Annotated in this window: 50 protein-coding genes and 2 pseudogenes (1 of these 52 running past the window's edge); 13 read left to right on the top strand and 39 right to left on the bottom strand. The window is 36.2% G+C overall.

Translation table 11 applies throughout. The features are described from left to right. Positions 1-196, top strand: the 3' end of a protein-coding gene (locus tag H280_RS0112890) for a nucleoside recognition domain-containing protein (RefSeq protein WP_020061544.1). 1,205 nt of this gene lie to the left of the window's left edge; 196 of the gene's 1,401 nt are visible here — the last part of the coding sequence; its start codon lies off the left edge, out of view; it ends in the stop codon at positions 194-196. A gap of 82 nt (positions 197-278) precedes the next feature. Here the strand turns inward: H280_RS0112890 and H280_RS26135 are convergent, their stop codons facing one another. From H280_RS26135 to H280_RS0112835, 11 genes are all read right to left on the bottom strand, one after another. Beyond that, the gene (locus H280_RS26135; RefSeq protein ID WP_020061543.1) at positions 279-419 is read right to left on the bottom strand and encodes a hypothetical protein; all 141 of its coding nucleotides are present in this window, start codon (positions 417-419) and stop codon (positions 279-281) included. Between the two features lie 12 nt (positions 420-431). Next, positions 432-1,610, bottom strand: a complete 1,179-nt coding sequence (locus tag H280_RS0112880) for a Ger(x)C family spore germination protein (protein ID WP_020061542.1) — start codon at positions 1,608-1,610, stop codon at positions 432-434. Beyond that, positions 1,594-2,709 (bottom strand): GerAB/ArcD/ProY family transporter, encoded by a 1,116-nt coding sequence (locus H280_RS0112875; protein WP_020061541.1) that lies wholly within the window; start codon positions 2,707-2,709, stop codon positions 1,594-1,596. Before H280_RS0112875 ends, H280_RS0112880 begins: the two co-directional genes overlap by 17 nt. A 1-nt stretch (position 2,710) precedes the next feature. Then, a complete protein-coding gene (locus tag H280_RS0112870) occupies positions 2,711-4,180 on the bottom strand; it encodes a spore germination protein (RefSeq protein WP_020061540.1) in 1,470 nt (489 codons plus the stop codon). A gap of 428 nt (positions 4,181-4,608) precedes the next feature. After that, complete coding sequence (locus tag H280_RS0112865; RefSeq protein WP_020061539.1) at positions 4,609-5,784, bottom strand: M20 family metallopeptidase; 1,176 nt, start codon at positions 5,782-5,784, stop codon at positions 4,609-4,611. 274 nt (positions 5,785-6,058) lie between these two features. Next, positions 6,059-6,280: a DUF4022 family protein gene (locus tag H280_RS0112860; RefSeq protein WP_020061538.1), complete on the bottom strand. Its 222-nt coding sequence runs from the start codon at positions 6,278-6,280 to the stop codon at positions 6,059-6,061. Between the two features lie 292 nt (positions 6,281-6,572). Beyond that, positions 6,573-6,884, bottom strand: a complete 312-nt coding sequence (qoxD, locus tag H280_RS0112855; RefSeq protein WP_020061537.1) for a cytochrome aa3 quinol oxidase subunit IV — start codon at positions 6,882-6,884, stop codon at positions 6,573-6,575. A 2-nt stretch (positions 6,885-6,886) separates the two neighbouring features. Continuing rightward, positions 6,887-7,489 (bottom strand): cytochrome aa3 quinol oxidase subunit III, encoded by a 603-nt coding sequence (qoxC, locus tag H280_RS0112850; RefSeq protein ID WP_020061536.1) that lies wholly within the window; start codon positions 7,487-7,489, stop codon positions 6,887-6,889. A gap of 13 nt (positions 7,490-7,502) precedes the next feature. Next, positions 7,503-9,437, bottom strand: coding sequence for a cytochrome aa3 quinol oxidase subunit I (gene qoxB / locus H280_RS0112845; RefSeq protein ID WP_020061535.1), 1,935 nt, complete (start codon positions 9,435-9,437; stop codon positions 7,503-7,505). Positions 9,438-9,470: 33 nt separating this feature from the next. Continuing rightward, positions 9,471-10,340 (bottom strand): cytochrome aa3 quinol oxidase subunit II, encoded by an 870-nt coding sequence (gene qoxA, locus H280_RS0112840; protein ID WP_020061534.1) that lies wholly within the window; start codon positions 10,338-10,340, stop codon positions 9,471-9,473. A 283-nt stretch (positions 10,341-10,623) separates the two neighbouring features. Next, the gene (locus H280_RS0112835) at positions 10,624-12,042 is read right to left on the bottom strand and encodes an amino acid permease (RefSeq protein ID WP_020061533.1); all 1,419 of its coding nucleotides are present in this window, start codon (positions 12,040-12,042) and stop codon (positions 10,624-10,626) included. A 403-nt stretch (positions 12,043-12,445) separates the two neighbouring features. On the opposite strand from H280_RS0112835, the gene H280_RS0112830 reads away from it, so the two are divergent. From H280_RS0112830 to H280_RS0112815, 4 genes are all read left to right on the top strand, one after another. Then, positions 12,446-13,189, top strand: coding sequence for a C39 family peptidase (locus H280_RS0112830; protein ID WP_020061532.1), 744 nt, complete (start codon positions 12,446-12,448; stop codon positions 13,187-13,189). Positions 13,190-13,496: 307 nt separating this feature from the next. Beyond that, positions 13,497-14,894 carry an amino acid permease gene (locus H280_RS0112825; protein WP_020061531.1) on the top strand — a complete coding sequence of 466 codons (1,398 nt, stop codon included), beginning with the start codon at positions 13,497-13,499 and terminating at the stop codon, positions 14,892-14,894. A 226-nt stretch (positions 14,895-15,120) separates the two neighbouring features. Further along, entirely contained in the window at positions 15,121-16,698 is a 1,578-nt protein-coding gene (locus H280_RS0112820) for a DNA-binding protein (RefSeq protein WP_020061530.1), read from the top strand. Between the two features lie 175 nt (positions 16,699-16,873). Beyond that, positions 16,874-18,259 carry a peptide MFS transporter gene (locus H280_RS0112815; RefSeq protein ID WP_020061529.1) on the top strand — a complete coding sequence of 462 codons (1,386 nt, stop codon included), beginning with the start codon at positions 16,874-16,876 and terminating at the stop codon, positions 18,257-18,259. A gap of 270 nt (positions 18,260-18,529) precedes the next feature. Here the strand turns inward: H280_RS0112815 and H280_RS0112805 are convergent, their stop codons facing one another. The 5 genes from H280_RS0112805 to H280_RS0112785 all read right to left on the bottom strand — a co-directional run bounded on the left by H280_RS0112805 (position 18,530) and on the right by H280_RS0112785 (position 23,095). Beyond that, positions 18,530-19,162 (bottom strand): class A sortase, encoded by a 633-nt coding sequence (locus tag H280_RS0112805; protein WP_020061527.1) that lies wholly within the window; start codon positions 19,160-19,162, stop codon positions 18,530-18,532. Positions 19,163-19,543: 381 nt separating this feature from the next. Beyond that, entirely contained in the window at positions 19,544-20,992 is a 1,449-nt protein-coding gene (locus H280_RS0112800; protein WP_020061526.1) for a choice-of-anchor I domain-containing protein, read from the bottom strand. 148 nt (positions 20,993-21,140) lie between these two features. Beyond that, complete coding sequence (locus H280_RS0112795; RefSeq protein WP_020061525.1) at positions 21,141-21,614, bottom strand: hypothetical protein; 474 nt, start codon at positions 21,612-21,614, stop codon at positions 21,141-21,143. After that, positions 21,607-21,834: a helix-turn-helix transcriptional regulator gene (locus H280_RS0112790; RefSeq protein WP_081625655.1), complete on the bottom strand. Its 228-nt coding sequence runs from the start codon at positions 21,832-21,834 to the stop codon at positions 21,607-21,609. Before H280_RS0112790 ends, H280_RS0112795 begins: the two co-directional genes overlap by 8 nt. A gap of 100 nt (positions 21,835-21,934) precedes the next feature. Continuing rightward, positions 21,935-23,095, bottom strand: a complete 1,161-nt coding sequence (locus tag H280_RS0112785; RefSeq protein WP_020061523.1) for a 3D domain-containing protein — start codon at positions 23,093-23,095, stop codon at positions 21,935-21,937. Between the two features lie 793 nt (positions 23,096-23,888). Between H280_RS0112785 and H280_RS27020 the strand changes: the two are divergent. After that, positions 23,889-24,410 (top strand): annotated as a pseudogene (locus H280_RS27020) (methyl-accepting chemotaxis protein); the annotation flags it as partial. Between the two features lie 42 nt (positions 24,411-24,452). Here H280_RS27020 and H280_RS0112775 read toward each other — a convergent pair. From H280_RS0112775 to H280_RS0112765, 3 genes are all read right to left on the bottom strand, one after another. Continuing rightward, positions 24,453-24,659, bottom strand: coding sequence for a hypothetical protein (locus tag H280_RS0112775; RefSeq protein WP_028411216.1), 207 nt, complete (start codon positions 24,657-24,659; stop codon positions 24,453-24,455). Between the two features lie 148 nt (positions 24,660-24,807). Next, positions 24,808-26,094: a D-arabinono-1,4-lactone oxidase gene (locus H280_RS0112770; protein WP_020061520.1), complete on the bottom strand. Its 1,287-nt coding sequence runs from the start codon at positions 26,092-26,094 to the stop codon at positions 24,808-24,810. Beyond that, positions 26,082-27,254 carry an amino acid deaminase/aldolase gene (locus H280_RS0112765; RefSeq protein WP_020061519.1) on the bottom strand — a complete coding sequence of 391 codons (1,173 nt, stop codon included), beginning with the start codon at positions 27,252-27,254 and terminating at the stop codon, positions 26,082-26,084. Before H280_RS0112765 ends, H280_RS0112770 begins: the two co-directional genes overlap by 13 nt. A gap of 376 nt (positions 27,255-27,630) precedes the next feature. Between H280_RS0112765 and H280_RS0112760 the strand changes: the two genes are divergently transcribed. After that, a complete protein-coding gene (locus H280_RS0112760) occupies positions 27,631-28,065 on the top strand; it encodes a hypothetical protein (RefSeq protein WP_020061518.1) in 435 nt (144 codons plus the stop codon). Between the two features lie 581 nt (positions 28,066-28,646). Here H280_RS0112760 and H280_RS0112750 read toward each other — a convergent pair. Next, positions 28,647-29,330 (bottom strand): helix-turn-helix domain-containing protein, encoded by a 684-nt coding sequence (locus H280_RS0112750; protein ID WP_020061516.1) that lies wholly within the window; start codon positions 29,328-29,330, stop codon positions 28,647-28,649. Between the two features lie 358 nt (positions 29,331-29,688). On the opposite strand from H280_RS0112750, the gene H280_RS0112745 reads away from it, so the two are divergent. Then, positions 29,689-30,843: an MFS transporter gene (locus tag H280_RS0112745; protein ID WP_020061515.1), complete on the top strand. Its 1,155-nt coding sequence runs from the start codon at positions 29,689-29,691 to the stop codon at positions 30,841-30,843. A 482-nt stretch (positions 30,844-31,325) separates the two neighbouring features. Here the strand turns inward: H280_RS0112745 and fsa are convergent, their stop codons facing one another. The 13 genes and pseudogenes from fsa to H280_RS0112675 form a co-directional block, all read right to left on the bottom strand. After that, positions 31,326-31,973, bottom strand: coding sequence for a fructose-6-phosphate aldolase (gene fsa, locus H280_RS0112740; RefSeq protein ID WP_020061514.1), 648 nt, complete (start codon positions 31,971-31,973; stop codon positions 31,326-31,328). A gap of 526 nt (positions 31,974-32,499) precedes the next feature. Then, on the bottom strand, positions 32,500-33,399 hold the full coding sequence (rbsK, locus tag H280_RS0112735; protein ID WP_020061513.1) for a ribokinase: 900 nt from the start codon (positions 33,397-33,399) through the stop codon (positions 32,500-32,502). 13 nt (positions 33,400-33,412) lie between these two features. Next, positions 33,413-33,651: pseudogene (locus H280_RS25070) on the bottom strand (substrate-binding domain-containing protein); the annotation flags it as partial. 155 nt (positions 33,652-33,806) lie between these two features. Further along, positions 33,807-35,438, bottom strand: a complete 1,632-nt coding sequence (locus tag H280_RS0112725; protein ID WP_020061511.1) for an MDR family MFS transporter — start codon at positions 35,436-35,438, stop codon at positions 33,807-33,809. 19 nt (positions 35,439-35,457) lie between these two features. Continuing rightward, a complete protein-coding gene (locus tag H280_RS0112720) occupies positions 35,458-35,916 on the bottom strand; it encodes a MarR family winged helix-turn-helix transcriptional regulator (RefSeq protein ID WP_020061510.1) in 459 nt (152 codons plus the stop codon). A gap of 531 nt (positions 35,917-36,447) precedes the next feature. Beyond that, complete coding sequence (locus H280_RS0112710; RefSeq protein ID WP_020061509.1) at positions 36,448-36,825, bottom strand: OsmC family protein; 378 nt, start codon at positions 36,823-36,825, stop codon at positions 36,448-36,450. Then, positions 36,800-38,227, bottom strand: coding sequence for an amino acid permease (locus tag H280_RS0112705; RefSeq protein WP_020061508.1), 1,428 nt, complete (start codon positions 38,225-38,227; stop codon positions 36,800-36,802). The genes H280_RS0112710 and H280_RS0112705 overlap by 26 nt, the downstream gene beginning before the upstream one ends. A gap of 139 nt (positions 38,228-38,366) precedes the next feature. Next, complete coding sequence (locus H280_RS0112700) at positions 38,367-39,011, bottom strand: amino acid ABC transporter permease (RefSeq protein ID WP_020061507.1); 645 nt, start codon at positions 39,009-39,011, stop codon at positions 38,367-38,369. Beyond that, positions 39,012-39,668 (bottom strand): amino acid ABC transporter permease, encoded by a 657-nt coding sequence (locus H280_RS0112695; protein WP_020061506.1) that lies wholly within the window; start codon positions 39,666-39,668, stop codon positions 39,012-39,014. 259 nt (positions 39,669-39,927) lie between these two features. Beyond that, a complete protein-coding gene (locus H280_RS0112690; RefSeq protein WP_020061505.1) occupies positions 39,928-40,752 on the bottom strand; it encodes a glutamate ABC transporter substrate-binding protein in 825 nt (274 codons plus the stop codon). Between the two features lie 12 nt (positions 40,753-40,764). Then, positions 40,765-41,493 (bottom strand): amino acid ABC transporter ATP-binding protein, encoded by a 729-nt coding sequence (locus H280_RS0112685; protein ID WP_020061504.1) that lies wholly within the window; start codon positions 41,491-41,493, stop codon positions 40,765-40,767. A gap of 133 nt (positions 41,494-41,626) precedes the next feature. Then, entirely contained in the window at positions 41,627-43,087 is a 1,461-nt protein-coding gene (locus H280_RS0112680) for an alanine/glycine:cation symporter family protein (RefSeq protein ID WP_020061503.1), read from the bottom strand. A 351-nt stretch (positions 43,088-43,438) separates the two neighbouring features. Next, on the bottom strand, positions 43,439-44,413 hold the full coding sequence (locus H280_RS0112675) for a phosphotransferase enzyme family protein (RefSeq protein ID WP_020061502.1): 975 nt from the start codon (positions 44,411-44,413) through the stop codon (positions 43,439-43,441). Between the two features lie 439 nt (positions 44,414-44,852). Here H280_RS0112675 and H280_RS0112670 point away from each other — a divergent pair, with 439 nt between their 5' ends. Next, a complete protein-coding gene (locus tag H280_RS0112670; RefSeq protein ID WP_020061501.1) occupies positions 44,853-46,277 on the top strand; it encodes an amino acid permease in 1,425 nt (474 codons plus the stop codon). Positions 46,278-46,332: 55 nt separating this feature from the next. On the opposite strand, the gene H280_RS0112665 is transcribed toward H280_RS0112670, so the two are convergent. The 5 genes from H280_RS0112665 to H280_RS23600 form a co-directional block, all read right to left on the bottom strand. Continuing rightward, positions 46,333-47,055, bottom strand: a complete 723-nt coding sequence (locus tag H280_RS0112665) for a Firmicu-CTERM sorting domain-containing protein (protein WP_020061500.1) — start codon at positions 47,053-47,055, stop codon at positions 46,333-46,335. 295 nt (positions 47,056-47,350) lie between these two features. Continuing rightward, positions 47,351-48,706, bottom strand: coding sequence for a TIGR03111 family XrtG-associated glycosyltransferase (locus H280_RS0112660; protein ID WP_020061499.1), 1,356 nt, complete (start codon positions 48,704-48,706; stop codon positions 47,351-47,353). Continuing rightward, a complete protein-coding gene (gene xrtG / locus H280_RS0112655) occupies positions 48,703-49,287 on the bottom strand; it encodes an exosortase family protein XrtG (protein ID WP_020061498.1) in 585 nt (194 codons plus the stop codon). Before xrtG ends, H280_RS0112660 begins: the two co-directional genes overlap by 4 nt. Beyond that, positions 49,284-51,689, bottom strand: a complete 2,406-nt coding sequence (locus H280_RS23605) for a 6-pyruvoyl-tetrahydropterin synthase-related protein (protein ID WP_020061497.1) — start codon at positions 51,687-51,689, stop codon at positions 49,284-49,286. The genes xrtG and H280_RS23605 overlap by 4 nt, the downstream gene beginning before the upstream one ends. Before the next feature lie 4 nt (positions 51,690-51,693). Next, a complete protein-coding gene (locus H280_RS23600; RefSeq protein ID WP_196810726.1) occupies positions 51,694-52,053 on the bottom strand; it encodes a 6-carboxytetrahydropterin synthase in 360 nt (119 codons plus the stop codon). 267 nt (positions 52,054-52,320) lie between these two features. Here H280_RS23600 and H280_RS0112640 point away from each other — a divergent pair, with 267 nt between their 5' ends. The 4 genes from H280_RS0112640 (at position 52,321) to H280_RS26475 (ending at position 57,122) form a co-directional block, all read left to right on the top strand. Next, positions 52,321-53,847 carry a cardiolipin synthase gene (locus H280_RS0112640; protein ID WP_020061495.1) on the top strand — a complete coding sequence of 509 codons (1,527 nt, stop codon included), beginning with the start codon at positions 52,321-52,323 and terminating at the stop codon, positions 53,845-53,847. Between the two features lie 135 nt (positions 53,848-53,982). Beyond that, complete coding sequence (locus H280_RS0112635; protein WP_020061494.1) at positions 53,983-54,876, top strand: ATP-binding protein; 894 nt, start codon at positions 53,983-53,985, stop codon at positions 54,874-54,876. A 3-nt stretch (positions 54,877-54,879) separates the two neighbouring features. Continuing rightward, positions 54,880-56,763: a vWA domain-containing protein gene (locus H280_RS0112630; protein WP_020061493.1), complete on the top strand. Its 1,884-nt coding sequence runs from the start codon at positions 54,880-54,882 to the stop codon at positions 56,761-56,763. Between the two features lie 14 nt (positions 56,764-56,777). Then, on the top strand, positions 56,778-57,122 hold the full coding sequence (locus H280_RS26475; RefSeq protein WP_020061492.1) for a hypothetical protein: 345 nt from the start codon (positions 56,778-56,780) through the stop codon (positions 57,120-57,122). A gap of 226 nt (positions 57,123-57,348) precedes the next feature. On the opposite strand, the gene H280_RS26470 is transcribed toward H280_RS26475, so the two are convergent. Further along, on the bottom strand, positions 57,349-57,671 hold a 323-nt coding region (locus H280_RS26470), incomplete at its 5' end, for a transposase (RefSeq protein ID WP_034303804.1).

Here is a 57,671-nt window from a genome sequence, read left to right as displayed (position 1 = left end):
TTGGACTTGGCTAACTGCATTAAATATGATGCTGTTCTCTCTTCTTCATTTCCCGTGCGGCACAACGTTAGTGAATATATATAAAGAAACAAAAAGTGCAAAATGGACATTTCTTTCCTTTGCAATTCCTACTGTAATTGCCATTGTTATTACATTCCTTTCTGCACAACTCATAAACTGGTTAGGGCTCATATAGAACACCAACAGAAGATAACCAACACAAAATAGATGGTTATCTTCTGTTTAGTTTGAAACGGACTTTTTCAGTCCCCTCCGCCTTACTCAGGTTCCTTTTTTTGCTGCATTTGTTTTTGCCAAGGTTGCGCACCATATTCTTGTATTTTCTTATGAAGGAAATACGCTGTATACGGGAGAGTTGCCATTAAAACCGTACATATAATCCCTAAATTTGTAAACATGACACTACTCCTTTACTCATGTCTTATCGGTAACACAGACCCTGTATGTTCAATATTTGGATGTACACGAACAGTGATATCACTAGTACTAAAATAATTTTGGCCTTGATCCCAATTTTTTTTAACTTTTATCCATTGTTTATAATTTTTGCGCTTGTAATACTCTCCTATCCCAAGTACATCTACTTTCAAATCTTTTTGAGCAACTTTAACTGTTTTTTGTAGCTGTTTTTCTATTTCCTTTGCAAGGTATTTGCTAATTTCCTTGTCATTCATCGCCTTATGATCTTTTCTTAAATAAACTTCTGCTAATGTCCCAGCTAAATATACATCAATTACAAATTTAGGCTTTGTAGGATCCGTTAAGAATGCATGAATTTTTCGGCGCATCTCACGAACTTCAAATACAATATGTTGATTGCCTCTTTGGATTTTAAAAAAACCTCCTACTTTTTTCCCAATCATATAGTTGAGTCCTAATGTTTCCATCCCATTTAGTCTACCTACAAGCTTTTTGTCTTTCCCGCGAAATACAGCTGCTCCTTCCATTTTAATCCCCTGACGCGTTAGTCCTAAGACTGGAAGAACAAAACTTCTGCTAGCAGACATTTTCTGTTGTAAATCACCAATTCGAACCGCTTCTAGCATTTGGGCATTTTTCCGGGCATGATCTGATATCATACTTACATATTTAGCCGGTAAATTTTCTGGCTTCGCACTCTGTTTTAATATTTCTTCCGCTCTTCCTTTTGAAACGAAAATGCGAATGTTCCTGCGCATCTCATGATCACGAAAAAACACATCTAATGTATCTTCTAAAACGAAAGGTTTTTTTAATAAGTCCTCAGAAAGGATGAGCGCTTCTATATGAGGAAAAAATAAAGAACGACTTATTTTCTTAGAAATAATCCGAATTTGAGCAAATACACTATCAGCCGTTGCATTAATATTAATATAGTTTTTCTCACCGTCTTTCATTTCCTGCTGCGTTAAAGAGCTAGGTAACACAATTTGATAGGTTCCTTTTACAAGAGGCGAACGACTAGTAGTTGTTGTTTCACCTTTTTTAGTCTCCTTATCTAAGGCGACCCCAACAACAAATCCTCTTTCTTCAATTTCCTGCCGTTCTGAGCAGCCGCTTATAACGAAAACAAGAAATATACAACTCATTACGCTAAGAAGAGGTTTCATTTTTCGTTCCCCCTCCTTTTATTTTATAAAGAATAAAAATAAGAAACGTAACAACAAACATAACAGCCATATCAACCCAAGCTAAATATGTACCGTACTTATTTATCACGTCCAAATTACCTGGAATCATATTTATAACATAAATGATAGGAGCACTAATAAAAATAAATGTTTGTTTTTTTATTGCAGGAAACATGGAACAGAATAAAAAAATAGCAACATCATAATACAATGCAGTTGTATTAAAAATAGTAATAATCCATGTGACAAAAAAGATAGCATCAAACCTTTCTAAAAACCCTCCTACTTCAATCTCTTTTCCAAGTTCAATTGTTGGATATGTTAAAGTGCTAGTTGTTAAATACGTAAATACACTTATACAAGTAACATAAATTAATATATAGGATAAAACAGTAACCATAACCCCTTTTACTGCTGCCAGTGGGGCCTTTTTCGTTGATTTTAGTATAGCTGCATAGAAAAATCCCACCTCAAATCCAATAAACGTGAAGGCTGTTTCTCTAATTCCTCCTATATATTTACTCATTGTAGTTTGGAAAAATGGGGATACATTTTCAAATTCCATTAAATTAACATTTAGCAGTGATAACAAAATAATAGCAATAAAAACAATCGGTAAAAACAGAACACTAAGCCTTAATAATCCTGCCCTAGATCCACAAACCCCATAAACAACGACTAGCAAATAAAAAAAAGACAACAGCTGAACAGGTGTATCGCTAAATAAATATGTTTGCGAAATAATAGAAATTGTTCGCGCTTCATAAGCCGTAATTCCTGTAAATGTTAGGATTAAAATCATACTTAACATATAAGTGATCGGCTTCGTTATATATGCGCTCGCATATTGAACAAAATTTTGTTTCGGAAATAAAGTGGCGACCTTCATAATAAACCATGCAAAACAAGCACTTGTTAATCCACCTATGAGTAGAAGAATCCATCCATCTGCAAAAAGGGCATGGGTTGCCATAACGCGCGGCATCGAAAGTGCACCTGTACCAATAATAGTAGAAGAAACAGCAAAACCGAGTTCACGAGTACCAATTTCTTCATCTCCATACTCAAATGGTTTCACTTTATTCTCTCTCCTTCGAACGCACTGTATTATCTTTCGGTTGTAAATACTCAGGTCTTTCTTTTAACATCGCTTTAGGCAAACGAGCCACATCCTCCTTCCAATCCTTATAAAAAGCAGGTGCAAGCGGTGCAGAATATGGCACTCCAACACTCGTTAAATTGACGATATGAATCGCTAATGCAATTAGCCCTAAAATAATTCCATACAACCCAAAGACTGTAGCAGCTAAAATAAATGCAAATAGTAAAATACGAAAAGTAATCGTAATGCTATATACTGGCAACGAAAATGTAGCTATCGCTGTGACGGCAATAATGATGACAAGAAATGGATTTACAATCCCAGCACTTACAGCAGCCTCTCCAATAACAAGACCTCCTACAATTCCAATCGTTTGCCCCATTGGCTTAGGAAGACGAATTCCAGCTTCGCGAATCAGTTCCATTGTGAACGCCATGATGAGCGTCTCGATATACGCTGGGAATGGGACACCTTCTCTTGCTCCAGCAATTGAATAGGCAAGAGTAGAGGGAATAAGTCCTTGATGATAAGAAACAAGAGCTACATACATAGCTGGCAATAAAATCGCAATCATGCCCGCTAATATTCGAAGTCCTCTTAACAACATTCCAATTACCCAACGTTCATAATGATCTTCTGGTGATTGAAACATATCAATCATCACCATCGGAGCAATTAATGCAAATGGAGAACCATCTACTAAAATAGCTGCTTTTCCTTTTGCTAGTGATGCTACGACATTATCTGGTCTTTCTGTATTTAAAAATTGAGGAAACGGAGATAAATTATTATCTTGTATCAGTTGTTCAATCGTTCCTGTTTCAAAAATAATATCAGTTTCAATCGATTGAATTCTCTTATGTAACTCCTCTACAATATAAGGATTAATAATATCTTCAATGTAAACTAAGGTTACTTCTTTCTGTGAGCGCTTCCCCATAATATAAGAACGGAAACGCAGTTGCGGGTCACGTATGTGACGCCGAATTAACATTTTGTTTATATTCACATCTTCATTAAAACCTAGATTAGGCCCTCGAATTATTGTCTCTGTAACCGGTGAATTGAGGCTCCTCCTCTCCCATTCGCGAAAATTTACAATTATTGCAGAAGGAATGCCATCCAGTAGCACAATTGTATCGCCTGCTAAAAGTGCATTCATAACATCCGGAAATGTCTTAACGATACTCACTTCTCCAACTGCCAAAAATTGATCCGTTAATGTTTGAATAATTGGAGCTTGTTTAGGAATTTCTTCATACTGCAATGGTCGAATAACAAAACGATAAATCATATCTTTATTACTTAGCCCGCATAAAAATATAACTGCACATCGATCATTTGTCCCCGAAAGAGAAATTTCACGCACAGTTAAATCATTAGGTGAATCTAACTTATTTCGAATTTCATTTGTTACTTTCGATAAGTTAGTATCTAATTCAATCATATATATCACCTAACTTTCTGTTTCAAAATGTTATATATATAGATGCAATTTGAAAAATTAACATAAAAACCCTTTTCTTTTTCGGTAGGCGAGAGCAACTGGCCATGCATAGAGGCGGTCAGTTCCTCTTCCTGCCACGTGCAAAGTTTAAAACAAAGATAAGACAGCAAGTAGCTGCCATGTTTTGTTCTGCATAGCAGCGGCTTAAATGTTAAAAAAGCGACATAAAAATCCCTTTCTTTTTGAGGGAAATGAGAGCATCTGGCCGTGCATAGAAAGCCAGTAGCAGTCTGTTATATTTTGCATAGCAGCGGCTCAGATCTCGAAAATGTAAAATGAATTTACATAGTTAGATTTCTCTATTTAAAGAAAATATATACAAAAAGAGTTATCCCATAGTAACAGGATAACTCTAATAAAACACTATCTTATGTTCTATTTTTCATGAAGTTCAAAACGGAAGAAACAAATATATCCACGCCAATCGGCAAGGCATCTTCATCAATTGTAAAACGTGGATGATGATGGGGATATATAATCCCTTTTTCTTCATTTCCAGCCCCTATAAAGAAAAATGTACCTGGAGCTTTTTGTAAAAATGCTGAAAAATCTTCTCCAGCCATTGTCGGCTGTAAACGAACAACACATTCTTTTCCTAAAAGCCGCAATGCCGTATTTTCTACATGACTTGTTACAGCTTCTTCATTTACAACTGGGCGATATCCATATTCGTATGTAAATGTATAGTTTGCACCGTATGCCTCTGTAATACTTTTTACGATTTTCTCAATGCGCTCTGCTGTTTGCTTTCGAAGCTCATTTCGTAAGCTTCTCACCGTCCCGCCAATTGTCGCACTATCAGGAATTACATTATGGGTTGTCCCTGCATGAAACTGCGTTACCGATAACACCAATGAATCTAACGGATTCGTGAATCTGGAGACAATTTGTTGTAATTGAGAAACAACTTGTGTACCAATCGCAATGCTATCAATTGTTTCATGCGGAATACCAGCATGTCCACCTTTCCCGATAATCGTAATTGAAAATGCATCTGGAGCAGCCATCGCCGGACCATATATCACGCCAATTTTCCCAACCTCCAGCGGTGACCAAAGGTGTGCACCAATAATGCAATCAACACCCTCCATCACACCAGCGTCCACCATTTCCTGTGCACCACCCGGAAAATTTTCCTCAGCATGTTGAAATAAAAAGCGAATTTCCCCTTCGATTTGATCATATTTTTTTGAAAGTGTGTATGCTGTTCCCAGTAACATCGCCATATGTCCATCATGTCCGCACGCATGCATAACTCCTTTATAACAGGAAACAAAATCAAACTGGTTTTCCTCTTCAATCGGCAATGCATCCATATCAGCACGAAGCGCAATTGTTCGTCCCGGTCGCTTACCAATCAATCGCGCCATTACACTATAACGCGCTGGACGCGAAACTTCTAGATGAGGAAATGTTCGCAGTATATCATAAACCATTTGAGATGTTTTTTCCTCAGAATAAGAAAGCTCTGGGTACATATGAAAATATCTTCTCCACTGAATAAGCTGTTCCTTTGAAATAGCTGCTCCTTGGATCAGGTCCATACACAATCATCCTTTCTTCATGAGATTAACTGTTATTATAACTTGTATACTAATGAAAATAAAAATTATTCTGATAGTTATAGTTATTATATATAAATCAAACTCGACTTTCCAACACACAAGTCGCCGCCATGCTAAACAAAAAATAACCTGCTACTTTCGTTCTCTCTTTGTTTGAACTTCGCGCGCGGAAGAAAAAGGCCCTGACCATTTCTATGCATCGGCAGTCCCTCTCTCCCATTTTAAAAAATGCTTTTCCGCCTTTTTTATATACTCAAAGGTTCTTATCTATAAGTTGTAAAAAGAAATAAGCAGGTGCGACACAAAGTCCTAATACACTACACGTTCCCATAATAAGAGAAAATAAGAGACAAGAATATTTTACTGCCTTTGTTTTTTTCCACCCATAACTCCAAATTTCAATGCTTAAGCCAATTAGTATAATTGCAACAAGTACTTCCCCGATTAATAAAAGGGCTAAAGTTGAGATTGACATGTATTGACACTTCCTTAGTTATATATAAAATTTATTTTTTTACATATAGATTGCTACTATGAAAAAAGGAACCTACACTTGTTTACTCTTTTTGGTTTTCGCTGCGCATGTGGCAAAAATAGGCCCTGACCGTTTCTATGCATGGCCAGTTGCTCTCGCCCACCGAAAAAGAAAAGGATTTTTATGCATCTATATATAATAGTAATATTTTACCATACATGGAAGTGAACCTTAAGAAATAATTACAAAAAAACCCGCTGAGACAATGTCCCAACAGGTTTTTGAAAGCATATTACATAGAGAAGAAAATCCAAACTGTACCAACAACCGTTACTGCCGCAATGAAAAAGTGGAATACGATTGTAAGTGTTTGTATTACTCCCTCTCCTTCTGTCATGTGCATAAACATAACTAATTGCAATGCTGCTTGTGCCACTGCCATTACAAGAATGCTTGTTAAGATTGTTGAAAGTGGCAAGCTTGTCTCTAACGTTACATATAAAGCTAAGAACGTTAACGCAAGCGATAAAATAAATCCGAAAACGTGTGACCACGGAAATCCGCTATGAGCATGTGCTTTTGCTTGTGTATTGTTTTGTCCCATTATTACGCCACCATCCCGTTCAAGTAAACTAGTGTGTAAATGAAGATCCAAACAACATCAAGGAAATGCCAGTATAAGCTGATAATGAATACTTTACGAGCTGTAACTGGTGTCAATCCTCGTTTTAAAATTTGGATAATAACACAAGTTGCCCAAATGATACCACCTGTTACGTGGGCACCATGCGTTCCAAGAAGAACGAAGAATCCAGATAAGAATCCGCTTGTTTGTAGTGTAGCACCTTGGCCAACATACATCATAAACTCTTCAATTTCCATGTAAAGGAAGCCAGCACCTAATAGTAACGTAATGATAAACCATAGGAGCATACCATTTTTGTTTTCTTTACGCATTTCATGAATTGCAATCCCGCATGTGAAACTACTTGTTAAAAGTAGTAGTGTTTCAATCATAACAGGCTTTACTTCGAAAATTTGTGCTGGTGTTGGCCCGTCTGCCGTACGACCAGCTAATACTAGGTAAGAGGCGAAAAGTGTTGCAAATAGCACGATTTCAGCCCCAAGGAAAATCCAAAACCCTAAAATATTCAATCTGCTTTGTTCAGATTGATATTCTAGAGGTAAGCTTTTATCTAAAGCCGCCATTTCGTTTCACCTCTCATGCAACATGTTCTGTCTTTTTAATTTCATCTACGCTAACGTAATATCCGTCGTCGTAATCAAACGAACGCCAGATCATACAACCTAACATACCAATACCACCGACAATTGCTAACCAGAACCAACTAAATACTAATGCAAAACCTGCAAGACCAATAAAACAAGACATAATAATTGGAACACCTGAATTGCTTGGCATATGAATTGGTTTTAATTCTTCAGGTTTTGGTATAATAGACTCACCGTTTTTCTTCATTTCCCAGAATACATCGCTATGCTTAATTTCTGGTAATTTTGCGAAGTTGTAATGTTGTACTGGAGATTGTGTCGCCCACTCAAGTGTACGAGCATCCCAAGGATCCCCAGTTAAATCGCGCTCACCATGACGAATGCTATAGATTACGTTGTAGCATAATAAGGCGAAACCAACTGCCATCATTACTGCACCGACAGATGCGATTATGTTTAATCCACCCCATCCAAGGTTTGCAGAGTAAGTGTACATACGACGAGTCATACCATCTAAACCTAGGAAGTACATTGGGAAGAAACAGATGTTAAATCCGATCATAAAGATCCAGAATGTCCATTTACCAAGACGCTCATTTAACATATGACCAGTCATCTTTGGATACCAGAATGTAAATCCAGCAAGCATCGCAAATACTGTACCTGCGATTAATACGTAGTGGAAGTGAGCGATTAGGAAGTAGCTGTTATGGTATTGATAATCAGCTGCTGCCATCGCAAGCATAACCCCCGTAACCCCACCAATTACGAAGTTTGGAATAAACGCCAATGACCAAAGCATTGGAACTGTAAAACGGATACGACCTTTATACAGCGTAAACAGCCAGTTAAAGATCTTAACACCCGTTGGAATCGAAATCGCCATTGTCGAAATCGAGAAGAATGAGTTAACTGCTGGTCCTGCACCCATTGTAAAGAAGTGATGCAGCCATACAAGACCACTTAGAGTTGCGATTGCAACCATTGAGTAAACCATTGCTGTATATCCAAATAATCGTTTACGTGAGAACGTACTTACGATTTCAGAGAAAATACCGAATGCCGGTAAAATAACGATATATACTTCAGGGTGACCCCATACCCAGAACAAGTTCGCCCAAAGCATTGGCATACCGCCACTCGCCATTGTAAAGAAGTGAGCGTCAAATAGACGGTCAAATGACATTAATGCAAGAGCAACTGTTAATACTGGGAAAGCAAAGATAATGATTACACATGTAATTAAAATAGACCATGTAAACATTGGCATTTGCATTAACTTCATGCCTGGTGCACGCATTTTTAAGATTGTTACCATGAAGTTAATCCCTGTCATCAGCGTCCCGAGACCTGAAATCTGCAATGCAATTGCATAGTAGTTATTTCCTACACCAGGGCTAAATTCTGTACCAGCCATTGGGAAGTACGATGTCCACCCAGCGTCTGGAGAACCACCGATAACGAAGGCGATGTTAAATAACATAGCACCGACGAAGAATAACCAAAAACTCAATGCATTTAAGAAAGGATATGCAACGTCACGTGCCCCAATTTGAAGAGGAACAACAACGTTCATAAGTCCCATAACAAACGGCATTGCCATGAAGAGAATCATAACTGTACCGTGTGTTGTAAAGATACCATTATAATGTTCAGCGTTTAAATATGTTGTGTCAGGAAACGTTAACTGAGCACGAATCATTAATCCGTCCATACCGCCGCGGAACATCATTACAATTGCTGAAATGATATACATTAATCCAATTTTCTTATGGTCAACAGAAGTTAACCACTCATCCCAAAGCCATCTCCACTTTTTGTACTTTGTCAGCACAAAAATGATTCCTAACGTCACAAGAACAATAGATACGTCCGCACCGTAGATAATCGGATCGCCTGTGACAAAAAATTCATCAAGCTTCACTATATTCACTCCAATCTGTTGGAATAATCGTTATTACTTTTTGTTTTTGTAGTAGTTGTAATCACAATATTCAAGTGATTTTGGATCTACATATTTTAAATGTGTATTAGAGTATGTCATACGCCCTACTACACCTGGTTGGATAATCTCTTTATATTTGTTTTCGGATAACGGAGGAGCACCTTTTGCTTCCTTTACCCATTTGTCATACTCTTCTTTTGTTTTTGCTTCAAGTTCAAACTCCATGTGAGTAAATCCTTCACCGGAGAAGTTTGCACTACGTCCAGTGTAAGAACCTGGTTTATCAGCTTGTAAGAATAAATCCATAATCATGCCATCCATTGTATACTTCATTCCACCAAGTTCAGGAACCCAGAAAGCATTCATTGGACCAACAGAAGTTAATTTAAATTGAATTGGTACACCTGCTGGTACATTTAAATAGTTAACGGTTTCAATTCCTTCCTCAGGATAACTGAATAACCATTTCCAGTTAGCAGATGTAACGTAAATTTCAACAGGTTTAATATCTTTTGTTTGCTCCGGTTGCTTTTCCGTCGCATACGTTGCTTTTACTGTCGGGATTGACAATGCAATCACGATGATAACAGGGAAAATAGTCCAGATAACTTCTAAAAGAGTATTGCCGTGTATATCAGGTGGCTCATAGTCCATATTTTCTGGTTTTTCACGGTAACGAATTAAAATAATTGTAAACAGGACGAATACGACTACAATGATTACTGACATCAGTATGAGCGACCAAATAATTAAATCATACTGCGTTTTTGCAACAGGTCCTTGTGGATTTAATACAGCGATTTTTTCGCATCCACCGAGGAACAAGAGTAATGATAGTGGAAGAAGTGAAGCCAACTTCCAAATTCTTTTTTTCAGTTGCACGATTGAAAATCTCCTTTCTCCTTGGATTGAAACTATGCCAATAAAACAATATAAACCTATTAATTTATAGTTAGCAATAGTTTTTGAGATATTGTTAAAAAATAGACACAAATGCAATGTTTTTACGTTGAAAAACATTTGTAACTTGCTCATATTGTAAACTATTTTTTAACTCATAACTCGATTTTTAAAATTTTAAGATAAATAAAGTTATACCAAAATATCCAATAACTAGAAAAAAGTTATCTCATAATAGAATGAGATAACAAAAAATTCTATATATTCAGTTTATCATTCGTGAGACGTTTTTTTGCTGTTCAAATGTGACAACTTTTTTATATTTTACTTTATAGAAAATGTAACAAATAATCATGAATGGAATGCCACAATATAAAGCAATGCGCTGGTCGGGAATAAACGCTAAGCTTATAAATGTAACAAAGTTTAAAGAGAACGCTGCAATAGGAACAAGCGGGTACAGCGGCGTACGGTATTTTAAATCTCGTATATCCCCGCCGTTCTTAATAAATTCTCTTCTAAAGAAAAATTGCGATGCAGCAATGGACATCCAAACAACAACAGCTGCCATAGCCGCAATCGATGTTAGCACTAAAAAGACCGTATCAGCGGCAAATACACTTGTTAGAAGAGAAAGACCAGCAAAGATTAAACTGAAAATTAAGGCATTGATTGGTACCCCTTTTTTCGTTAATTTTGTGAAGCGTGGACTTCCCATTCCTTGTTTCGACATCGCCCAAAGCATACGAGAGTTTGCATATAGCCCAGAGTTTGCCACCGATAATACAGCTGTAATAATAACAAAGTTCATAATATCTGCTGCATAAGGAATTCCAACTGTATCAAAAACGAGTACGAACGGGCTTTCTACAAGATTTGCTTCTTGCCATGGTAGTAATCCTACGACTACAGTAATTGCAAGAACGAAAAAGAAAAGTGTTCGCCAAATTGTATTTTTTATAGCGCGTGGTATTGTTATTTCTGGCTGCTTACTTTCACCTGAAGCAATACCAATTAATTCTGTTCCTTGGAACGCAAAATTAACGGTAATCATTGTAAGAAGAACAGCTGGAAGTCCGTTTGGAAATAATCCGCCATTTTCTGTGAAGTTATGGAACAGTGGTGCGGGCTTACCGTTAAAGTCTAATAAACCAAGCATAACAGCGCCGCCGAGTAAAATAAAAACAATAATTGTCATTACTTTAACACCTGCAAACCAAAACTCAGCTTCCGCATATGCACGTGCGGAGGAAGCGTTTACAATAAAGAGTATAGCAGCAAATACGACACACCATATCCAAGATGAAACATCAGGAAACCAGCGCTTCATTAAAATGCTGACAGTCGTTAATTCAACCCCGACAGTCACAGCCCAGTTTAGCCAATACATCCATCCAACGACAAATCCAAAACCAGGTGAAATAAATTTGCTAGCATAACTTTGAAAAGAACCTGCTTCAGGCATTGCAACTGTTAGCTCGCCAAGACACAGCATAGTTAAATACATAACAAACCCGCCGACTAAATAGGCAAGAATAGCTCCGCCCGGTCCAGCATTGTGAACAATTTGCCCAGACCCCATAAATAATCCAGTTCCGATAACGCCTCCTAGAGCAATCATGAAGAGGTGTCTGCTTTGCATCGTACGTTTTAGTTCATTTGACTGCTTCTCCTTTTGGATCATATACCCCTCACCCCATATTTTCATCTTGATTAGTAGAAATTTAACTAAGTTAAGCATATTTTATTTTAACAAAATATTCTAAAAATGTATATTTATTTTTCCCTTTATTTTAAAAAGTCAGAATTATAATATTAATGAGTTAATTCATTGATATTTCGACATACAAATTGTCGCTATGCAGAAAATGTTCTGATCTGCATTGCATATGGCTGGAAAAGGCCTTGATCACTACGTATGTACGGCCCCTCTCAATAAAAAGGGACCTTATAATTATTTTTATTTATATGGATATTAGAATAATATTCACATAAACCTTCTAGTAAACTAACGAAAACAAATGTACAATGGAAAGTGTGTTACTTTTCGAAATGTAAGAAAATAATTATGTAATGGAGTTAGAGAAATGGGTAGGATTGTCAAATACGTATGTATTTTAGGTATTGGTGTTGTTTTGGGTGTAGCTTGTAATACGCAAGTTATGGGTGTGATTGAAACAGGGAAAAATAAAATTTTTCAAAAAACCCAGGAACTTCGGGTGGATTTTTCATTTGAAATGAAAGACAAAGTGATGATTGAAAATGTTCCATTTATAAAACAACTTCCTGAATTAGAACGTGGTTGTGAAGTGACGAGCTTAGCAATGTTACTGCAATATAAAGGAATTAAAGTGGACAAAATGACACTTGCGAATGAAATTGCTCATGTCCCATTTGAAGCGAACGGTGTGCGAGGAAATCCACACGAAGGGTTTGTTGGGAATATTTACACAAAATCTGAATCAGGTTATGGAGTATACCATCAGCCAATTTTTCAATTAGTACAAAAATACGTTCCAAATAAAGCAGTTGATTTATCTGGAAGAGACGTGAAGGATTTATATAAAGTACTTAGTGCTGGTTCTCCAGTATGGATTATTGCAAATACAACCTTTAAACCGCTAGATGAGGGCAACTTTGAAAAGTGGAATACAAATGCTGGGGAATTAATGGTTACATATTATGAACATAGTGCCGTTATTGTTGGTTACGATCAAAACTCTGTATATATAAATGATCCACTTGCCGATGGTCCGCGTAAAAGTATTCCACGTGCTGAATTTGAAAAAGCGTGGGAACAAATGGGTAAACAAGCAATTACTGTTTTGTAACGATGAAAAGCTATCAAAACCCCTTTTTTTATGGGAGGGCGAGAGCACCTGACCGTGTGTAGTAGCGGTCAGGGCTTTTTTTTGCCACTTGCCATGTTTTAAAACACAAGGAGCAAGCAAGTAACGAGCAGGATGTATTCTGCATAGCAGCGACTTATGTGGTAAAACATGAAAACATATTTATATAGTACAGAAAACATTGTCTTTTTTTTGTAGCATAACAGTTGGAAATGTTTTATAATTTTAAATAGTTAAATAGTTTTGTAAGCGGATACAGTATTTTTCTTATTAGTTAAGGAGGTTTATTATGCAGCACACAAACAAAACAGAAAACTTAAACCGTGGCTTAAAGCAACGACATATTACCCTTATGTCGCTTGGGTCTGCTATTGGGGTTGGACTATTTTTAGGATCAGCTTCCGCTATTAAACTAGCAGGACCGTCTATTTTATTCGGTTATATTATTGCAGGCCTTGCGATTTTTTTCATTATGCGAGCGCTTGGAGAAATGGCAATTGAACAACCTGTTGCAGGTTCATTCAGTAAATATGCACATGACTATTTAGGTCCGCTAGCAGGTTATATAACGGGCTGGAACTATTGGTTCTTATGGGTTGTAACTTGTATGGCCGAAATTACAGCGGCAGGAATTTATATGGAATATTGGTTCCCAGGAACTGAACGTTGGGTTTGGGCGTTAATTGCTCTTGTATTAATGACCGCATTAAACTTTTTATCGGTTAAAGTGTATGGAGAACTTGAGTTTTGGTTTGCTTTAATTAAAATTGTCACAATTATCTGTATGATTATAATTGGCACCGGTATTATTTTATTCGGTTTTGGAAACGGCGGCGTAGCGACTGGAATTTCAAATCTTTGGTCACACGGCGGTTGGTTCCCAAATGGATTTTCTGGCCTTCTTCTGTCATTACAGATGGTACTATTTGCTTACTTAGGAGTAGAGTTAATTGGGGTAACAGCTGGAGAAGCGGAAAACCCGAAAAAAACATTATCTAAAGCGATTGATAACGTTTTTTGGCGCATCTTAATCTTCTATGTAGGTGCCTTATTCGTTATGATGGCAATTTATCCATGGAATGAGATTGGTGAAAAAGGAAGCCCATTTGTACTAACGTTTGAACAAATCGGCATTGCGAAAGCAGCAGGAATTATTAACTTTGTTGTCTTAACAGCTGCTCTTTCTTCTTGTAATGGTGGTCTCTTTAGTACAGGCCGTATGCTCTTTACATTAGCACAGCAAAAACAAGCACCAGAAAAATTTGGTCAATTAAATAAACATGGAATTCCAAGCAAAGGAATTTTAGCAACAGCTTTCGTATTATTAATAGGCGTTGTATTAAACTACATTGTTCCGGCAAAAGTATTTACATGGCTAACAAGTATTTCCACGTTCGGAGCAATTTGGACTTGGGGCGTCATTTTAGTTGCACAGCTTCGTTTCCGCAAGGGACTATCACAGGAGGCGCAAGGCAAATTAACGTACAAACTGCCATTGTACCCACTTAGCTCCTATTTTACGCTCGCTTTCCTTGTTTTAGTATTAGGAATTATGGCATATTCTGCTGATACACGCATCGCATTAATCGTTGGACCAATTTGGCTCATCGCTTTAGTAGTTGTTTATTATGCAAATGGCTTTCATACAACAGACAAAACAGCGAAATCTTCTTCGCAAATCGGGTAATGCTAATCCCTTCCTTGATATGAGGAAGGGGTTTTTCTTTTCCATTGCTGCAAAAAAATATTTCTCAACAAAATTCATCTTAATTTTACAAAATTTTATGAATCCCCCCTTTTTTCTTCCGTTATATTTCGGTAAAGTAATACAGGGACACTTTTATTCATAGGGGCATTTGATAGTTAGTTGAGCAAATCGCACTCTTACTTCACTTACTTTAGGGGGATTATTTATGAAGAAACAAAAATGGCTAAAACTCACACTCGCAACAGGAATGACTTTAAGTATGGCTACCATGTTTAGTTCAACGACTTTTGCTGAAAGCGCTTTAGATCCAGCTCCACAAATTGCAGCAAAAATTGTGAACGAAAACGCTGGGAAAAAAGTATTATTTGATAATACACATGGGCAAACAGCAGGGACAGCTGATTGGGTTATTGATGGGGGATTTTCTGATTTTGGAAACGGCATTGCAAACAAAGGATACTTTGTAAAAGAACTACGTAAATCAACACCTATTACATATGATGACTTAAAAGATTACAATGTGTTCATCGTTCCAGAAGCAAACATTCCTTATAAAAAATCAGAACAAGACGCTATGCTGCAATATGTAAAAAATGGTGGCAGTATTTTCTTTATAGCCGATCATTATAACGCTGACCGTAATAAAAATCGCTGGGATTCCTCTGAAGTTTTCAATGGGTATCGCCGCGGAGCATGGGAAACTCCAGTAAAAGGAATGTCTTCTGAAGAAGCATCTTCACAAGCTATGCAAGGTGTAGAAAGTTCTGATTGGCTATCAGACAACTTTGGTGTACGTTTTCGCTATAATGCAATTGGTGATGTTTCTACAAATAAAATTGTAGCGCCTGATCAATCATTCGGAATTACTACAGGTGTTTCATCTGTTGCTATGCATGCCGGATCAACAATCGCAATTGTAAACCCTAGTTTAGCAAAAGGGATTGTTTACTTACCAGAAGGTTTACCTAAGTGGAATAACGCTGTCGATAGTGGTGTATATAACGGCGGGGGCATCGCTGAAGGCCCTTACGTTGCAGTTTCAAAGGTTGGTTTAGGGAAAGCAGCCTTTATTGGTGACTCTTCGCCAGTTGAAGATGCGACGCCAAAATATGTCCGTGAAGATACAGGACAGTCTAAAAAAACATACGATGGATATAAAGAAGAAAGCGACGCTACTTTATTAACAAATATCGTAACATGGCTTTCTACAAAAGAAACATATACAAGCTTAAATCAAGTAAACGGATTACAATTAGACAAACCAACACCATTAAAAACATTTGAACAACCAAGTGCATCAACTGAGCCGCAACCAGAACCATGGAGCGCTCCTAACCAAGGATATCAATGGTTTAATTCCAATACATTTAAGCCTGGTGCTTACGGCTATAATACTAGCAATAATAATGATGATGGAAACGTCTCAACAAGCGATTATAACTTTATTCACCCTAGTATTCTTCCAAACAGCAGTGTATTTCAAATAAAAATACAAGCAAATCATTTATTACCAAACACTACTTACAATAATTACTCCCTAGGTATTTATACAAGTGGTGGTACACAAGTAGCAAAAGTTCAAAACGAAAATGGTATTTGGCCTTCTTCTTACGGTTATAGTAATTCATTTTCCTTTACGACAAATAGCCTAGGTGTCGCTGAAAAAGTCGTGAATGTACAAATTGCCCCTAATACAACAGGGCAAGCTACGTTACGCCTTCGTCAAAATACGACTGTAAAAGAAAATAAAACGGTTGTAATTGGAACATCTGCTATTCGATAAAAGAAATCCCCTTTCAATAGAGAGGGGATTTCTTTTGTGCATAACTAGCCCATCACTATATAAGAATAATTTTTTACAATAAAGTGACCTTTATTGACTTTGAAAAGTTAATAAAATAAACTATTAAATATATAAAACTATTAACTATGTTTTTTTAGGTTAGGAGGAATCACATATGGAAGCTGCGCTACAGTTTGATAAAAAACAACAGCCAAAAAAGAAACATCCTCCAGGTTTGTACTTACTCTTTTTCACAGAAATGTGGGAACGATTTAGCTATTACGGATTACGAGGATTATTAACATTATATTTAACAACAGCTTTAATAAACGGTGGCCTTGGTTTTAGTAAGAGCTGGGCACTTACGATTTATGGATTTTATACAGGCGCTTGTTATTTCACCCCATTGATTGGTGGATTTTTAACGGATCGCTATCTTGGTAGACGATTAGCGATTACAATTGGCGGTATAACAATTGCAATTGGTAACCTTACGTTATTTGCACTGCAAAGCCAATTAGGACTATACCTCGGATTAGCGCTCATTATTATCGGGAACGGTTTCTTCAAACCAAATATTTCTACCCTTGTCGGAGAATTATATAAAGAAAATGATCCACGCCGTGATGGTGCCTTTACAATTTTTTATATGGGGATTAACGTCGGTTCATTCCTTGCTCCACTCGTTTGCGGATATTTATCAGAAGATTTATTCAAAACAACAGTAGATGGCGTTATGCATTACGGTTTCCGCTATGGATTTTTAGCTGCGTCTATCGGGATGATCATCGGACAAATTTTATTTACAACATTATCAAATCGTTTTCTTGGTGATATTGGTAAAAAACCAACAGCGGCTTTACAAACAGGAACAGGCAACAAAACAGCTGGCAATACACCATTAACGAAAAAAGAAAAACAGCATACAGCGGTGATTGTCATTTTAACGTGTTTTGTTGTTTTCTTCTGGGCTGGATTTGAACAGGCTGGTAGTTCTTTAACTTTATATACAAATAGCTTTGTAGATCGCTCTATATTCGGTTGGGAAATTCCAACATCTTGGTTTCAATCTGTAAACCCGCTGTTCATTATTTTATTAGCACCAGCTATTTCAACACTTTGGACAAAGCTCGCTTCTACAGAACACGGTGATTTAAAAATCCCAACGAAAATGGGTCTTGGGATGATCTTACTTGGAATTGGATATATGGTTCTTCTTGTCGCTACGTTAAAAACAGGAAGTAACGAACACCAAATTGCCGAAAAAGCAAATCTGCTCTTTATTGTCTTTACTTACCTGTTCCATACATTAGGGGAATTATTCTTATCCCCAGTCGGACTATCAATGGTAAGTTCCCTTGCCCCTGTCAAACTCGCATCTTTATTAATGGGCGTTTGGTTGTCAAGTACAGGTATTGCCAATATTTTAGGTGGACAGTTAGCAAACTTTACAACTTCATTAGGATATTCAGAAGTATTCGCTGTTATTGGAGCTGTCGCTATTTTCTTAGGATGTATCTTACTATTGATTTCCAAAAGATTAGTAAAGTGGATGGACTAAAAAAGATGAGGGGTTGCCCCTCATCTTTTTTTACGCATTTGCTCCTTTTTCTATTGCTTGCTTATATATAAATTCAATTTGACTTTCCAACATACAAGTCACCGCCATGCTGAACAGAAGGTATCCTGCAACATTCTTGCCTCTTTGTTTGAACATCGCATGTGGTAGAAAAAGGCCCTGACCGCTCCTATCCATCACCAGTCCCTCTCGCCCATTTAAAAAAATGCTTTTCTGCCTTTTTTTCATAAAGTAACTAAGTAGTTACTTTTATTATTTCATTTTTTTCGTTTGCACCAAATTCCCTGATACTACGTATCGCTTGGAATTATCAAGCACAGACGTACATGTAATAAGGGTTACTTCATTTTTCCCGTGATCTTCAACGACTTCCCATTTATCCGGTGTAACTTGTGTTATTTGTTCTACGGCATACTCATATTCATTTTCACTATCATATAAGTATACTTTATCATTCTTTTTCACTTTCGAAATATCGCTAAATAACACACCTTTTTTCGACATGTTATGTCCTGCTAACGCATAATTTCCTTTTCCCATCTCTTGTTTTTCTTTTACTGTTGCTGCACCTGATAATAAATTTTTCTCAGTTGAACCATTTAAAATCGGTAGTTCTAATTCAATACTCGGAATCGACATATGCCCAATCACTTGTTTTTTGTCTAATGAAGCATTTGCTACATCAGCTAAATCTGGTTGGTTTATTTTAGAAGCATCAACAAATTTCGTTTCTTGTTTTTCATACTTTATTTTCTTAATAGCTTGTACGTTTTGATCTTGCGTCTTTCCGGCTTTGTAACCATCATAAAATGGTTTTGCAATTAAAACGCCACCTACAATAAATAAAAGAAGTGCCAGTATACTATAAATCTTTTTCTTATTCATGCTCCAATTCCTTTCCTTTACAAAATTACTCTTATATAAAATGATAAAGTAAGAATGCTAGATATACAAGTAACATACGTAAGACAAAGTAAATGGCACTCCCAAAACAAAATGAGAAGTGCCGTTTTTATCTCACATTAACAGGCAGTAAAACCCCCACTGATGGAAGTTTCACTTTATTATTTGTAACTACTCAGCCATACATTTCATTTAGAAGTTTAGTAAGCGGCATAATCCCAGCCATGAAGATAAAAATGGACCTACACCTCGTTATCTTTCTTTGTTTTAAAACGTCGCACGTGGCAGGAAAAGGTCCCTGACCGCTTCTATGCATGGCAGTTGCTCTCGACCACTTAAAAAAGATGGTTTTATGTCGTTTTTTTAATTTTGATTTATATATTTCTGTAAAGAATAAAAACTTAATACTCCATCTGCTTCATCTGCACTTACGAATATATTACGGTTGTTAATTTTATGGATACCTTCAGGTGCTTTTCCTCCTGATGGAACAAGACCAATATAAACAGGAAACATCGGAAGCGTTAAATCAAAAAAGAGAACTGCATTCGCTCTTTCAGCAGCAACAGCCATAATAGGGCTTCCTTGTATCGTTCCTGCCGCAACATTCTCCACTTCACTGCCACGACTATTGCTACGACTATCTGGATATAAACCTGCAGCTGCAACTTTCTCATCAATAAGGTTCATGCTATCATACACAAACGAACCTCCCCGGCTCCATACAGAAATATTTCGCCCCCCTGATTTTACACCGTCTTTAAATTCATTTTTTCCTAGGTCCCCTTCATTCGCTGTAATTAAAAAACGCCCGGATGGATCCCACGTTACACCATCTGGTTCTGGCCTTGCAATTATTTCATCTTGAAAAGAAACAACACCATCATTTTGCAAATCCGCTTTATGCTTTGTTGTTCCAAGACCAAATATAGTTTCAATGTATTGTCCTTGTAAATCTACGATAGCAACTGCATTATTCTCTTGTAACGTAACAGCTGCTTTTTCTCCATTTGGACTAATTGCAACATATTCTGGCTGAGGATCATGTTTGTAAACTGTTCCGTTTCCAATTTGACTTATATCAATTGATAGCTCATGGTGAATTCCTTGCAATACATCTCCACTTGGGAACGTAATGATAGAAATCGTACCCGGACGCTTCGTTTTTTTCATATTGACTTCATTTCCGTCATTTGGATCCCCTTCTTCATCCTCATTACAAACAACGAGCTTTGTACCATCTTTTGATAAAGAAATAGAATCCGGTCCTACACCAACCTCATATGTCTTCACAATATTTTTCGATGATAGTTCTACAACCGCTATCTTCCCTTTATTTGCATTGTACAAGTTATCGCCTGTACGAAAAGCAACGAATGCATACTTACCATCTGGTGTAATTGTCGCACTCGTTACCTCTGCTTCCGGATGAATCCCTTTCAAACTAACAGTTCCTTTCAATTGAATATCCTGTAAATTTTCTATTGAAAGGATACTAATTTGTCCTAAATCTGCTTCTGTCACGACTAACGTCTTACCGTCCGATGAAGATGCAGCGATTTCCGCTTTTCCACTTGGCATTTGGAAAATAGCCGTTCTTTCTAACTTTGTATCCTTATGTTTATTACTAATAAATTTATTTACCATTTCCTCTATTTGCCCACGAAATGCCGGATTTGAAATACTCCCTTTTGGTAAATTTTCTATTTTATTAACAAATTGTTTCGTTTCTTGATTTATTTCTGCGTTCACATTACTGCCTGTCCATAAGACACTTGCTATAATTCCCCCAGATAGCAAAATCTTTTTCATTCTCTAATCCCCCCAATTTCAATACTTCTTCTATTGTAAAAAGGATTTGTAAACTCTCTCTATAGCATTTCATTAAGCTTTTGTAAAAATGCGGAAAATTCCCCCGAGTTTTAAGTATGAAAAAAAGATGTGCTCTTTGGCACACCTTTTACACAACCTTGTTACGATATAAAGAAATATGAAATATTGTTATTTGGATTAATAAAACGAAAAATAATAGGTATAGCGGATATTCTGGGATGTTTCGATTAAGTAGTGGATAAAAAACTAACGTGGCAGCTGCACAAGGTATAATAAACCATAATGAAAGAAGGGTAGTGCGGCACGCTTTCGCCGTCAATATTTCTTCTCGCTCATCTTCACTTGGAAATAATAACGGAAATATCCAAAATGATAATTTCTTATATTTCTTTTTTTGTACTTTGTAAGCAATGGGTATCACAACTCCTACAATCAGCATTACTGCGATTGGCGTTATATTCATCGTCACATACCACGTCTGCTTTTCAGTACGGATGATGTTTGCAAGTTCCGTCATGAGATGAAAATACTCAACAAACCCCCATCCTCCTAGAACAAGTATACCTATATTTATGATATAAGAAAGACAAATTCTATTCATTTTCTCTCTCCTCCTTTTGTAATACAAATACCTCTTCCATCTGCAAACCAAATACATCACAAATCATAAGCGCTAGTAATAATGATGGTACATAATCCCCCTTTTCAATAGCAGCGATTGTTTGTCTCGTTACCCCCACCTTTTCAGCCAATACACTTTGTGAAAAATGAAAACGGGCTCGCAGTTCTTTTACTCGATTGTAAATGGTCAATTTTACCACCTCTTACCATTATTGTATGCTAAACTTCACAAAATGTAAACTCAACTTAACATTTAATCATAAAAAAATCTACTTTGCTTTTGCAAAGTAGATTTTTACTTTAATCTAAAATGACAACACGAACTTTTCTTACACCCCAAGCACTAGAAGACGCTTTATCTGGCTTGAAAACATCAATTTTATATCCTTTAATAGCGCCACCTGTATCAGCAGCAATAGCTTCTCCATATCCTTCAACCCATACACGTGATAATGGCGGAATAACTGCTGGATCAACTGCAATTAATTTTAGATTTGGATTTGCTGTTAAATCATATCCTCCATATCTGGAGAATACATGCTCTCCTGGCTGTTTCCCATTTTCTGCTGGATCGTTCGTATAAGCTGTAGCTGTTACGAAAATTTCACGTCCTCCGCCTTTTGCTGGCTTTTCTGGAACTATATTGTTTACTGCCTGCGCTTGTGACTGTTCTTTCTGCGCTTTTTCACGATCTGCAGCTGCTTGTTGTTCACGAGCAATTGCATCTTGTACGCCCTTCATATCTGCTTCAATCTTTGATTTTTCTTGCGCAGCAAGTGTAAGCTGACTAGAAATTTGATTATATTTTGCTTGTACAGCTTGTAGATTATCTTGACGTTTCTTTAAGTTTTCTTGTAAATCAGCTTGTGCTTTTGCTAATTTTTGTTTATCGCCTTCTAAAGATTTTTCTTTTTCATCAATTACCTTTTTATCGGCTTCAATTTGACGAAGATCTTGTTCTTGTAAACGAAGAATCTCTTTATCGGCATCCATAATCGTAGAAACTGCAGTCATACGTTGCAGAAAATCTGCAATGTTTTTTGAATCTACAATTACTTCTACTACTAAACTTACATTTGAGCTGTCTTGAACAGAGACTATACGTTTTCTCATAATATCTTTACGCATAAGTACTTTTTCTTCTAAATTAATAATCTCGGTCTTTTTTTGCTCAATTTGTTTACGCGTTTCATCAATTTTACGCTGAATTGCATCTTGTTCTTCTTTATTTTTTGTAATTGTATTATTTAAGTCTGTTAATTCCTTTTGAATGCCTTCAATATCTTTCATTACAGCTTGTTTTTCTTGTTCTTTTTGCTGCATGTCATTATTATTATTTTGCAATTGCTGCTGCATGTTGTTTAATTTCTCGTCGTTTGACTCAGCTTTTACAGCAACTGTACCACTGAAACAAATAAATCCAGCTAATACAAGACTACTGATACGCTTAAAATAGTTCATAATCCGACTCCCTTCTCTTACATTTATACATGATTTGTTTTACAGTTTGTTTACAAACTCATTAAATACAGTTTATTTTTTATGACTAAATATAACGAATTATGAAAAAATTGTAATGAACTTATTTAATATTTTTTAATTTTTATATAGATATATTTAAAAATAGTGCTACAATTTCATTATAAAGTGAAACTTTAATCAGCGAGGTTTTTCTTCATCCCCTACTGATTATTAGCCATCACCAATCGGGCTTTTACGGGCAGTTTTCTACTTGTTCCTTTTTATTTATCTTAATTTTGGTATTTTTTCACCACAACCCGCAAATAGCGAGATGAAAAGAAAATTATAAAAGCTTGGAGAGAAGACTATGTTTACAAAAAGCAAATTACTAGAAAAAGAAATTGCTCAGTTACAAAATCAGGTACAGGAATTAGAACATCAGTTACATGAGAAAGAACAAGAACACCAAAAGATCATCACTTCATTACATGGAAATGTATTAGCTATTGTCAGTGAACATGAAGAAGTCAATCGCCAACATCATACGCTACAGAATTTAGTTCAACAGTTAAGTGACTGTTTTAGCAGCGTAACAACAAGTACAAACCGTTCCAACGAGCTGAACAATGATATGCTTCACAAAGAACAAGGGCTTATTCAAGCTATTGAAGAAATTGTAACATGTTCAAATGAAGGAAAAAATTCCGTTCATGGGTTACTTACTGTTATTAACAAGTTAGGTGAGCAGTCACAACGTACATCTAATAGTATGAATCACTTAAGTGAGCGTTCAAAAGAAATTGAACAAATTGTTGAAGTGATTCAAAATATCGCTGCTCAAACGAACTTACTTGCTTTAAATGCAAGTATTGAAGCTGCTCGTGCTGGTGAACATGGAAAAGGATTTGCAGTCGTTGCGAATGAAGTTCGAAAGCTTGCTGAAAGCACTGCTGAAAGTACAAAAAACATTGGAGATTTAACAAAGAAAATTCAAGAAGAAATTGAAAAAGCATATGAAAATACAAAAGATAATCTTCACCTTGTTGATGAAGGTGTTGAAGTAAGCGCAGATACAAATGCAAAAATCGAAAACATCTTAACAATGGTACAAACACTACAAACAGGCGCTACAAATGTGATTGAATCAATCGAACAGCAAAAACATTGTAACGAAGACGTATTACGTGAGTTTACAAGAACACAACAGATGTTCAAAAAAGTAAATGATACGATGGTAAAACATATCAATGACTCTCAAAAAGTAGATACAAAATTATCTACAAGCCTAGAAGCACTAATCGGAACAAAGAAATAACAAAAAAGCATGGAAGTCATATAGCTTCCATGCTTTTTAAAATTAATATACTTTCTTTTCCTGACAGTATAAGTGAATCACATGTTCATTTTTCTGAAACACATCATGTGTTATATTAACAATGCTAAAATTACGTTTTTCTTGCTCTTTCTCGTCTTTAAAAAAGACTTGTTCGCCTTCTTTAAATTGCCATGCACTATTAAACGTTGTTACATACTCTCCATTTACTAGAAACAGCTCATATTTCATCATTTGTGATTCCCCCTTATCCCGAATTAATTCTTAAAATTAAACTCATGCCATATCTAGATTATAAGCCGTTTAAAGGAGAATTCAATATAATTCTAAACATTAAGTAAGGTAACTTTAGTTCTTATGGAAGTATCACTTTATTCTTTCATTCAACCAAAAACATTTTCGCTAAATACGGATTTAAAAACATTGCTGTTGGATCTACTGTTTGTCTCAACTCTAGAAAATGAGGCAATTTAGGGTATACTTGTTGCAACGTATCATATTTCATTGTATGCATTTTGCCCCAATGCGGACGTCCTTCATACTTTTGAAAAATACGTTCTACTGCTTGAAAATATGATGTGTACTGCATCCCTTTGTACATGTGAACTGCAATATACGCAGAATCTCTTCCGTATGACGGACTCAACCAAATATCATCTTCTTTTGCGTAGCGACATTCAATAGGAAAATGTACTTGAAATTTTTTTTCGTAAATGAGATTATAAATTTCTTCTACTGCTTCTTTCATATATTCTGCTGGAATACTATATTCCATCTCATAGAAACGGACATTGCGGGCTGTTGCAAACACCTTATAACTTTGGCCTACGATTTTGGTATTTGGTACTCCCTTTGCTGATAATTGACTAACACTCTTACTAATAGAAGGAAAAAAACGACAACCCTCTGATAACAATGAAAAGGCCATATTTTCTATTAGGGCTGTTTTGAGTTTATGCCACTTTAACTCTCCTCCTACTTCCTCTGTTACGTTTGTAATTTTTACTTGAACATCGTCAGAATATGGAAAGATAAAAAACTCAAAATGACGATTTTTCTTATATTCTTCCAATTTACTCATAACAGTAGCAAATGATTCTTTTTTACTTTCATAAGCAAGTGAATATGCTGGAATGACTTTTAGTTTAACTTTCACAATAATCCCCAGCATGCCAAGCGACAATTGAAAACCCTTCCAATATTGTGGATATTCTTTTTCAGAACACGTAATCACTTCTCCTGATGCCAGAACAGCCGTTACTTCCACAACTTGTGTCGCTAAATTTCCAAATGAAATCCCCGTTCCATGCGTTCCTGTACTAATCGCTCCAGCAATAGACTGTGCATCAATATCCCCTAAATTCTCTTGTAATATTTCACCTAACTGAAACAACTTTGTACCTGCCCATACTTCTACGATTAATGTCTGTGAATTAATCTCAATCATCCCTTGTAATTTATCCAAAGAAATTAAAATCTCATCTGTTTGAACAAGCGATGTAAATGAATGACCTGAACCAACCACACGAATACGCTTTCCAGCTTCTTTTGCAAATTCTACAGCCTGGGTAACCTCTTCAATGCTTTTCGGATACATCGTATACTGCGGCACTCCCTGTACATTTCCTGTCCAATTCCTCCACCTCTGGCCCTTTATAGAAAGCATTCCCCGTCCCCCCGATATGTTCGATACTCTCCTACTACTTCACCATCAGAAATACGATATAAAGAAGAAAACCTTTCACACAACTCTCCTGCTTTACTATGCCGAAACACAATCCCCTCCCCAATTTCTAATTGGTCTGTTCCCTCATAGTAAACAGGTGTCTGCACTTCACCAGCTCCTTCTAATGGAAGTAATTTTGCTCCGTTTGGCATATACGGTTGCGGTTGCTTGTCCTTTCCAGTCGTTCCCGATGCAATATATCCTCCACCTAAACATGTATAAACATAAGGTTCTGGCTGGCGAACAATTGGTAATACAAATCCAACTGCTGGATCAAATGCAATGTCTTTATAATAATCAAAAAGCAACGGAGAATAAAAAGCGGACCCAACCGTAATTTCTGTAACAGACTCATCTTGAACAGTTGTCTTTATACTCCCTGTTCCTCCGCCATTTACAAAACGTAATGAAATTCCTTTTTGCCTTAATGCTTGTACAATGAACCCTCGTCTTTTTGTAACTTCTCTTACTGATCGTCTTTTTAAATAAGAAACCACTTTGTTTTGTAAGGTTTGTTTTGGTACATTATCCCCTACACCTGCGATCTGTGCTTCATAACCCATAACACCATCTATTTTCAAACAAGATGATTGTAAAACTCTATCTGCTACTTGTAGTACTTGTTCTGCGGTACGCAAAGGAGAGCGTTTTACTCCAAAATGAAAACCAAAAAAACGACTACTCATATCAATATCAAAACAAATACGAAACGTTCCTTCTACTTGTAATGCAATCTGCTCCAAATACAGAATGTGCTCTTCACAATCTACCATACAAGTAATCTTGTATCCTTGTTTTGTAAGTATACTTATTTTCTGCAAAGCCTCTTCATCCCAAACTGGATATCCAAGCAATAAATCATCAAATCCCTGTTCGATTAAAAATAGAACTTCCGCTGGTGAGTAACACATAATTCCTTGAAAACAAGAATGAGATTGTAAAATTTTCTTCATTACTGAAACAGAACGCAATGATTTACTCGCAATTCGAACACGTTTTCCCTTATGAAGCTGAATGATAGATTGAATATTTCTCTCTAATGCATCTTCATTAAGAAATGCACACGGCATTGAAATTCCTTGAAATGTTCTCCGATCCACATCTCCCTCTCCCCTCCCATATATTTCTTATATATATGGGAAAGAAAATGAAATTTTCCTTTTCAAAAGAAAAAAGTTTCTTCTTAAACACAATTACTTAGAGAGATGCAAAATGTAAAAAGAGAAATAGCAAATTCTCCCAAAAAACCTTGGGGGAAAGCTTTCTTTTTTGAAAAGAACTGAATTTGCGTTTATATACATATTTGTTTCCTAATTCGCTGGCAGCAAGACCTTCACTGAATAAACTGAAACCTTATTTTTAGTGGTATCACGTATGTTTTCCATTCTTTTTGAAAATGCTAGACTTCTTTTGACAATTTTATTATGGTAGATATTGTGCGGAAAAAAGCTCAAATTTGAGCGTTGGGGGTAATTTATGCAGATAAGTAAACAACAAAAACGCTTAATATTCTTCCTAACTGTTGTGCTAGTTGCAATATTCATATGCGTTACTTTGCAAAAGAAGAAAACAAGTTCGAATAAGTCTAATGATTATGTAGCGGATGTACATAGGGATAAAGATTCTAAAAATCCCAGTAAGAGCGACCCTTCTAAAGTAAAGGTTGAAAATAGTTTTTCTAACCAACCACTAAAAGAAGAGCCCTCGAATCCAGAAAATGAAAGTAGTATTCCGGAACAATCAATTGAGACAGATCGCATTAGTGATTTACCTCAAAATGAGAATAATAGAGATTCTACCGAAGTACAGAAAGAACCTATTTTCATTAAGTTAGAACAACAGAAGTCATTTTTACGAATGGCTTCTGTTTTATTATTGCAAGCTTCTATATTCCCCACCTACACTTTGTAAATAACTCATGAATCTCTCCTTCTTTTTAGGTAAGCGAGAGCATCTGGCCATGCATAGAAGCAGTCAATCCCTTTTCCTATCACATGCAAGGTTAAAAAAATTAAACTACCTGCCCCCGGTTGAGTATAGGGAACAGGTAGTATAGGTGTTTTATTCCTGTCTCACATCAGTGGCCCAGTTCAAGTTTAGAGGATGTTCTTTTGTTTATAAGGAATTACAAACATATACTTTTCATATTGAAAAGAACTATAGAAAAGTTGGATAAATCAGATAAGATGCTAATGATATTTTATTAACATGATGTTACTAATGTATATGCTATAAATAGTAAGGATAAAAAGATAAATATATCTAGTGTTAAAAAAATATATGATATTACTTTTATTTTTTTAGATTTATCATTTCTAATCATATATATAATAAATAGAATTGTAGTTGATTGAAATAAAATAGTAAAAAATATAAATATGGTAGAAAACAATACATTTGATAGAAATAAGGTATTTGCAATAAGTAAACAACTAATTACATTAAGAATAAATGTAGTTACTATAAAAATATACTTATAAACGTTTTTGATTTTAATCATCTACTTTGTCACCTTTTTTTATTTGATAATATAGTTGTTTATTTTTATGGTTATATATAAGTATTTTGTTATTGTTTTCGTCTACAATATAAACATCTTTTTCTTCCCAGTCTATTCCATGGGCTATATCTTTTTTAATAGAAAATAAAACATCTTTATTTTTAAAAGGAATTGAATTTCGATTAGCATGAATCTCTATTTCATGTTCTTTTATTTTGAAGCCATGATTTCCTGAATAACTGGAGAAAAAAGGTTTTAATTTACTATAAATATATAGGGTTTCCTTATTATCGGCTTCTTTATAAAAGTGTGAATTAATAACTTCTAGATCTGATGTTTTTATGTCTTTTGGTATAAGTAAAAAAGCAACAAGACAACAAAATATAACAACAATAGCAAACAAAGAATATATGTATATATAGGTCATCATTAAATATTTTTTGTAATTACTTTGTTTTATTATTTGATTCTGCAAATTTGAATCCTCCTTTAATAAAGAATCAATTGAAACATTAAATAGTTTGCTTAAGGCTAATAAATTTGTTAGATCAGGAAGACTTTTTCCTAGTTCCCATTTAGATATAACTTGTCTTGAAATAAATAATTGGTTGGCTACATCTTCTTGCGTCATTTTATTTATTAATCTTAAATGTTTTATCTTCTTTCCAATATTCATGTTTGTACCTCCTTTAATTACTCTAATTCATTCTAATATTAAATAGTAAGAAACGGGTCGTAGCATTACAATAAAAGGGTCTGCAACGATCTGTTGCAGACCCTTTTATTTTGATTTATCTTCTATTTTTGTAACTACTCAGCTATACCTTTTAGAAAAGAGTATGATTCTAGTGAAAATGTGTCTCTCTATTACTTATAAATTCATTTTTTGGCATATAGACTACTGTTATGCAAACAGGGCATGAAAAGGCACTGCCCCCTCCCTCTATACATGTGCAAATTTCCAAACATGCCAATCAATTTCATTGCGGAGAAAATTAGCATTATGTCATAATAGCACAAGAGAGGTGAAAGAGTTGAAATACTTTATTTATTTTATCGTTATCATCGCATTTTTCGATACATTTTCACAGTTACCAATTATGAGCACATATGCACAAAACCTTGGGGGAACTCCGCTTATTATTGGTCTTGTTGTTGGAATGTACTCGTTTGCTAATATGATTGGCAATATTATTGCAGGTGCATCTGTTGATAAATATGGAGCAAAAAAAGTTCTTTATGTTAGTATGGGCATTACAAGTTTCATAGTTTTATTGTATATCTTTGTTCAAAGCGGAGAACAACTGATTATCGTTCGTTTTCTGCACGGATTTAGTGACGGCTTCTTAATACCAGCTGCTTTCACTTTCTTATCCAAACAGTCAAAATCAAAAAAACAGGGGAAAGCAATGGCTTTATCTGGTGCAGCTGTTGGAGCAGCTGCTATCATCGGTCCTGCTTTTAGCGGGATTATGAAAGCGAAAGCTGGTATACACTGGGTCTTCATTACAATTTCTATTTTAATGATAGTAGGTACAGTGATCTCACTTTGCTTACTCCCAAACCATATAACAAGAACAAAAACATCACGGATGCAAATGATGAACAAAGAAGAGCTACTTGAATTATTGAAATTCGAACCACTATTACAAGCATATATCGGTGCTTTCACCTTAATGTTTTCACAAGGAATCGTCACATATATGTTACCTGTAAAAATAGCAGCCTTAGGACTAAAATCATCTACAACTGGAATGATGCTGAGTAGCTTTGGAATTACTGCTATCCTCTTCTTCTTACTACCAACAAATCGTATATATGATTTGTTTAACCGTCAAAAAATGATGATTATTGGTATTGCCGTGATGGCATTTGCACTTTCATTGCTTGGTATATTTACATCAAAGGGCATGCTTTTTATTGTCATGATAATTTACGGAATTGGATTTGCCATTCTCTTTCCTTCTATTAATGCCTTACTTGTTGAAAATACAACCGAAGACAATCGTGGAAAAGCATTTGGATTATTTTATGCATTCTTCTCATTAGGTGTTGTTGCTGGTTCATTTACAATTGGAGCAATCGGCGCCTCACCGAGCGTAAGCTTTATAACAGGAACAGCTTTCTTGCTTACCTTTGCTTCAACAATTTATGTGCGTGGCAGATTAAAAAAGACAATGATAGGATAGCCCCCATCATTGTCTTTTCATTTTAAGAAGCATATCCCGATTTTTTAGGTGGGCCCATGCAAGGTTTAAACCAAAAAGTCGTGATCATGCTGTATTTTGCGTAGTGACAACTTACATACTGAAAACTCAAACTGGCTATCTATAACAACAGGAGCCGTTATTGCTGTTCATAAACGGAATAACTTTCGACAATTCCCCCGGAAATATTTTTTCTCTCTGCATAACTCGATAAAATATTTAATTTACATTATGTTAATTCCCCTACTAATTATTAGTAGAAAAAACGTTTGTCTGTTCTCTTTAATGTTTCTAAGTTGTTGAATTCCGTCAAAGAGTCTTTATTTTGTGTCGAATCGCCGATATATTGTAAAATTCGCTGATAAATGATGCATTTGCGCTGGTATATCGAAAAAAGCGCCGATATTTCAATCTCATTAACAAAAAAAGTGGTTCAACGTATCCGTTGAACCACTTTTTTTATATTATTTTCCTTGTGTTTTTTCCCAGTCAGCTAAGAATTTCTCAATTCCTTGATCTGTTAATGGATGTTTCACTAATGAAGCGATAACATTTGCTGGAATTGTTGCGATATGTGCACCGTTTAACGCTGCTTCTGTTACGTGAACAGAGTGGCGTACAGATGCTGCAATGATTTCTGTTGGAATACCGTGAATCGCAAAGATATCAGCAATTTGACGAATTAAGTCCATGCCGTTATGACCGATATCATCTAAGCGACCTAAGAATGGAGATACGTACGTTGCACCAGCACGTGCTGCAAGTAATGCTTGTACTGCTGAGAATACTAATGTTACGTTTGTGCGAATTCCTAAATCAGAGAACGCTTTTACTGCTTTTAAACCTTCTGTTGTCATCGGTACCTTTACAACAACGTTTGGTGCGATTTTCGCTAATTCTTTTCCTTCTTCAATCATTTTAGCTGATTCTAAGCTAATAACCTCTGCACTTACAGGTCCTGTTACTACGCCGCAAATTTCGCGAATACGCTCATGGAAATCTACGCCTTCTTTTGCAACAAGAGATGGGTTCGTTGTCACACCTGCTAATACGCCAAGGTCATTTGCCTCTTTAATTTCGTCAATGTTTGCTGTATCAATAAAAAATTTCATGTTTTTTTCTTCCTTTCTGAATATAAGTATGTGTTTATTTTCTCTTAATACGGTCTAATTCAACCAAAATAATTTTTACTTTTTTCCTTTGCCACACTTACTACCGATGTAACTGCATTGGAATCGTTGAAATGTTACCGATTGCATATTGCCTTTAAAACGAGATTTTGTACATTAACTACTATTGTTTTACGGTAATATCCGTAAAGAACAGAAATATCAAAGCAATAACTAAAATGAATGGTCAGACGTCTGTCCATAAAAAAGAATGTAAAACTCCTCAAAACATCATTTTCGATAAAAGGTTCTACTTTTTCTTACTCAATGATGAGACCGTTTACAATTCCGATTGTAAGAACAGAAAATAATTCCACTCTTATTGCAGAGAATGAATCCATACCAACAATAAGTGTACGTCATAATGCTAAAATAGAACGTACCGATAAGTCAATACCTCTACAGCAAAATTACGCTAAAAGTCATAATTTAAAATGCATTTGACAGTTCAATATAAGCTAATTAAAACTTACCATCCTACAATCATCTGTACTTCTCGTAATTTATCTCTTGATGGCATACCACCTTGAGCTCCTAATTTTGTTACAGAAATCCCGGCTGCAATGTTTGCAAAATGAATCGCTTTTTGCAATTCTTCTCCCTCTGCAATCGCAACTGCTAATGCACCGTTAAATGTATCTCCAGCTCCTGTCGTATCGATAACTTCAACAGAAATGCTTGGTACATGAACCAGTTCTGCGCCATTATGGAATCGAACACCGTTTCCACCTTCTGTCATCAACAATTTATTGGGATATTTTTCAAGAAGTGATTCAATTGGTGATGTAAAGTCATCTAGGACAATTCGACATTCATGCTCATTTGGTGTAATATACGTTGCTTTTTGCAGTACTTCCTCTGGCAACTTTTGCGCTGGTGCTGGATTTAAAATGACGGGAATTTGATATTCTTCACAAATATTTAGTACATATTTCACTGTCTCAAGTGGAATTTCTAGCTGCAAAACAACCATATCTGCTTTCGTAAGAAGATCTGTTGCACGATTTACAGTTTGTTCGCTTACAAAACGATTTGCACCTTGTACAACAATGATGCTATTATCTTCTTCAGCCAATACGATATGAGCAATGCCTGTTGTTTCACTTGTTACTGTTTCTACATATTCGATAAAAATATGCTCATTCTCTAAGTTGTTTCGAACAAATTTTCCGTAATTATCATTTCCAATTGCTCCAACCATCGCAACATTTGCGCCTAAACGTGCTGCAGCGACAGCTTGGTTTGCACCTTTTCCACCTGGAACAGTATGAAATGATTCTCCAATTACTGTTTCACCGGCTTTCGGGCGTTTTTTTGAGATGGCAACTAAATCTACGGAAATACTGCCAACTACCACAATATTCGGCAATTGTTTTCCCTCCTTAATTTGTTGTATTTCGCTCTATAATTGAAATTGGTAAACGATAATGTTCTTCCTTTAATTGATGCCCTTGTATTTTCTTTACTAACAACTGTGTTGCAACTTTACCCATCTCATGTATAGGCTGGACGACAGTAGTGATAGCTAGATACATCATTTCTGCTAAAGAAATTCCATCAAATCATTTCCTGCTACAATCCCATCAATATTCGGATGTTTCTCAAGCAATTCATAAGCAACAGATACACCTGCTAGTTTCGCGACGTCTTTTATCGTAGACATTCTTTTCCCTCTTCATCATATGTAACCGTTTACGGAAATAATATAACGTATCCACTAAAATCCGTCAATTTTTTACATATAAAAAGCACCGCCACTACTGGCGATGCCCTTCTTTATGATGAAAAAGATACACTTGCCTCTTTTTCTTCTTTCTCTTCTACTTCACTCTTTTGTTCTTCTGCTCCCTTTTTACGATCAGAAAGATTAATTTTTTTCAAGAATAATGTAAATACAGCACCAACTAGAATAAATACTAATCCAGTTATAAATACATGGTGAAGAGAATCTAATAATGATGTCTTCAATACAGGCACAATGCTATTTGCAATTGGTTCTGGCAGTTTCTTCATTGCTTCTGGACTAAATAACATTGAATATAGCCCTTGTGGATCTGTATGAATCATATCTTTAAACTTCGTCACGATTTGCCCTGCTTGTGGTGGGAACGTATTCAGTACTGGCACTAATTTTTCTGTTAATACTGTACCGGATGTGTTATTCATAATGGAACCTAAAATCGTAATTCCAAATGTACCACCGATTTGACGGAAGAATTGGCTTGATGAAGTTACAACTCCAAGATCTTTTTTCGGGAAGCTTTCTTGTAATGCTAATGTTAAAGTTGGCATTACAAGACCCATTCCAAAACCAATAATCATCATATACAACGTTGCAACGAGCTTACTTGTATGCATATCCATTGTCGTTAACATTCCAAATCCGCCAGCCATAACTAGCATCCCAGTAATAATTTGTGGTTTTACTCCAACTTTTAACACAAGCTGACCGCCAATAATACTTGTGATAATCATCGTAATCATCATTGGCGTCATAATTGTTCCTGATTCAGCAGCACTTACACCGACAATGCCTTGCATAAAGAATGGAACAAACATGATTGCTCCGAACATTCCAATACTCATAAAGAAACCAATTGCATTTAATACTGTAAATGTACGATTTTTAAAGAAATGGACAGGTAAAATCGGTTCTTTCGCTTTTCGCTCAACCATCACAAAGCTTACAAGGCCAATGATCGCAAGCGCAAATAAACCAATAATTTGCCAAGAATCCCAGGCGTAGTCTTTTCCGCCAAATGTTAATGCTAATAATAAGCTCACAACACCGACAATCATCGTGAAAATACCAGCGATGTCAATTTGAATTGGCCCCGTTTGTTTCGTCCCTTTTAAGCCCATTGCGATAAAGATGGTCGCTAAAATTCCAACTGGTAAGTTAATGTAGAATACCCATCTCCAGTTCATTGAATCAACAATCCAACCACCAATTTGCGGACCAATGACAGAAGCAAGACCATAAAGCGCTCCGAAAACCCCTTGCCATTTCGCACGTTCTTTTCCTGTAAACATATCCCCGATGATAATCATAGCCATCGGCATCATAATACCGCCGCCAAGCCCTTGAATAGCACGGAAAATAATTAATTCTGTCATACCATTTGCCATACCACAAAGCGCAGAACCAATCATAAAGACGATTAATCCTGTCATATATACAGTGCGGCGACCTAATAAATCGGCTAATTTACCAGCGATTGGTACAACCGTTGTTGATGATAACATATATGCTGTTGTTAACCATGTCATTAAACTTAATCCGCCAAGTTCACCGACAATACGCGGCATTGCTGTACCAACGATTGTTCCGTCTAATGCAGCAAATAGCATCGCGATAACTAAACCAATTAACAACAACGTTCTATTTTGATTTGCTTGTTGTTCCATATAATCTCCTCAACTCTCTTTAGTTTGTCTCTTTCTTCTCTGATGATTGACAAATAATTGCTTCTAGTTTTTCAAATAATCGCAACAAGTCTTCTCTCTCTTGTACTTCTAATTCGGAAAAGTACTTGGCAATATGTTGATTACGAGCAATCATTGCCTCTTCTAGAACAGCTTTCCCCTTTGCCGTTAACTCAATTACAACCACGCGGCGATCATTTTCATCGTGATAACGCAAAACCAATTCGTGATCGATTAAACGATCAATCATTACTGTAATTGCACTCGGTTTCACATACATTTTCCTCGCTAATGTTGTTGCTCTTGATGCACCGTAATGATCTAAAATTTTTAAAATGTAAAATTGCGGTGGTGTTAATCCAGATGACTGTAATTTCGCTAATAACTCCGTTTGCAATTTCTTGCTAATAGAAAATGCAAGAGCTTGAATTTTATCTATATGAGTCATGTCATTTTGCATATTTTCTACCCCTTATTTAAACAATGAAATATTTAACGCCTTTAAATATTAATATCCGTAACTAATAATGTCAATCATTTTGTTTATTACAAAACTTCGTAATTTTTTCAGTAAAAAAATTACATAAAACCCCCCCTTTTTTAGTGGGGGCGAGAGCATCTGGCCATACACAGAAGCGGTTAGGGCCTTTTCCTGCCACATGCCGGGTTTTAAACAAAAAGAACAAGCAAGTAGGAGGGCATGTTGTATTTTGCATAGCAGCGACTTATAAAGCGACTGTTTAGAAGACAGAGCTAAACAAAGATGTGGAGAAATGAAAATGAATTTATATAAATGAAGTACTAGGATGATTTTTCCCATAACAAAAAGACTACCATTGCTATGTATCCAAAACATAGCAATGGTAGTCTGTACTTGTTTATCCCGCTATTCGTGGGCAGTTACTCCCACCTCAAAATTCATCGAAAGCATTGTCCAGCTCTAGCGGCTAAAATCTCTGGTCGTTTCGCCCCCACTGATTAAAGTTTCACTTTATGAAATCAATTCAATTGTTTCAATAATTTCAATGCTGTCCTTCACAGATTGAACAATTGTACAATTTTTCATCGCAAGTTCTAACGCCTTTTCTAACTGTTCTTGCGTGATTCTTTCTGCCTTTATTTTATAGTGTATGTGAACACTCTTTACTGGTTTTGACAATGTCTCACTTCTTATTATTTCTGTTTCCATTGTAAATTCATGATACGTAATACGTTTTTTTTCTAAGATCGTTCGAAATACAATGGCACTGCACCCTGCAATTGAAGAAATAAGAAGTTCTAATGGTGTATACCCATTCTCTTTTCCAATTTGCAATTCACCATATGGAACTTTCGTTATAATTTTATCGCGCTTTACTATTAGTTGCATATGTATTCTCCATTTCCATTTTTACCTTTTGCTGTCTCTTTTTATTTATATAATAATATATGTAGCAAAAAATAATAAATGGAATACCGCAATATAATGCCATGCGCTGTTCTGGGATGAAAGCTAAGCTAACCACAACAATGCTGTTTAAAACAAGCGCCGCAATTGGAACAATTGGATATAATGGTGTCTTATATTTTAAATCCTCTAGCTTTCCACCGTTCTTTACATATTGCTGTCTAAATCGAATTTGTGAAAATGCGATAATAATCCAACTCGCCACCGCAGATAATCCGGCAATCGATAGTAAATACATGTATACAGTACTTTCTGCGAATACGCTTGTTAATAACGATAGCCCTGCAATAATCATCGTCACAGCCAATGCTGTAATCGGGATCCCTCTTTTATTCACCTTCTTAAAGGAAGCTGGTGCCATTCCCTCATTTGCTAGCGACCATAATATACGTGTTGCTGCATATAATCCAGAGTTTGCTACCGATAATAGAGCAGTAATAATAACAAAGTTCATAATGTCCGCTGCATATGGAATACCAATTTTATCAAAAACAACAACAAATGGACTTTCAATCACTCCTGCTTCTTTCCAAGAAATTAATCCTACTAAAATTGTGATTGTTAAAATAAAGAACAACATAATTCTCCACACTGTATTACGAATCGCACGTGGAATTGTTTTTTCTGGTTCCTTACTTTCACCTGCCGCAATCCCAATTAACTCTGTTCCTTGGAAAGAGAAATTTACCGTGATCATCGTGAGCAATACCGCTCCTACACCGTTTGGAAATAGTCCCCCATCATGTACGAAGTTAGAAAAAAGCGGTGCTGCTTCTTTTCCATCGTATGGTAAGAACCCAAGCAATGCACTTCCACCAAGAACTATAAACGCAAGAATCGTAATTACTTTAATGCTTGAAAACCAAAATTCTAGTTCTGCATAACTTTTTGCTGATACTGCATTTGAGATAAATAAAAGTACTCCGAACACAAGGCACCATACCCAAACATTCACATCTGGAAACCATCTCTTCATCATTAAACCAATTGACGTTAATTCTAAACCAACCGTTACAGCCCACCCTAACCAATACAGCCAGCCAATCATAAATCCTGTTCCAGGTCCGATAAATTTCGTCGCATATTTTTGAAATGACCCCGAAACGGGCATGGCAACTGTTAGTTCACCAAGGCAAAGCATCGTTAAATACATAATTAAACCACCGACTAAGTACGAAAGGATCGCTCCTCCTGGTCCTGCTTGATTAATTGTATATCCTGATCCGAGAAAGAAACCTGTCCCGATTACTCCTCCAAGTGCAATCATAAATAAATGTCTACTCTTCATTGTACGATGTAATTGCTCATTCGTTGTCTGATTCATCTTCTTCCTCCCCTTGAATACCCCTTTGAATTTTAAAATTTTCTGATAATAAAAAATATACAATAAAGCGTTTACAATTTCTATATAAAATTAAAATTTTTCTAAAAAAATAACTCTTGCATAAAATACAATGCAAGAGTTATCTACTTTCCAATCGCCTTGAAAAAAGAGACAAACTATAATTTACAATAAAATACATACAGGCAACTAGCAGGAAAGTTGGAATCATATAATTTACATTTTGACCGTTTATAATTTGAGCATTATGCATTAATTCTGGCAATGAAATGACAACTGCCAACGATGTATCTTTTAATAGAGATATGAACTGACTGACAAGGGGCGGCACCATACGCCGCAATGCTTGGGGTAAAATAATGTGCTGCAGCGTTTGGACATACGATAACCCTGACGCACGCGCTGCTTCAATTTGCCCTTTCTCAATTGAAAATAAACCACTGCGAACAATTTCTGATATCATCGCTGCTTCAAATATTGTCAAAGCCACAATAGCCGCCGTTGTAATTTCTAATTTCAGCCCCGCTTCTGGGAGCGCAAAATACGTAAAGAATATAATTAATAACAACGGTAAATTACGAATGAGCTCCACAATAAACGCAAGTATCGTTGATACAACCGGTATTTTCGCATATCTAAGCGTACCGATAACGCTACCAATGATAAAACTAAGGAAGATTGCGATAAGGGCGATTTCTAACGTAACAAGTAATCCTTTTAATAAAAAAATAATATGATCCCCTGTATAAGCACCTCGAAAATCCATTTACACAGCTCCTTTCGCCAAGTGTTTCTCTAAGTATCGAACACCCATGCTAAGCGGAACTGTTAAAAGTAAATAAAACATCCCAACAAAGATATAAACATCAAATGTGACAAATGTTCTTGTAGAGATTAAATCGCCTTGATACATTAAGTCCGCCCCTGCGATAATACCTAGTATAGAAGAGTTCTTCACTAAATTTAGAAATTGATTACCTAGCGGCGGAATTACAATTTTTATCGCTTGCGGCAAAATGACATAATACATCGCTTGTACATACGTTAAGCCAGAAGAACGAGCTGCTTCCATCTGTCCTTTCGGAATTGATAAAATTCCCGCCCGAATCGCCTCTGTAATAAAAGCCGCTGTATATATCGTAAGGGCAGTTGTTCCAGCAACAAAGCCGCTTAATGTAACGCCAATTACCGGAAAAGCAAAATAAAAAGCAAATGCAATGAGAACTAAAGGGATATTCCGAATAAACTCTACATACGTTGCACCAATCCAATTTAAAACGCGAATTGGTGCAATTCGCATCACTGCGATGATGATACCAAGAATAAAACTACCAATTAACGCAATCAAACTAGACAGCAACGTATATTTGAATCCCTCTAAATACAAATCTAGATTATTTGAGAGAATCGAAAAATCGGGCACAAACTCTCCCCCCTCTTTCTTAATATATAGATGCAAATTGAAAAACTAATATAAAAACCCTCTTCTTTTTCGGTGGGCGAGAGCAACTGGCCATGCATAGAGGCGGTCAGTTCCTTTTCCTGCCACGTGCAAAGTTTAAAACAAAGATAGACAGCAAGTAGCGGCCATGTTTTGTTCTGCATAGCGGCGACTTAGATGTTAAAAAGTCAACTTGTATTTATATAATAAGAGGATGAGTATTACTCACCCTCTTATAGTTTTACTCTGGCTTTTTCCCGATCCACTTTTCATACAACTTATTGTATTCACCGTTCGCTTGCATCTCTTTTAGTAACTCATTAATTACTTTCGTAAGCTCCGTTTCTCCTTTTCTCACCGCAATGCCATATGGTTCGTCCGTGAATTTTTTTCCAACCACTTCATAATTTGCGTCTTGCTTTTCCATACCATATAAAATGGCATTATCTGTTGTTAAAACATCTCCTTGTCCTGCCTTCAATGCTGTAAATGCTTCACTATAGTTTTCAAATTCAAGCACAGTCGCTTCTGGTGATTTGGCACGAATATTGTTCGTAGAAGTAGAACCTTTTACAGCCAATACTTTTACTCCCTTTTTCACGTCAGCTATATCTTTAATTCCGCTTCCTTTTTTCACAAGTAAAGATTGCCCAGCTTTAAAATACACATCCGAGAAATCAACTTCTTTTTTACGTTCCTCAGTAATTGTCATTGTCGCAATAATCGCGTCAATATCACCGTTTTTTAACATCGGGATGCGCGTTTTAGAAGTAACTTCTTTTAATTCTAATTTATTCTCATCGCCTAAAATCTTTTTCGCAAGTGCTTTCGCAACATCGATGTCAAATCCTTCTACCTTTCCCGTTGCCGGGTTCTTTAATCCAAATAGATTCGTATCATGCTTCACACCGACAACTAATTTCCCGCGTTTTTTAATTTGATCAATAACAGTTTCTTTCTCATTTTTTACAGCTTCTTTTTCTTTCTTACTTCCACAACCAGCTACAATCAGTACAAATAAACAGGCAAAAACGATAAGTGTAAACCACCTTTTCATGTTAATCATCAAATTCCTCCTTTAACGATTCAGCACACGACTTAAAAATAACCTTGCTCGTTCTTGCTTTGGATTTACAAAGAAATCAGCAGGTGAGGCCTCTTCCACAATTTCACCCTTGTCCATAAATAAAATGCGATCAGCTACCTCGCGGGCAAATCCCATCTCATGTGTAACAACAACCATCGTCATGCCTTCTTTTGCTAACGTTTTCATCACGTCAAGTACCTCACCAATCATTTCAGGATCAAGCGCTGAAGTCGGTTCATCAAACAGCATAATCTCCGGTTTCATTGCTAGCCCCCTTGCAATCGCAACGCGCTGTTGCTGTCCGCCTGATAATTGGTGCGGGTAGGCATTTACTTTATCCGTAATCCCTACTTTTTCTAAATAAAACATGGCGATTTTTTCTGCTTCTTCTTTTGGCTTTTTAAGTACTTTTATCGGAGCAAATGTAATATTTTGAAGTACCGTTTTATGGGGATATAAATAAAAATGTTGAAATACCATACCGATGCTTCGTCTTAATTGATTTATGTCTTTCTTTCCCTCATGTATGTTTACACCATTTACAACCAACTCACCATTCGTGATCATCTCTAATTGATTCATGCAGCGCAGCAACGTACTTTTCCCTGACCCCGATGGTCCAACAACCACAACGACTTCCCCTTTTTCAATTTGCAAATTAATATTTTTTAAAACTTGAAAGCTGCCGTAATACTTGTTGACATCGCGAAAAACAATCAATTTACTCCCCTCCTTTATCTACCAAAAGGCCTGTATAGTTTTTTATATTCGAAAACACTAAAAAAAATAACTAGTAATCTTTTAGACAAAAAAAGAAGCAAAGAAATTGCTTTCTTTGCTTCTTTCACTTCGTTTACGAAACCTCTTCTTGTTTATCTTTTTTATATTCATGCTCCCAAAAATCAGCATTTTTAATCCCAAGTTCTTGAGGATCAAATACAGGATCTTTTCCTTCTTTCTTCTGCTTCTCATAGTCTTTTAGTGCTAACAATGCTGGTTTTTGTAAGAGTATAATCGCAATAATATTTACCCATGCCATAATACCAACACCAATATCTCCAAGGGCCCATGCTGTCGATGCCGTTTTCACACATCCATAAAATACGACTGCTAAGAAGATAAACTTCAATATTAATATCATCCAAGGGCGGTCTTTATCACGATTTAAATAGGCAATATTTGTTTCTGCAATGTAGTAGTATGCCATAATCGTTGTAAATGCGAAGAAGAAGAGAGAAATGGCAACGAAACCGCTTCCAAATCCAGGGAAAACAGATTCAACAGCAGCTTGTGTATACCCAGGGCCTGGTTCTGCACCATTTAAATTATTCACAAGAAACCCTTTTCCACTTACATCAAATACGTTATACATCCCCGTAATAATCATCATAAACGCCGTTGCAGAACATACGAATAATGTATCAATGTAAACAGAAAATGCTTGTACAAGTCCTTGCTTGACCGGGTGAGATACTTCCGCAGCAGCTGCTGCATGAGGTCCTGTTCCTTGACCAGCTTCATTTGAATAAATACCGCGTTTTACACCCCAAGAGATTGCTAAACCGATAATTCCTCCAAATGCAGCATCTAACGCAAATGCACTTTTTATAATAAGCATAAAAGCATCTGGCAATTTATCAATGTTCATCCCAACAATTAAACAAGCTACAAGAATATACCCAATTGCCATAAACGGTACAACAACTTGTGCTACATTTACAATCCGCTTTACACCACCAAAAATAATAAGACCTAATACAACAACTAATATCGCTCCCGATACAGACGTATTAATGCCAAAAGCTGTTTCCAAGCTCACTGCAATACTGTTTGCCTGTACACCAGGAAGCAACATTCCGGTCGCAAGAATTGTCGCCATCACGAAAATAATCGCATACCATTTAATCCCTAGTCCCTTTTCAATATAATACGCCGGACCACCACGAAATTGTCCTTTATACTTAGTCTTATAAATTTGTGCAAGTGTTGATTCGACATAAGCAGAACCAGCTCCTAAAAAGGCTACAAGCCACATCCAAAAGACCGCTCCTGGTCCCCCAAAGGCAATTGCTGTCGCCACTCCGGCAATATTTCCTGTTCCAACTCGCCCTGATAAAGAAAGTGCTAACGCTTGGAACGAAGAAACACCAGCTTCTGACTTTTCCCCTTGAAATGTAAGCTTTACCATTTCACCTACATATCGAACTTGCAAAAATTTCGTTCGAACCGAAAAATATAAACCTACCCCTAAACATAAGTAAACAAGTGCAGGACTCCATACAATCCCATTTAACCAATTGACGAAAGCTTCCACGGATCCTCCTCCTCTTTATTAAGAATTTTCAGAATATATAAAAATTATAAGATATACACCTTGTGAAATACAATATTATTTTGATAAAATAAACATGTTTTTGTATAAAAACACAGAAGTGATTTTGGATTAACAAAGAGTTCTATTATATGTACTCAAATTCGTTTCGTTTTTCGTCATATAAGCGGCTGTAAATGCTCTCTCCTTTTGTAAAAGACCCTGACCGCGCTATGCATGGCCAGATGCTCTCGTTCACCTAAAAGGAAAGGGGTTTTTTCGGCTTTGGGTTTATATAGTAAAAAAACTGACCCAAACCACCATAACAGTGTTTTAAGTCAGTTCTCACTTTCCTTACCATTCAACAACTGCTTTTCTCGCAACAATTCTCTTATAAATACCATTGACTAATGTTTGAAAATGCTCTGGCATTTCTTTACCGTTAAACTTTTTCATTATCGTTCCATATAAAGCAACGTCTCGAAGGCGCATGAAAAGCGGTATCATATCATATACGGAATCATCAAGAATGTGCTCTGTCTCATATCCTTCCCGCAATACTTGCAACTGGTGACGAGTAAAAGCTGCCTTTTCTTCTTCTGACCACTCTTTTCGTAAAACAGAGTAATATAAAATCATCGCAAGATCATGCGCAAAATAATTGTACGTGGCATCATCAAAATCAAAAATGGTTAACTCTCCATTTTCATAGTGAAAATTCCCATGATGAATATCTCCGTGAATCAATCCAAATGTTCGATTTGTCACAGGTATTTTTTTTATTTCTGCTACAACTCCATATCCAATTTCCTGCAATTCCTTATCTTCTTGTAACATATCAATAACAGTAATTTCATCGTCTATCCATGTAATACGGTTCTCCGTCTTTGGATAATCCATCGTAAGTCGATGTAACTGGCCAATCGCTTTCCCCCACGCGTAAAAAAGCGTATCATTCCAAACATCAGAATCTTCGTCTTTCACGCTTTCTCCGTTTGCATAGTCAAAAAGTGAAACGTAAAAAGATGTTCCATCAGTTGCTTGCAAACTTTCTACAAATAGGGCACTTTTTGAGCGATGCGGCGCTGCTACCTTTGCACCATTTTTCCCGAGATATGCTAGAAAATCTAATTCCGCCTCAATTTGCTTATATGTACGATGAGAGGAATGTGTCAACCGTAAAACATATGGTGTACAATCTTCTCCCTCAGCACGAAAAATATAATTTTCAAAGTCCCCTAATGGTTCTTCCATAACGGTTACCCCGAAGCGCTTCGCTCCTTCGTGTAAAATTTCTTTTGTAAACACTTTTTCAACCGCCAATTCCATATAACCACTCCTCTCTTCTCTACATAATTCGCCATAAATCTTAAAATCACTGCTAAAATCTATAAAATATTGAAGGAAAACTCACCTCGAATATTTAACCAATAAAATGAATTTTTATAAAAATATGTTTTTTCTCTTCCCTTTCTAAAAAACATGTAGTATACTTACTTCAAAATCAGAGGAGAAAGGGAGCAAAGAACTATGCTTACTAATACAACTGTAGTTACATTTGCACAAAAACATCATCATCATACGTAAACCCTTGAAACCTAGCGGAAAAATTCACGCGTAGGTACAAGGGTTATTCCCGTTGTACCTACGTTAGGCAAAGAGCCATGTAGGTATTTTTTATCTACATGGCTCTTTTTTATTTCCAAAAAACACTAGGTACAATAAATCATAAAATAAAAAAACTATCATCAAAAGGAGTTAGACAATCATGGAAACAAAAAAATGGGGTTTATGGGTTTTAACAGCATTCGTTGTTGGAAATATGGTTGGTGGTGGCGTGTTTATGCTTCCGGCAAATTTAGCACAAGTATCAGGACCAATGGGATCTACACTTGCATGGACAATTACCGGGCTAGGTGTATTTATGATCGCACTCGTGTTTGGAAACTTAGCAATGCGAAAACCAAATTTAAAGGCAGGTCCGCAAAGTTACGCACAAGCAATGTTCACTTCACCAAAAGCTGGTAAAGTTGCTGGTTATAGTATGGCGTGGGGATACTGGGCGGCAAACTGGGCGGCAACAGCTTCTGTCATTATTTCATTTGCAGGATATTTATCTACATTTTTCCCAGTTCTGCAAAGTAAACAAGTTTTGTTCACGACAAATGGTTTCTCGTTAGAACTAGGAAAAGCCTTAACATTTGCTGTATGTAGTGTGATGCTATGGGGCATTCAATATATTCTTTCGCAAAATATTGATCGTGCTGGTAATATGAACTTACTTGCAACTGTTGCAAAAATTATTGGATTTACGATGTTTATTATCATTACATTATTCATTTTTAATGCAGCGAATTTCGGCGATGGGCAAACGTTTATGAATGAGGCTGGAAGATCCATTCCATTAGGCGGACAAATCAATGCTGCTGCTATCGCAACACTTTGGGCGTTTATTGGTATTGAATCAGCTGTTATGCTTTCAAACCGTGCAAAGTCACAGCGCGATGTAAAAAAAGCAACGATTTTTGGATTAGTCATTGCTCTTCTTATTTATGTAGCCATTACATTGTTAACAATGGGTGCTCTTCCACAAGAAGCGCTAAAAGGATCGCAAAAACCATTAGTTGATGCATTAAACATGGCGATTGGTAATAAAGGTGCATACATTATGGCCTTTCTAGCACTTGTTTCTCTATTCGGTTCTACAGTAGGCTGGATCGTTGTAAGTGCAGAAGTTCCATATCAAGCAGCAAAAAGCGGACTATTCCCTGCATTCTTTGGAAAAACAAATAAAAAAGGAAGTCCGAAAAACTCATTGTTATTAACAAATATCATGACACAAATATTCTTATTCTCTACCATTTCCGGGTCAGTATCAGAAGCGTATAACTTTGCAATTGTCGTCGCTACGCTTGCTTATTTAATTCCATATCTTGTTTCAACAATGTATCAATTAAAACTCGTTCTTACTGGTGAAACATATAACAACATGCAAGGCTCTCGCAAATTGGACGGATTCATCACAGTACTTGCTCTTATTTATTCCATTTGGGTTATCAAAACAGGAACAGCTGATATGAAAACTTTCTTACTAGGAATCGGATTATTTGTAGTTGGACTCGTTCTTTATCCATTCATTATGAAAAATACGATTGAAAAGAAATCAGATACACTTGATACAAAAGTCAGTTAAACCGAAAAACACTAGCTCATTCAGGAGCTAGTGTTTTTTTCAGCTACATATCCAACTAGTGTTTCCCTTTTAACATACGATATGCTGCAAATCCAACGATTCCAAACCCAGCACTTGCAGAGAATTGCCATAATGTTGGTCCATTATCAATATAGATCCATCCATCTCTGCCTGGAACCCAATCGATTGTATTTTTCGCTGGACAAGCTTGTCCACTTAAGTTTGATTTTAAAGCAAAGCGAATTTCCCTTTGTTTATCTAACCCAAATTCTTTTAAGGGGACTCGAAATTCTATTTGCTTCTTATTACTACTCACGGAAAGAGTTTGTTCTTGATAACTTCCCGCTATTACCTTTACAGCATATTGGTTTCCTTTCCCAACATTACCTACCCATACAATTGGATAGCGATACTGCATCATTTGGCATTTCCCATCGATATCGACATATTCCCGCTTCTCTTGTCCACCTTGCGTGGCATCTGGAAATACAACATGAAATGTCCAGCTATCTTTATGATGTCCTGCTGATTGCCTCTCTACATATAAATATAAATATTCACCATCAGAATAATATTTAACACCGGTAATATCTTCATGATTCATTCCATTTGGCACATCACCTTTTATATCTGAAACATACGGCATACTAGTCCAATCGGAAAAATTTCCGTCAATTGTAATAGCAGGTTTCCTAGTAGCTGCGAGTACTTGTAGCTTAGCGATATGTAATACACTTACAATTACTAAAAATGACACAAGTAGTTTTCCATATTTCATGGTAAATCTCCTCCATAAAAGTGAAACTTTAATCAGTGGGGGTTTTCTTCATCCCCCACTGATTATTAGCCCTCACCAATCGGGCTTTTACGGACAGTTTATCTCCCGCCTAACTTCTTAAGAAAAGGGGAAGCGGCTCGCTTAGAATCGCAGGACGTTGGAGCACAGGGCGGAGAGGCGCTTTTTTCCTCGTCCGAGAGGGCGAAACGACCGGAGATTCTAGCCGCTAGAGCTGGACAATGCTTTCGCTGAATTTTGAGGTGGGAGTCTTACTGTCCACGAATAGCGGGATAAATCATTTACTATCGCCGCCATTCATCCATTTCTTCAATTTAAAATAGAAGGAAAACCGTTTCTTTATTCTCTCACTAATCATCTGCATTTCTTCACTTAATGTGCGTGTATTCCAGTTTGCTCTTTCTTCCTTTGCGTTAATTGTTCCAGCAATGCGGCAAAAGAAGACAAACATTCGATAAAACGGAAGTAGAAATACTGTATATAGATGTTTACGCATATATTTCTTTATCTTTGGCTGTGACTTCAAATACAATTTTGAAACAAGATAAAACAACAACGAATTTGCTACATAGGCGAAATAAAGAATGATATTTGCTGTTACAATCAAATACAATGGATAATCCAAAAACATTAAATATACGAGCGCAAAGATCCAAATCATTCTCGAAAAAATTAATGTATGGTCTTTAATCATTGTATAGCGAATGACATCTAAACTACCTCGCATTTTTTTCCTTAACAATGTATTAAATAAAGCGGTAACTTCTATCCCCCCGCGTTGCCAACGTTGCCTTTGCATGTATAAACGGTCTACTGATTCGATTGGATCTACATAGAAAAAAGCGTCCTCGCATAATGCTACTTTTCCATTGTACATAAGGCGAATTTGCGTTGTCATATGCGTGTCTTCTCCAAGTGTTTCAATATTATACATTTGTGTTTTTGTTACTACTTCTTTTCGGAATGCTGAAAACGCTCCTGCTAATGTGAAAATAGAATTACGATTTGATTGATAACCTCTACCTACCAAAAATGCTTCTACATACTCAAACAACTCACAGCGCTGTAATAATTTAAATAACGGTTTACAATTTTCTTGAATGAGTTGTGGATTGATCATGACAACACCAGTCATTGCTGCAATATTCACATCTTCTTCAAATTTTCTTACTGTATTATAAACAGCTCTTGCATCAAGCATACCGTCTGAATCAATATTTAAAATGTATCTTCCTCGTGAAAGGTATATTCCTTGATTCAATGCCTGTGCCTTTCCCTGCCTTGATTTTATATATCTAATATTTAAAATCGGCTGCTCCATTTGAAATTGCTGAAACACTTCAAAAGATTCATCTTCTGACCCATTATCAATCAAAATAACCTGTATATTTTGCAATGGATATTGTTGATCTACAATTGACTGTAAGCAATTTCTCAATGTTTTTTCAGAATTATAAACAGGAATCAGAATCGTTACATATGGAAAAAAAGTTAATTCTGTCTCTTTCTTTCTGAAATAAGCATGCCAGACAACAATAGCACTTCCAAAGCCAGTAAATAAGTCAATTAGTAACGGAATAATGAGCCACACGGTCCAAAAAAAGAATTCATGTAACAAAACATCTATCGTCACTTTAATTCACCTACTTTCTGATAGCGAATTTGAACAAGTGTAAATAATACATAATAAAGATATACGGTTAAACCAAAGAAAAGAATGCGAGCGAATATCATATGAACAAGTTTGTATGCGTCCGCTCCAAATATCTTTGTGACAATAATAATGAATAGTAGCCGCAAAATATTCGCGACAATTAAAAAGAATAAACCAAAAATAGTTGATAATGCCTTTGTTTTTATATTTCCAAATGGGAAAAAAAGAACGAGAGAAAGAAACACGAGCAGTTCAATACCGCCGGAGCATTCATAATTCAATACCATCGTAACAATTCCTTTCCCCGTCTCAATTGTTACGAATGCAAATTCACGATGCACATTAAATACTAGAAATACGGCCGAAATCCACTCTAACACATAGGAATTTACAATGTTTGCGTATTTCTCAACGTAAGGCAGAAAGTACAGCATACAAATTGTAAAAAAACCTACGCTTCCTACTATAAAAGCAAAGAAGCGTAATTCAATCCGTTGCATCATCACATATCCGAAAATACAAAGTACAATCAGTAGCATACCAATGATAATGGAGCTCATGTTTCTCCCTCCCTTCTTCTATATATTCCATACGATAAACTACAAATGATGCATAAAGCACTCACAGATAAAACAGCACCTTGCATCATATACGGATAGCCAACATGTACTTTCACATGTTTCGTCTTCATGTTTATAAATTGATTCATTTTTTCATATGTACCTTCTACTGTTTGAAAAGCATCAATTGCTGCAACAGGTACAAGTACGTTTACTTGTTCGCTATCAACAATGACTTCATTATGATTTCGTTTTAAACGTACTGGTACAACTTCTCTCTTCGGTAATGTGTAAGCTTTTAATTGCAATAGATCCTCAAGAATTTGGAGTGTATCCACATTTTTTGTTACAAACGTATAATAAGGAATATTTAATGCCATAAACATTACATTTTCATTTTGGCTTTTCGAAAGGTAATTAAAAATCTGCTTATTCACATATAACTGTGAATCTAAATCAGTTGTATCACTAATAACATTCGTTCTCCAATCACTTGATTGTTTAGGAAACGGTTTTGTCTTCATTTTTTTACCTTTATAAAATAATTCCCCATACTGATTTTGCAGCGCAATTGGTTGCACATTTACATGCAGAAATGGTTCTATCATTCCAGCTGTATCGATTACCACCCTCACATGATGATCGGATAATTTTTTCACTAACTGTTCTGCTGCTTGTTTGTCTTTGTAATTTAATCCTGAAATGTAAACAACTTTATAATTTTTCAACTCGCTAAACGTGTAGTCATCAACTTTCATTCTGTCCCCTATTAACAATTGCGGGAACATATACGTAATATTGGGTGCATATTTCCCAATTGCAATCCCCTCATATTGCACTTTCGTTCCAAAGTTCCCTTCAATAGGATATTTATAAATATAGTTGCTAGGTGTTTCCTTTCGTAATTCATATCCTACTCGTTTGACCGCGTTCTTCATTTCCTCAGGATGCTTAACAAAATTCTTCTTTAATACGAATGTATCCGCACCTGTTTCTAGCGTACGATCAAATAAAATGTCATAATATTCATGTTCTAATGCTGTATTTATTTGTACTAAATTTTGTGCCGTTGTTGCTCCTTGCCATGCCCAGCCATACACTTGATCTTTCACCTTATTTTGCATTCCATGATAGGATAAATAATAACTTGGAAACGAACCGTATTCGGAGTTATCTAACATCGCGATCCGCTGCGATGCTGCAGAAATTGCTACATCTAAATCTTCAGCTTGTCCTTTCGGAAATTCTCGGTTAAACCCAATTGTATAAAAAGAAGCTCCCGAATCAACAGCTAACAACAAAATAAACAGCCACATGAACGATTTACGAAGATTTTTCCATAGTAAAAAAGAGAACAAAATCATTATCATCGCCATTGCCGTAAAGCGGCGCATCCATAACACTTGAACAAAAGGCATGTTTTGCAGCAGGGGTAATGCTAGTTTTGTTGTGCCGATCATAATGAATAACGCAACTGAAAAACCTGTCACCTGTTTTTTAGAACTAAAGAGTAAACCAAATAAAGCTAAAGCAGCAAATGAACAGCCAAAATAATAAATTTCGATATCCTGAAAACGTAAAAATGGATGCAGCGATACACTTAATGGATACGAGTGTAGTGCCATTACTTCTAAATTAGCCTCTCGATCCATTCCAATAATGCCGCCATTTAATGCTGGAAATAGCCAAAATCCAGATAAACAAATCCCTAATGCAGCATACATCAGTACAATAAATTTATGAATCATCTCTTTATTTACAATTGAATCGATAAGACAAAATAAAAAGAAGGAAAGACCGACCATAGCTGTTAACATCGGATGAATGAGTGTTATGATTGCCATTAAGATAGAAAGAAGGAGATATAAGTGAAGTCTTTTTTCACGTACTGCACGGTAAAATAGTAAAAATAGAAAGGGTATCATTGATGTAATCGTACAAAAAGGAACATTTCCTTCTGCAAATAAAATACGAAGATTTTCTGGAACGAAGAACCATAGTATACTAATACAAAACGCTAACCATTGTCGTTTTGTATACACTCCCCACAATAACCAGCCAAGTCCACCTACAATAAACAGAAACATATAAAATAGTTGATACGCCGAAATCATATCCGTTGTCAACATTCGTAATACAGCTAAAATGTAATAAGATAAAGGTGCCCAGAATCGAAATGGTTGAAATCCGTTATACCACTCGGCACTATAATTCACATACCAATTTCCTTTTTGAAATTCTTCATATAGTAAATTTGCTTTATATAAGTGTCCATATGTATCCGACCCCCACGGATAACGCCCGAAACGATTCACATACCATGACATAAGTAACGCACATACTATTAATAAAAAAAGGTGAAAAAGAAACAACCCAACTTGTTTTCGTTGTTCAAATTTCATACTCCTATCCTCTCTGAATCACATATTGCCGCATTGGATTCTCATTAATTGTTAATTCCTCAAGCGGGACATCCTGCTTCTGCAAACGCTCTGTCAAATCTTCAAAAAAGACTCGTCCAATTTGTTCCATCGTACAATTTCTTCCTGAAAACCTGGGAGAATCATTTAAACAAATTCCTTGATATTCATTTAAGTATTCTCCAATGACGTTTTCAATATGAGCAAAATGTAACTCTTCTTCTCTTTTATGTGAAATAAGTAATGTAATTTCCCATGTATGGGGATGTACATCTGATTTTTTCCCATTAATAGACACATAATGCCTTGCGTTCAAATAAAAATGTAGACGATATTTTGTAATCATTATAATTTCTCCTTCAACCATTTTGTAGCGTCCCTTCATACAGAACGAGTACATAGTATATAATGAAACACAAAGTAGCAAAAACTAAATCTCAAACTCCCATTACATTAGAGCAGTTACAACAATAGTATTTCCCTTTCGACCTATGTAAATTTATCTCTTTTCTAAAACATTAAACAAGTCTGCTCCCATTTGTTTAATGTAAATAAAACATTTTATAATAAAGCTATAGCTATAACTAATTAGAAAAAGGTGACATTCCTACCAATGAAAAATCGTGTTCTGCAATTACTATTTGTTATTTCCATTTCAACTATTTTACTCATGCTATTAAACAGATCATCTATATCGTTATATACTTTCGCTGGAGCCGTATTCTTTATTACAGCTGTCGGTATTGCTTTCGTCATCTTTATTGAAAATCGATCCCCACAAAGTACGTTAGCTTGGTTTTTAGTATTAGCAATTCTCCCCATTTTCGGCGTATTTTTATATTTATTATTTGGCCGAAGTAAATGGCGCCGAAGAAAACATTTACATCGTTCCGAAGAACAAAGAAAGTTGTTCCGTGAAATTTTAGAAGGAAAACGATTGAAACAAGAAATACCATCGTCTCTAAATGAACACTCTGTCCATTTAACTACAATCATTCAAAAATTTGGCGGTGGCCCTATTGCTGATGAAACTAGAGCAAAATTATTAACAAATGGAGAAGAAACCTTTGCAGAAATTTTGTCTTCCATTCAAGAAGCAAAGCACCATATTCATATTCAATACTACATTTATCGAGCTGATGAAATTGGAACAAAGATTCGAGATGCTTTAATCAAAAAAGCAAAAGAGGGTGTCATTGTCCGCTTTTTATTTGATGACCTCGGAAGCTATCCATTACGAAGCACCTTTTTGCAACCGATGAAGGATGCAGGAATCGAGGTGGTAGAATTTGATCCTGTTCTTTCTCCATGGTTAATCGAAACTGTCAATTACCGGAATCACCGAAAAAGCATTATTATTGATGGGAAAATCGGTTTTACAGGTGGATTGAATGTTGGAGATGAATACCTTGGGCGTTCCAAGAAATTTCCAATTTGGCGAGATAGTCATTTAAAACTTGAAGGGAAAGCATTATACAAACTACAAGCGCTCTTTTTAGAAGATTGGTTATACGCACGTAGTGGATTAAACAGCTATTCTTGGGAACCTTTTATGAAGAAAGAATATTTCCCAGGGTCGACAGTCCAGGCAGAAGGTGCTGTTCAAATCGTCGCAAGTGGACCAAGTGCAAATGACAAAACAATTCGCAATGCCCTATTAGCAGCAATGACATCAGCGAAACGTTCTATTTGGATTGCAACACCATACTTTATTCCCGATCAAGAAACATTAACATTATTACGTTTAAGCGCAATTGCTGGAATTGATGTTCGTATTCTATACCCTGGCATAAGCGATAGCGTGATAAGCGACCAAGCTTCTCAGTCTTACTTTTCCCCATTATTAGAAGCAGGTGTTTCTATTTATCGTTATAAAGATGGATTTATGCATGCTAAAATTGTCTTAATTGATGATGAAGTTGCAACAATTGGTACAGCAAATATGGACATTCGTAGTTTTGAACTGAATTATGAATTAATTGCTATGTTGTATAATTCACAGACTGTCCTTGATATTAAACGTGATTTTGAACAAGACTTTAAGGATTCTACAGAAATTCGTTGGGAAGTATTTCAAAGAAGGAGCATTCGAAAAAGAATGCTCGAATCACTGATGCGACTTATTTCCCCGCTTTTATAAAGTGAAACTTCTATCAGCGCACATAAGGTAACATCTTCCAAATTGGAAGATGTTTTTTCTTTGCTTCACTTATGAAAACACGTTATCATAAGAAGGATTGTTTACTTTATGAAAATAATGTTAGGTGGGAAATACATGTTAGAACAATTTCATATACATGAAGGATTAAAAGAGCAACTTGTAACTATTCATGAAACAAATAAACAGGCAGCGGGCAATGTTGCTACTTTAATTGGAACAAAAATGTACAAAGCAGCAGATAACAGCATTATCGAAGATGCGATTACTGCCTTACTTCTTGGCAAAAACGTTCTCTTAAAAGGCCCTACTGGAAGCGGTAAAACCGTTCTTGCTGAAACGCTATCTTATTTATTTCAAAAGCCAATGCATAGCATTAACTGCTCTGTTGATTTAGATGTAGAAGGAATTTTAGGATACAACACATTAACAACAACAGAAGGTGCCTCTGAAGTTACTTTCGTGGATGGTCCATTGATGAAGGCCATGAAAAATGGTCACTTTCTTTATATCGATGAAATTAACATGGCAAAACCAGAAACACTTCCACTTCTTCACGGTGCACTCGACTACCGAAAAATGATTACAAATCCATTCACACAAGAAGTTGTGTATGGCAGTGATGAATATCGTGTAATTGCTGCGATTAACGAAGGGTATGTTGGAACGAGCGAACTAAATGAAGCGTTAAAAAACCGTTTCGTTATTATTGAAGTTCCTTATATTCAAGGTGAAACATTAAAAGAACTGTTATTAGCTGAATCAAAATTACAGAATGCAGAAACAATCGAAAAGTTTGTGGCATTCGCAAGCGACTTAATGCCGCTAGCTCGCGATGGTCGTGTAAGTGAAGAAGCTGCAAGTATTCGCGGTATTATCGATGCGTGTGATTTAAGTGTCTATATTCCAGTAATGCGTGCAATTGAACGAAGCATTATTGCAAAATTAAGCGATGAGACGGAACAAATGACGGTACGTGAATTAGCAGAAAGCTATTTCTTTGAGGGATAATTCATGAGACAAATTTTTAGCGACAAGAAAATCGATGCGTCTCTATTTCTGCAAATGGAAAATTTAATGTACGCCCTTTTAAAAGAAGAAAATGCGTATTTAGAATATGGATATAAAGCATATTATGACGAAATCGAAAATAAAATTGTCATCAGTCATTTTTGGGATGATCGAAGCGAAGCGGATAAAGTAATCGGCTTAAAAAGTGAAGTATATTTAAAAGCGCTTGGCTACAAACATCATTCCGATATGAAATTGATTCGTAGTTATGCAAAAGAATTACAGCAATCACCGCTTAAAAATTTTTTAACGCAGTTATTCGTTCTATTAGAAGATTTACGAGTTGAAGAAATTGTGAAGCGAGAGCGTCCTGGTACAAAACCAATTTTTGCACGCCGCAAAGAAATGTATCGAAATTATTTCAGCTCACAATATGAAATTAACCGGATCCGTAATTATCATGCTGATATGCTTATTTGCTTATGTTACTTAACAGTAACGAGCGACAAATACGAAATGTTTAACAACGACTACTTTGAGCACATTGAAGCAATTTTACACGAAACATTCCAAACGCGTACAACAGAAGATACGATGTATGTTGTCGAAAAAATTCGCTATCGCTTAGAAGAGCTTTTAGAGCATGATATGATTAATAACTACTTCGGCCTTGCTCCGCTCAATACTTCTGTCATTTTTGACAAAATTGAAGAACGAGTAGATGAATTAGCAAACGATGATGTGCAAATTGTTGATGATGACGATAATAAAAGTAAAATCAATGAAAGTTTTTCAACTTGGCATCGTGAAAATAAAAACAATGAAAACGAAAACTTCTTACGCTTTGAATTAGAGAGCGGTACAAAAACAAATATGATGGGTGATACGGCCCGTGAATCTGAGGATAGTGATCAAGCACTTGCTTCTGTGCAAGGTACTTCCCAAAAAAGTACGCAGTCGAACTTCGACGGTGCAGATACTGAAGATACAAGGGGCTCTCATGCTTCTAGCCAAAGTGAAGGTGTATACGGTAAATATAACGCCGGCGCCACGCATATTTTTAAAGAAGCTCGCAAACCGCAGCCTGACGAAAAGAAAGACTATCAAGCGATCAAATCTGTCGTAAATAAAGATGTAAAAGAACTAAAGAAAATCATCGAAAAAACAATTGAAAATAAAACGAACGCAAATGCTGATAAATACTATGGAAGACTTCGTAAAAAGTTCCTGCGTATTTATACAGAAAAACAACCACGTATGTTTTATAAAAAAGGACAAGAATCACAAGAGCTTGACGTTGTCTTTCAACTATTGGTTGACTGCTCTGGTTCGATGTATAACAAAATGGAAGAAACGAAAAAAAGCGTCGTTCTTTTCCATGAAGCTTTAAAATCGTTAAAAATTCCGCACGCTATTAGCGGATTTTGGGAAGATGCTTCTAGTGCTACACCCGAGAATAAGCCAAACGTCGTTCATGAAGTCGTAACTTATCAAAACTCAACGCTGCCAAGCATTGGTCCAGAAGTGATGCAACTTCGTGAAGAAGAAGATAACCGCGATGGATACATTATTCGTATCGTTTCCGAAAAACTTGCGAAACGTCAGGAAAAGCATAAATTTTTGCTTGTCTTCACAGATGGCGAACCGTCTGCGTTAGACTATCAACAAGATGGCATTTTAGATACACACGAAGCTGTAAAACTTGCTCGTAAAAGCGGTATAGAAGTCATCGGGATCTTTATCGAAGAAGGCGAAGCAAAAGAAGCAACCTATCAACTGATGAAAAATATATACAACCACCACTTCTTAGTAGCGAATCATGCGGAAGATTTACGATTGAAGATTAAACCGTTATTGAAGAAATTACTATTGAAGACGATTGAATAGGAACCAGGAGCTCGGTGCAGCTTCTGGTTTTTTGCTCGTTTTTTGTCGAGGGGTCTTTATTTCGTGTCGAAGCGCCGATAAAAAATAAAAATTTTTGGGGGCATATTAAGAATCAAGTAAATGTGAAAGGATGGTTCTCTTCCAAAATGGATGAACAATATACAGATGTTACTACTGCTCAAGCTAGACATCAATATGTCATTCCTGAGGAGTTTCCTGAAGGGCCTTACGGTTCTGCCTCCAATAAAAAATTAGGAAAATCAAATCCTTGGGATAAAGATCAAAAAACACATAAAGCATTTAGCAACGAATATGAAAAACAGTTTGAAGAAACGGAAAGGCAATATCCCGAGAGCTAACACCGCACTAGGAAATATAGATATACATGAAGTGAAATCTATATAAATGCAAATGAAAAAAACAACATAGAACTATTCTTTTTAAGTGGGCGAGAGCATCTGGCCGTGCATAGAAGCGGTCAGGGCCTTTTTCTGCCACATGCGCAGTTAAAACCAGCGATGGCAAACGACTTCAGCTTCCTTTTTCTCCATCGCAGCAATCTATATGGATTTATATAGGCTAACTTTAAACATGCTGACAAAAAAGAACCGATTCAACACATTGAATCGGTTCTTCAGAGTGTTGGGAAACCCTTTGGGTTTCCCAACCTCTGATGACCTTTATTGTAACTATGTATAAAAAAATTGTACGAAACAATAAAAAATAAGAAAAACAGCCCTTCAACTGACCCTTTCTGGTCAGATGAAGGGCTATTTTTTTCATGTTTTGGCAGGCTGCGGTGAGATATGCCTGTATTTGGACAGACTTCATCCCTCGGAACCGAGCGTATCGATAGCCATGTAGTTCTTTTGCATCGGCAAAACTCCGCTCAATTGTAGAACAGCGTA

Origin of the sequence: Bacillus sp. 123MFChir2 (genome assembly GCF_000383235.1) — a bacterium.
Lineage (GTDB): Bacteria > Bacillota > Bacilli > Bacillales > Bacillaceae_G > Bacillus_A.
The sequence above is the reverse complement of the archived record's forward strand: the minus strand, read 5'-3'. Positions and strand labels throughout refer to the sequence as shown.

Coding starts and splice junctions, on each gene's coding strand:
- H280_RS26135 (WP_020061543.1), bottom strand. CDS start 419: ATGTTTACAAATTTAGGGATTATATGTACGGTTTTAATGGCAACTCTC.
- H280_RS0112880 (WP_020061542.1), bottom strand. CDS start 1,610: ATGAAACCTCTTCTTAGCGTAATGAGTTGTATATTTCTTGTTTTCGTT.
- H280_RS0112870 (WP_020061540.1), bottom strand. CDS start 4,180: ATGATTGAATTAGATACTAACTTATCGAAAGTAACAAATGAAATTCGA.
- H280_RS0112865 (WP_020061539.1), bottom strand. CDS start 5,784: ATGGACCTGATCCAAGGAGCAGCTATTTCAAAGGAACAGCTTATTCAG.
- H280_RS0112860 (WP_020061538.1), bottom strand. CDS start 6,280: ATGTCAATCTCAACTTTAGCCCTTTTATTAATCGGGGAAGTACTTGTT.
- qoxD (WP_020061537.1), bottom strand. CDS start 6,884: ATGGGACAAAACAATACACAAGCAAAAGCACATGCTCATAGCGGATTT.
- qoxC (WP_020061536.1), bottom strand. CDS start 7,489: ATGGCGGCTTTAGATAAAAGCTTACCTCTAGAATATCAATCTGAACAA.
- H280_RS0112835 (WP_020061533.1), bottom strand. CDS start 12,042: ATGATCCAAAAGGAGAAGCAGTCAAATGAACTAAAACGTACGATGCAA.
- H280_RS0112830 (WP_020061532.1), top strand. CDS start 12,446: ATGGGTAGGATTGTCAAATACGTATGTATTTTAGGTATTGGTGTTGTT.
- H280_RS0112825 (WP_020061531.1), top strand. CDS start 13,497: ATGCAGCACACAAACAAAACAGAAAACTTAAACCGTGGCTTAAAGCAA.
- H280_RS0112820 (WP_020061530.1), top strand. CDS start 15,121: ATGAAGAAACAAAAATGGCTAAAACTCACACTCGCAACAGGAATGACT.
- H280_RS0112815 (WP_020061529.1), top strand. CDS start 16,874: ATGGAAGCTGCGCTACAGTTTGATAAAAAACAACAGCCAAAAAAGAAA.
- H280_RS0112805 (WP_020061527.1), bottom strand. CDS start 19,162: ATGAATAAGAAAAAGATTTATAGTATACTGGCACTTCTTTTATTTATT.
- H280_RS0112800 (WP_020061526.1), bottom strand. CDS start 20,992: ATGAAAAAGATTTTGCTATCTGGGGGAATTATAGCAAGTGTCTTATGG.
- H280_RS0112795 (WP_020061525.1), bottom strand. CDS start 21,614: ATGAATAGAATTTGTCTTTCTTATATCATAAATATAGGTATACTTGTT.
- H280_RS0112785 (WP_020061523.1), bottom strand. CDS start 23,095: ATGAACTATTTTAAGCGTATCAGTAGTCTTGTATTAGCTGGATTTATT.
- H280_RS0112775 (WP_028411216.1), bottom strand. CDS start 24,659: ATGAAATATGAGCTGTTTCTAGTAAATGGAGAGTATGTAACAACGTTT.
- H280_RS0112770 (WP_020061520.1), bottom strand. CDS start 26,094: ATGCTTTCTATAAAGGGCCAGAGGTGGAGGAATTGGACAGGAAATGTA.
- H280_RS0112760 (WP_020061518.1), top strand. CDS start 27,631: ATGCAGATAAGTAAACAACAAAAACGCTTAATATTCTTCCTAACTGTT.
- H280_RS0112750 (WP_020061516.1), bottom strand. CDS start 29,330: ATGAATATTGGAAAGAAGATAAAACATTTAAGATTAATAAATAAAATG.
- fsa (WP_020061514.1), bottom strand. CDS start 31,973: ATGAAATTTTTTATTGATACAGCAAACATTGACGAAATTAAAGAGGCA.
- H280_RS0112725 (WP_020061511.1), bottom strand. CDS start 35,438: ATGGAACAACAAGCAAATCAAAATAGAACGTTGTTGTTAATTGGTTTA.
- H280_RS0112720 (WP_020061510.1), bottom strand. CDS start 35,916: ATGCAAAATGACATGACTCATATAGATAAAATTCAAGCTCTTGCATTT.
- H280_RS0112710 (WP_020061509.1), bottom strand. CDS start 36,825: ATGCAACTAATAGTAAAGCGCGATAAAATTATAACGAAAGTTCCATAT.
- H280_RS0112705 (WP_020061508.1), bottom strand. CDS start 38,227: ATGAATCAGACAACGAATGAGCAATTACATCGTACAATGAAGAGTAGA.
- H280_RS0112700 (WP_020061507.1), bottom strand. CDS start 39,011: ATGGATTTTCGAGGTGCTTATACAGGGGATCATATTATTTTTTTATTA.
- H280_RS0112690 (WP_020061505.1), bottom strand. CDS start 40,752: ATGATTAACATGAAAAGGTGGTTTACACTTATCGTTTTTGCCTGTTTA.
- H280_RS0112675 (WP_020061502.1), bottom strand. CDS start 44,413: ATGGAATTGGCGGTTGAAAAAGTGTTTACAAAAGAAATTTTACACGAA.
- H280_RS0112670 (WP_020061501.1), top strand. CDS start 44,853: ATGGAAACAAAAAAATGGGGTTTATGGGTTTTAACAGCATTCGTTGTT.
- H280_RS0112665 (WP_020061500.1), bottom strand. CDS start 47,055: ATGAAATATGGAAAACTACTTGTGTCATTTTTAGTAATTGTAAGTGTA.
- xrtG (WP_020061498.1), bottom strand. CDS start 49,287: ATGAGCTCCATTATCATTGGTATGCTACTGATTGTACTTTGTATTTTC.
- H280_RS23605 (WP_020061497.1), bottom strand. CDS start 51,689: ATGAAATTTGAACAACGAAAACAAGTTGGGTTGTTTCTTTTTCACCTT.
- H280_RS23600 (WP_196810726.1), bottom strand. CDS start 52,053: ATGATTACAAAATATCGTCTACATTTTTATTTGAACGCAAGGCATTAT.
- H280_RS0112640 (WP_020061495.1), top strand. CDS start 52,321: ATGAAAAATCGTGTTCTGCAATTACTATTTGTTATTTCCATTTCAACT.
- H280_RS0112635 (WP_020061494.1), top strand. CDS start 53,983: ATGTTAGAACAATTTCATATACATGAAGGATTAAAAGAGCAACTTGTA.
- H280_RS0112630 (WP_020061493.1), top strand. CDS start 54,880: ATGAGACAAATTTTTAGCGACAAGAAAATCGATGCGTCTCTATTTCTG.